At 62.7% G+C, this 54,282-nt stretch carries 58 protein-coding genes (2 of these 58 only partly in view); 25 read left to right on the forward strand and 33 right to left on the reverse strand.

Annotated elements, in window-relative coordinates:
* The 6 genes in view from folD to PspTeo4_RS07585 are tightly spaced (at most 38 nt apart) and all read right to left on the reverse strand, a layout consistent with a single transcriptional unit that may run on beyond the window.
* Positions 1–427: the 5' end (the start) of a bifunctional methylenetetrahydrofolate dehydrogenase/methenyltetrahydrofolate cyclohydrolase FolD gene (gene folD / locus PspTeo4_RS07560; protein ID WP_322363083.1), read on the reverse strand. The gene continues 476 nt to the left of window position 1, outside the view; only the first 427 of its 903 coding nucleotides appear in the window; its start codon is at positions 425–427; its stop codon lies off the left edge, out of view.
* The gene (gene purU, locus PspTeo4_RS07565; RefSeq protein WP_322363084.1) at positions 424–1,278 is read right to left on the reverse strand and encodes a formyltetrahydrofolate deformylase; all 855 of its coding nucleotides are present in this window, start codon (positions 1,276–1,278) and stop codon (positions 424–426) included. The genes folD and purU overlap by 4 nt, the downstream gene beginning before the upstream one ends.
* Positions 1,279–1,296: 18 nt before the next feature.
* Entirely contained in the window at positions 1,297–2,427 is a 1,131-nt protein-coding gene (locus PspTeo4_RS07570; RefSeq protein WP_322363085.1) for an aminomethyltransferase family protein, read from the reverse strand.
* Positions 2,428–2,465: 38 nt separating this feature from the next.
* Positions 2,466–3,482, reverse strand: coding sequence for a DUF3445 domain-containing protein (locus PspTeo4_RS07575; protein WP_322363086.1), 1,017 nt, complete (start codon positions 3,480–3,482; stop codon positions 2,466–2,468).
* A gap of 15 nt (positions 3,483–3,497) precedes the next feature.
* Positions 3,498–4,427 (reverse strand): PDR/VanB family oxidoreductase, encoded by a 930-nt coding sequence (locus PspTeo4_RS07580; protein WP_322363087.1) that lies wholly within the window; start codon positions 4,425–4,427, stop codon positions 3,498–3,500.
* Entirely contained in the window at positions 4,424–4,951 is a 528-nt protein-coding gene (locus tag PspTeo4_RS07585; RefSeq protein WP_322363088.1) for a dimethylamine monooxygenase subunit DmmA family protein, read from the reverse strand. The genes PspTeo4_RS07580 and PspTeo4_RS07585 overlap by 4 nt, the downstream gene beginning before the upstream one ends.
* 172 nt (positions 4,952–5,123) lie before the next feature.
* On the opposite strand from PspTeo4_RS07585, the gene PspTeo4_RS07590 reads away from it, so the two are divergent.
* Positions 5,124–5,789 carry a LuxR C-terminal-related transcriptional regulator gene (locus PspTeo4_RS07590; RefSeq protein ID WP_322363089.1) on the forward strand — a complete coding sequence of 222 codons (666 nt, stop codon included), beginning with the start codon at positions 5,124–5,126 and terminating at the stop codon, positions 5,787–5,789.
* 18 nt (positions 5,790–5,807) lie between these two features.
* On the opposite strand, the gene PspTeo4_RS07595 is transcribed toward PspTeo4_RS07590, so the two are convergent.
* Positions 5,808–6,683: a helix-turn-helix domain-containing protein gene (locus PspTeo4_RS07595; RefSeq protein ID WP_416196908.1), complete on the reverse strand. Its 876-nt coding sequence runs from the start codon at positions 6,681–6,683 to the stop codon at positions 5,808–5,810.
* A gap of 282 nt (positions 6,684–6,965) precedes the next feature.
* Between PspTeo4_RS07595 and PspTeo4_RS07600 the strand changes: the two genes are divergently transcribed.
* The 5 genes from PspTeo4_RS07600 to PspTeo4_RS07620 are packed head-to-tail and all read left to right on the forward strand — an operon-like array spanning position 6,966 to position 11,055.
* Complete coding sequence (locus PspTeo4_RS07600; protein ID WP_322363090.1) at positions 6,966–7,892, forward strand: universal stress protein; 927 nt, start codon at positions 6,966–6,968, stop codon at positions 7,890–7,892.
* 13 nt (positions 7,893–7,905) lie between these two features.
* Complete coding sequence (locus PspTeo4_RS07605; protein WP_322363091.1) at positions 7,906–8,043, forward strand: hypothetical protein; 138 nt, start codon at positions 7,906–7,908, stop codon at positions 8,041–8,043.
* Between the two features lie 60 nt (positions 8,044–8,103).
* The gene (locus PspTeo4_RS07610) at positions 8,104–9,030 is read left to right on the forward strand and encodes a universal stress protein (protein WP_322363092.1); all 927 of its coding nucleotides are present in this window, start codon (positions 8,104–8,106) and stop codon (positions 9,028–9,030) included.
* Complete coding sequence (locus tag PspTeo4_RS07615) at positions 9,021–10,388, forward strand: MBL fold metallo-hydrolase (RefSeq protein ID WP_322363093.1); 1,368 nt, start codon at positions 9,021–9,023, stop codon at positions 10,386–10,388. The genes PspTeo4_RS07610 and PspTeo4_RS07615 overlap by 10 nt, the downstream gene beginning before the upstream one ends.
* Before the next feature lie 55 nt (positions 10,389–10,443).
* Positions 10,444–11,055 (forward strand): hypothetical protein, encoded by a 612-nt coding sequence (locus PspTeo4_RS07620; protein WP_322364811.1) that lies wholly within the window; start codon positions 10,444–10,446, stop codon positions 11,053–11,055.
* A 101-nt stretch (positions 11,056–11,156) separates the two neighbouring features.
* Here PspTeo4_RS07620 and PspTeo4_RS07625 read toward each other — a convergent pair whose 3' ends face one another.
* Complete coding sequence (locus tag PspTeo4_RS07625; protein ID WP_322363094.1) at positions 11,157–11,615, reverse strand: hemerythrin domain-containing protein; 459 nt, start codon at positions 11,613–11,615, stop codon at positions 11,157–11,159.
* Between the two features lie 187 nt (positions 11,616–11,802).
* On the reverse strand, positions 11,803–12,228 hold the full coding sequence (locus PspTeo4_RS07630) for a potassium channel family protein (protein WP_322363095.1): 426 nt from the start codon (positions 12,226–12,228) through the stop codon (positions 11,803–11,805).
* Between the two features lie 217 nt (positions 12,229–12,445).
* On the opposite strand from PspTeo4_RS07630, the gene PspTeo4_RS07635 reads away from it, so the two are divergent.
* The 3 genes from PspTeo4_RS07635 (at position 12,446) to PspTeo4_RS07645 (ending at position 14,500) form a co-directional block, all read left to right on the forward strand.
* On the forward strand, positions 12,446–12,883 hold the full coding sequence (locus PspTeo4_RS07635) for a YeeE/YedE family protein (protein ID WP_322363096.1): 438 nt from the start codon (positions 12,446–12,448) through the stop codon (positions 12,881–12,883).
* A gap of 1 nt (position 12,884) precedes the next feature.
* The gene (locus PspTeo4_RS07640; RefSeq protein ID WP_322363097.1) at positions 12,885–13,307 is read left to right on the forward strand and encodes a DUF6691 family protein; all 423 of its coding nucleotides are present in this window, start codon (positions 12,885–12,887) and stop codon (positions 13,305–13,307) included.
* Positions 13,308–13,489: 182 nt separating this feature from the next.
* Positions 13,490–14,500: a DNA-binding protein gene (locus PspTeo4_RS07645; RefSeq protein ID WP_322363098.1), complete on the forward strand. Its 1,011-nt coding sequence runs from the start codon at positions 13,490–13,492 to the stop codon at positions 14,498–14,500.
* A gap of 15 nt (positions 14,501–14,515) precedes the next feature.
* Here PspTeo4_RS07645 and PspTeo4_RS07650 read toward each other — a convergent pair whose 3' ends face one another.
* On the reverse strand, positions 14,516–15,229 hold the full coding sequence (locus tag PspTeo4_RS07650; RefSeq protein WP_322363099.1) for an MgtC/SapB family protein: 714 nt from the start codon (positions 15,227–15,229) through the stop codon (positions 14,516–14,518).
* 420 nt (positions 15,230–15,649) lie between these two features.
* On the opposite strand from PspTeo4_RS07650, the gene PspTeo4_RS07655 reads away from it, so the two are divergent.
* Positions 15,650–16,117 carry a sterol desaturase family protein gene (locus PspTeo4_RS07655; protein ID WP_322363100.1) on the forward strand — a complete coding sequence of 156 codons (468 nt, stop codon included), beginning with the start codon at positions 15,650–15,652 and terminating at the stop codon, positions 16,115–16,117.
* Position 16,118: 1 nt separating this feature from the next.
* Here the strand turns inward: PspTeo4_RS07655 and PspTeo4_RS07660 are convergent, their stop codons facing one another.
* From PspTeo4_RS07660 to PspTeo4_RS07670, 3 genes are all read right to left on the reverse strand, one after another.
* The gene (locus PspTeo4_RS07660; RefSeq protein ID WP_322363101.1) at positions 16,119–17,018 is read right to left on the reverse strand and encodes a bile acid:sodium symporter family protein; all 900 of its coding nucleotides are present in this window, start codon (positions 17,016–17,018) and stop codon (positions 16,119–16,121) included.
* A 105-nt stretch (positions 17,019–17,123) separates the two neighbouring features.
* Positions 17,124–17,783 carry an RES family NAD+ phosphorylase gene (locus tag PspTeo4_RS07665; RefSeq protein WP_322363102.1) on the reverse strand — a complete coding sequence of 220 codons (660 nt, stop codon included), beginning with the start codon at positions 17,781–17,783 and terminating at the stop codon, positions 17,124–17,126.
* Positions 17,776–18,462 (reverse strand): hypothetical protein, encoded by a 687-nt coding sequence (locus tag PspTeo4_RS07670; RefSeq protein WP_322363103.1) that lies wholly within the window; start codon positions 18,460–18,462, stop codon positions 17,776–17,778. Before PspTeo4_RS07670 ends, PspTeo4_RS07665 begins: the two co-directional genes overlap by 8 nt.
* A gap of 152 nt (positions 18,463–18,614) precedes the next feature.
* On the opposite strand from PspTeo4_RS07670, the gene PspTeo4_RS07675 reads away from it, so the two are divergent.
* The 4 genes from PspTeo4_RS07675 to PspTeo4_RS07690 all read left to right on the forward strand — a co-directional run bounded on the left by PspTeo4_RS07675 (position 18,615) and on the right by PspTeo4_RS07690 (position 22,076).
* Positions 18,615–19,493: a Dyp-type peroxidase gene (locus PspTeo4_RS07675; protein ID WP_322363104.1), complete on the forward strand. Its 879-nt coding sequence runs from the start codon at positions 18,615–18,617 to the stop codon at positions 19,491–19,493.
* Positions 19,494–19,582: 89 nt separating this feature from the next.
* Positions 19,583–20,491, forward strand: a complete 909-nt coding sequence (locus tag PspTeo4_RS07680) for an aldo/keto reductase (RefSeq protein ID WP_322363105.1) — start codon at positions 19,583–19,585, stop codon at positions 20,489–20,491.
* A 3-nt stretch (positions 20,492–20,494) separates the two neighbouring features.
* On the forward strand, positions 20,495–21,793 hold the full coding sequence (locus PspTeo4_RS07685) for an NTP/NDP exchange transporter (protein WP_322363106.1): 1,299 nt from the start codon (positions 20,495–20,497) through the stop codon (positions 21,791–21,793).
* A 112-nt stretch (positions 21,794–21,905) separates the two neighbouring features.
* The gene (locus PspTeo4_RS07690) at positions 21,906–22,076 is read left to right on the forward strand and encodes a general stress protein (protein WP_322363107.1); all 171 of its coding nucleotides are present in this window, start codon (positions 21,906–21,908) and stop codon (positions 22,074–22,076) included.
* Positions 22,077–22,150: 74 nt separating this feature from the next.
* On the opposite strand, the gene PspTeo4_RS07695 is transcribed toward PspTeo4_RS07690, so the two are convergent.
* Positions 22,151–22,369, reverse strand: a complete 219-nt coding sequence (locus PspTeo4_RS07695) for a hypothetical protein (protein WP_322363108.1) — start codon at positions 22,367–22,369, stop codon at positions 22,151–22,153.
* A 211-nt stretch (positions 22,370–22,580) separates the two neighbouring features.
* Positions 22,581–24,353, reverse strand: coding sequence for a phosphoethanolamine transferase CptA (locus PspTeo4_RS07700; RefSeq protein WP_322363109.1), 1,773 nt, complete (start codon positions 24,351–24,353; stop codon positions 22,581–22,583).
* Between the two features lie 204 nt (positions 24,354–24,557).
* Between PspTeo4_RS07700 and PspTeo4_RS07705 the strand changes: the two genes are divergently transcribed.
* Positions 24,558–25,109 carry an ATP-dependent Clp protease proteolytic subunit gene (locus tag PspTeo4_RS07705; RefSeq protein ID WP_322363110.1) on the forward strand — a complete coding sequence of 184 codons (552 nt, stop codon included), beginning with the start codon at positions 24,558–24,560 and terminating at the stop codon, positions 25,107–25,109.
* 91 nt (positions 25,110–25,200) lie between these two features.
* Entirely contained in the window at positions 25,201–25,449 is a 249-nt protein-coding gene (locus PspTeo4_RS07710; protein ID WP_322363111.1) for a DUF6555 family protein, read from the forward strand.
* A gap of 29 nt (positions 25,450–25,478) precedes the next feature.
* On the opposite strand, the gene paaZ is transcribed toward PspTeo4_RS07710, so the two are convergent.
* The 15 genes from paaZ to paaF all read right to left on the reverse strand — a co-directional run bounded on the left by paaZ (position 25,479) and on the right by paaF (position 41,155).
* Positions 25,479–27,530, reverse strand: a complete 2,052-nt coding sequence (gene paaZ, locus PspTeo4_RS07715; RefSeq protein ID WP_322363112.1) for a phenylacetic acid degradation bifunctional protein PaaZ — start codon at positions 27,528–27,530, stop codon at positions 25,479–25,481.
* Between the two features lie 24 nt (positions 27,531–27,554).
* On the reverse strand, positions 27,555–28,787 hold the full coding sequence (locus PspTeo4_RS07720) for an OprD family porin (protein WP_322363113.1): 1,233 nt from the start codon (positions 28,785–28,787) through the stop codon (positions 27,555–27,557).
* 33 nt (positions 28,788–28,820) lie between these two features.
* Positions 28,821–30,383 (reverse strand): cation acetate symporter, encoded by a 1,563-nt coding sequence (locus PspTeo4_RS07725; protein WP_416196909.1) that lies wholly within the window; start codon positions 30,381–30,383, stop codon positions 28,821–28,823.
* A complete protein-coding gene (locus PspTeo4_RS07730; protein WP_322363114.1) occupies positions 30,380–30,688 on the reverse strand; it encodes a DUF485 domain-containing protein in 309 nt (102 codons plus the stop codon). The genes PspTeo4_RS07725 and PspTeo4_RS07730 overlap by 4 nt, the downstream gene beginning before the upstream one ends.
* Positions 30,689–30,838: 150 nt before the next feature.
* Positions 30,839–31,915, reverse strand: a complete 1,077-nt coding sequence (gene paaE / locus PspTeo4_RS07735) for a 1,2-phenylacetyl-CoA epoxidase subunit PaaE (protein ID WP_322363115.1) — start codon at positions 31,913–31,915, stop codon at positions 30,839–30,841.
* A 15-nt stretch (positions 31,916–31,930) separates the two neighbouring features.
* Positions 31,931–32,464, reverse strand: coding sequence for a 1,2-phenylacetyl-CoA epoxidase subunit PaaD (gene paaD, locus PspTeo4_RS07740; RefSeq protein WP_322363116.1), 534 nt, complete (start codon positions 32,462–32,464; stop codon positions 31,931–31,933).
* Entirely contained in the window at positions 32,451–33,209 is a 759-nt protein-coding gene (gene paaC / locus PspTeo4_RS07745; RefSeq protein WP_322363117.1) for a 1,2-phenylacetyl-CoA epoxidase subunit PaaC, read from the reverse strand. Before paaC ends, paaD begins: the two co-directional genes overlap by 14 nt.
* Before the next feature lie 8 nt (positions 33,210–33,217).
* Positions 33,218–33,499 carry a 1,2-phenylacetyl-CoA epoxidase subunit PaaB gene (gene paaB, locus PspTeo4_RS07750; RefSeq protein WP_322363118.1) on the reverse strand — a complete coding sequence of 94 codons (282 nt, stop codon included), beginning with the start codon at positions 33,497–33,499 and terminating at the stop codon, positions 33,218–33,220.
* Positions 33,500–33,524: 25 nt separating this feature from the next.
* Positions 33,525–34,514, reverse strand: coding sequence for a 1,2-phenylacetyl-CoA epoxidase subunit PaaA (gene paaA / locus PspTeo4_RS07755; RefSeq protein ID WP_322363119.1), 990 nt, complete (start codon positions 34,512–34,514; stop codon positions 33,525–33,527).
* 425 nt (positions 34,515–34,939) lie between these two features.
* On the reverse strand, positions 34,940–36,259 hold the full coding sequence (gene paaK, locus PspTeo4_RS07760) for a phenylacetate--CoA ligase PaaK (RefSeq protein ID WP_322363120.1): 1,320 nt from the start codon (positions 36,257–36,259) through the stop codon (positions 34,940–34,942).
* Positions 36,260–36,372: 113 nt separating this feature from the next.
* Positions 36,373–37,593 (reverse strand): 3-oxoadipyl-CoA thiolase, encoded by a 1,221-nt coding sequence (gene pcaF, locus PspTeo4_RS07765; protein ID WP_322363121.1) that lies wholly within the window; start codon positions 37,591–37,593, stop codon positions 36,373–36,375.
* Complete coding sequence (gene paaI / locus PspTeo4_RS07770) at positions 37,586–38,041, reverse strand: hydroxyphenylacetyl-CoA thioesterase PaaI (protein WP_322363122.1); 456 nt, start codon at positions 38,039–38,041, stop codon at positions 37,586–37,588. Before paaI ends, pcaF begins: the two co-directional genes overlap by 8 nt.
* Positions 38,034–39,551, reverse strand: a complete 1,518-nt coding sequence (gene paaH / locus PspTeo4_RS07775) for a 3-hydroxyacyl-CoA dehydrogenase PaaH (protein ID WP_322363123.1) — start codon at positions 39,549–39,551, stop codon at positions 38,034–38,036. Before paaH ends, paaI begins: the two co-directional genes overlap by 8 nt.
* A 2-nt stretch (positions 39,552–39,553) precedes the next feature.
* A complete protein-coding gene (gene paaG, locus PspTeo4_RS07780; protein ID WP_322363124.1) occupies positions 39,554–40,345 on the reverse strand; it encodes a 2-(1,2-epoxy-1,2-dihydrophenyl)acetyl-CoA isomerase PaaG in 792 nt (263 codons plus the stop codon).
* Positions 40,346–40,381: 36 nt separating this feature from the next.
* On the reverse strand, positions 40,382–41,155 hold the full coding sequence (paaF, locus tag PspTeo4_RS07785; RefSeq protein WP_322363125.1) for a 2,3-dehydroadipyl-CoA hydratase PaaF: 774 nt from the start codon (positions 41,153–41,155) through the stop codon (positions 40,382–40,384).
* Positions 41,156–41,508: 353 nt separating this feature from the next.
* Here paaF and paaY point away from each other — a divergent pair, with 353 nt between their 5' ends.
* Complete coding sequence (gene paaY / locus PspTeo4_RS07790; protein WP_322363126.1) at positions 41,509–42,108, forward strand: phenylacetic acid degradation protein PaaY; 600 nt, start codon at positions 41,509–41,511, stop codon at positions 42,106–42,108.
* Between the two features lie 77 nt (positions 42,109–42,185).
* On the forward strand, positions 42,186–43,109 hold the full coding sequence (paaX, locus tag PspTeo4_RS07795; RefSeq protein WP_322364812.1) for a phenylacetic acid degradation operon negative regulatory protein PaaX: 924 nt from the start codon (positions 42,186–42,188) through the stop codon (positions 43,107–43,109).
* Between the two features lie 33 nt (positions 43,110–43,142).
* On the opposite strand, the gene PspTeo4_RS07800 is transcribed toward paaX, so the two are convergent.
* On the reverse strand, positions 43,143–43,937 hold the full coding sequence (locus PspTeo4_RS07800) for a formate/nitrite transporter family protein (protein WP_322363127.1): 795 nt from the start codon (positions 43,935–43,937) through the stop codon (positions 43,143–43,145).
* A gap of 343 nt (positions 43,938–44,280) precedes the next feature.
* On the opposite strand from PspTeo4_RS07800, the gene PspTeo4_RS07805 reads away from it, so the two are divergent.
* Entirely contained in the window at positions 44,281–44,862 is a 582-nt protein-coding gene (locus PspTeo4_RS07805; protein WP_322363128.1) for a nucleosidase, read from the forward strand.
* A gap of 4 nt (positions 44,863–44,866) precedes the next feature.
* On the opposite strand, the gene rfaD is transcribed toward PspTeo4_RS07805, so the two are convergent.
* Both rfaD and PspTeo4_RS07815 read right to left on the reverse strand, forming a co-directional pair.
* Positions 44,867–45,898, reverse strand: a complete 1,032-nt coding sequence (gene rfaD, locus PspTeo4_RS07810; protein WP_322363129.1) for an ADP-glyceromanno-heptose 6-epimerase — start codon at positions 45,896–45,898, stop codon at positions 44,867–44,869.
* Positions 45,899–46,010: 112 nt separating this feature from the next.
* Positions 46,011–46,700 (reverse strand): CerR family C-terminal domain-containing protein, encoded by a 690-nt coding sequence (locus tag PspTeo4_RS07815; RefSeq protein ID WP_322363130.1) that lies wholly within the window; start codon positions 46,698–46,700, stop codon positions 46,011–46,013.
* Between the two features lie 174 nt (positions 46,701–46,874).
* On the opposite strand from PspTeo4_RS07815, the gene PspTeo4_RS07820 reads away from it, so the two are divergent.
* The 6 genes from PspTeo4_RS07820 to PspTeo4_RS07845 form a co-directional block, all read left to right on the forward strand.
* The gene (locus tag PspTeo4_RS07820) at positions 46,875–47,909 is read left to right on the forward strand and encodes an HlyD family secretion protein (RefSeq protein ID WP_322363131.1); all 1,035 of its coding nucleotides are present in this window, start codon (positions 46,875–46,877) and stop codon (positions 47,907–47,909) included.
* Positions 47,902–49,476 (forward strand): MDR family MFS transporter, encoded by a 1,575-nt coding sequence (locus PspTeo4_RS07825; protein ID WP_322363132.1) that lies wholly within the window; start codon positions 47,902–47,904, stop codon positions 49,474–49,476. The genes PspTeo4_RS07820 and PspTeo4_RS07825 overlap by 8 nt, the downstream gene beginning before the upstream one ends.
* A gap of 2 nt (positions 49,477–49,478) precedes the next feature.
* Complete coding sequence (locus tag PspTeo4_RS07830; protein ID WP_322363133.1) at positions 49,479–50,882, forward strand: efflux transporter outer membrane subunit; 1,404 nt, start codon at positions 49,479–49,481, stop codon at positions 50,880–50,882.
* A gap of 8 nt (positions 50,883–50,890) precedes the next feature.
* Positions 50,891–52,393 carry a PLP-dependent aminotransferase family protein gene (locus PspTeo4_RS07835; RefSeq protein WP_322363134.1) on the forward strand — a complete coding sequence of 501 codons (1,503 nt, stop codon included), beginning with the start codon at positions 50,891–50,893 and terminating at the stop codon, positions 52,391–52,393.
* Positions 52,394–52,651: 258 nt separating this feature from the next.
* Entirely contained in the window at positions 52,652–53,959 is a 1,308-nt protein-coding gene (locus PspTeo4_RS07840; RefSeq protein WP_322363135.1) for a carbohydrate porin, read from the forward strand.
* Positions 53,960–54,038: 79 nt separating this feature from the next.
* A protein-coding gene (locus PspTeo4_RS07845) for an amidase (RefSeq protein WP_322363136.1) crosses the window boundary here: on the forward strand, positions 54,039–54,282 show its beginning. 1,232 nt of this gene lie beyond the right edge of the window; 244 of the gene's 1,476 nt are visible here — the first part of the coding sequence; it begins with the start codon at positions 54,039–54,041; its stop codon lies off the right edge, out of view.

Here is a 54,282-nt window from a genome sequence, read left to right on the forward strand (position 1 = left end):
GGGTGCAGGGCGTCAGTACCTCGCGCCCTTGGCTGAGGCCGCCGACGTTGGCAGCGTGGAAGCCATCGACGTCCTTCAATGGCGCGATGGCCTGCAGCACAAGGTGTTCGTCGATATGTGCAGGCAGTGGCAGCTGGACCAGGATGCCGTGCACGCTGGCATCGGTATTCAACTCACCGATCAAGGCCAGCAGGCGGCCCGCGTCGCACTGCTCAGGCAACCTGAACTCCAGCGAGCGAATGCCACATTCCTCGGCGCGCCGTGCCTTGTTGCGCACATAGACCTGGCTAGCCGGGTCTTCACCGACCAGCACCACCGCCAGCGCCGGGGCGATACCACGGGCCTTGAGCGCGACCACCTCTTCAGTGACCTCGGCGATCACCCGTGCGGCAGCGGCTTTGCCGTCGATCAGCGTGACGGCGCTCATCGGAAAATCACCGTCTTGTCACCGTTGAGCAGCACGCGGTGCTCCAGGTGATATTTGAGCGCCTTCGACAGCGCCACCGTTTCGGTGTCCCGGCCGATCGCCACCAACTGCTCGGGCAGGTAGGCGTGATCGACACGCTGGACTTCCTGCTCGATGATCGGCCCCTCGTCCAGGTCGCTGGTGACGTAGTGGGCGGTGGCGCCAATCAGCTTCACACCTCGTTCGAACGCCTGGTGATAGGGCTTGGCGCCTTTGAACCCGGGCAGAAACGAGTGGTGAATGTTGATCGCCCGGCCCGACAACTGCTTGCACAGGTCGTCCGACAGCACCTGCATGTAACGGGCGAGCACCACCAGTTCGGTGTCGGTTTCCTGCACCAGCTGCAACAGCGCGGCTTCCTGCTGCGCCTTGGTGTCGCGGGTCACCGGCAGGTAGACGAAGCGGATGCCTTCACGTTCGGCCATCGGCCGCAGATCGAGGTGGTTGGAGACGATGGCGGTGACCTGCATGTCCATCTCGCCCTTCTGGTGGCGGTAGAGCAGGTCGGCCAGGCAGTGGTCGTACTTGCTGACCATCAGCAGCACGCGCATCGGGCGGTCGCCCTGGAACAGCTCCCAGTCCATGGCGAAAGGTACCGCGACATCGTCGAAGCCCTGGCGCAGCGCGTCGATGTCCGCGTGCACGCCATCATTGAAACGGAACACCGCGCGCATGAAGAAGCGCCCGGTGATCTCGTCGTCGAACTGCGAAAGTTCGCTCAGGTAGCACTGGCGGCCGGCCAGGTAAGTGGTAACCGCCGCAACGATGCCGGAGGTGGCGGGGCAACTGATCTTGAGAATGTAATGGCTCATGTGGGGTTCCCGTGCAGGTCAGCCTTTGGCAGTACGCTTTTTCTTTTCCGGGTCGTCGAACGGCAGCGTGTGGGCGATGGCGTTCACCTGCAGGCTGCCGCGTACTTGCAGCGGCACACCTTGCTCGGCTATGTCGGGCTCTACACGGGCGATGGCCATCGAGCGCTCGGTGAGGCGCGAATACATGGCGCAGGTGATCACGCCGACCTGGCGGCCTTCATGCCAAAGCGTGTCGCCGGCCTGGGCCGCGACGCCGCCTTCAAGCAGCACGCCGAATATCCTGAAGCGCTCCTGGCCCTTGAGCCGCAGGTGCTCGCCGGCGCCGCGAAAGTCCTGCTTGCCAGGCGAGACGGTGAAATCGAGGCCTAGCTCCCACAGGGTGTCGCCAGCTTTCTGGTCGGCGAAGGGGTACATCTGCGAGTTGTCGTAGGGGAAGAACAGCAGGTAGCTCTCCACTCGCAGCCAGTCCAGCGCGGTGAACGCGCAAGGGATGATGCCGTGCGCCTTGCCGTTCTCCAGAATGCCGTCCCAGAGCGCCGGCGCGTCGGCGGCCTTGCAGAAGATTTCGTAGCCGCGCTCGCCGGTATAGCCGGTGCGCGAGATCATCACCGGGCGGTCGAACAGCTTGGTCTGCAGGTGGTGGAAGTAGGGCAGGTCGCGAATGCCCGGCACCTGTTCGGCAAGAAAGTCCACTGCACGAGGCCCTTGCAGCGACAGATCGTGCAGGTCGTCGTCGAACAGTACCGCTACCTGACGCCCCTGGGCCGAGCGGATCAGCACTTCGTGGCCACTGCCGGCGCCGTGCACCACCATGAAGGCATTGGGGCCGGTGCGGTAGATGATGCAGTCGTCGATAAACTTGCCATCGTCGTCGAGCATGCAGGCATACACCGACTTGCCTGGGTACAGCTTGCTGACGTCGCGGGTGGTGGCGTAGTCCAGCAGGCTTTCGGCGTGGGGGCCGACGTAGTGCACCTTCTTCAAGCCGGACACGTCCATCAGCCCGGCCCGGGTGCGGATCGCTTCGTGGTGGTCGGCCAGGTCGCTGGCATAGGTCCAGGCGGTGCCCATGCCGTTCCAGTCTTCCAGGTTCGAACCGAGCGCCAGGTGGCGTTCGCGCAGTGCACTGATGCGCCATGAGTTGGCCATGGGGAGTTCCTCTCGTTGTGGTTGTTCGGGCAGGCAGGTCAGGCGGCGGCGTCGAAGCGACGCAGCCATTCGACCAGGGGTTGGCGGTAGCGGGTGATGCCTTTGTAGTCGGCGATCGGCTCGGGCAGGTCGCGCATCACCCGGTGCAGGCGCTGCGCCCAGGCCGGGTTGCTGACCAGTTCGTCGAAGCTGATCAGGTAGGTACGAATGCCAAACAGCAGGGCGTGGGAGCGTGGCAGGCGGCTCATGGTTTGCAGCTCGACGCGCAGGTGCACCAGGCGCCCGACGTTGTCGACGGTGACCTTGCCGCGGTCGTTGCCCCACTGGTGGAAGGTCTCCGGCGAGGTGTCCAGGCGCGGGTTGATGGTCAGGGTCCAGTTCAGGCGGCGAACGGGCTGGCCTACCTGGATGTTGAGCAAATACTTCAGCGCCCGGTCGAACACGCCCATCTGGTGCGCCATCGGCACTGGCGAGTGCCATTGCTTGAAGCTCATGCCGGCGTCGAAGCGCAGCGACCAGTCGGCTGGGCAGGTGACCATGCCGGCATCCATGTACAAGTCGCCGTCGCGTTGGTCGAGCACGGCGAAGTCGCCTTGCATCTGGCGGGTGATGTACTCCAGCGGCTCGCACGGCAAGCTGCTGGCATCGCCATGAATGAAGTGCTGGTCGATATCCAGGGCGAAGTTTTGCCAGTGCCAGGCATCGCCTTGACGGTCAAGACGGAACACCTCGGGATAGTCCCGCGCAAGGCTCTCCATCAGTAGTTCCAGGGTGTCCCAGGCGGCCAGGGCCATGTGCGGCATGACCAGGCAGCGTTGCGGGTCCAGCTCCAGCACCCGGGCGCGCTCGGCCATTTCCGAAAGGTAATGCTCATCGATGTCGAAGCAGTGCTCGAATACTGAGCCTGGGTCGCGGGACACTGCAGGTTCCAGATTTACCGAGTACATGTACTGGTCTTCTGGAAACGGGAAGGGGAAGCGGGCGATGGCTGCTGGACTGTTGCGGAAGCTGAAATCGTCCCGGTAGGTTTCCAGCGGCTTGAAGGTGAGGGTCATGGGGATGGCTCCGGGTCAGAGGTCAAGCAGGATCGGGCTGCCGCAGCCGCGCGAGACGCACGGCATGAGGTGGCTGGCACGTTGTTCGGCGCTGAGGAACAGGTCGCGGTGCTCGACGTCGCCCTTGAGCCAGGGCGTCTGGCACTGGCCGCAAACCCCGCCACGGCACAGGTTGGGGACTTCGACCCCCGCGTCTTCGAGGGCTTCGAGCAGGCTTTGATTGGCAGCGACCTGCAGCTGTCGGCCGCTACGCACAAGCTCGACGCCGAACGGTTGCCCAGGCTCGGCGGCGGCGAACGCCTCCCAGTGCACCCGGCGCGGGCTCCAGCCCAGTTTGTGGGTGTGCTCCTGCAGGTCGGCGAGCAACGATTGCGGGCCGCAGGCATAAATGTGCGTGCCCAGTGGTTGGTCGTTGAGGACTGCCGTGATGTCCAGGCGCCGCACGCCGCCTGGATATTCATGCAGGCGCGGCCCAAGCGCTTCACGCAGCTCAGCCAGGTAGGCATCGCTGCTGGCAGTGCGGTAGGCGTAGTGCAACTCGAAATCGCTGCCGTCGCGCAACAGCTCGTGGCTATAGGCCAGGAACGGCGTAATACCGATGCCTGCGGCGAGCAACAGGTGACGGCGGGCCTCCCGGTGCAGTGCAAACAGGTTGGCGGGGGCAGTGATATACAGCCGATCGCCCACCTTCAGATGCTGATGCAAATAGCGCGAGCCACCACGGGAGCTGGCCTGATGGCGCACGGCGATGCGGTAGCAGTGCTGATGGCGTGGGTCGCCAAGCAACGAGTAGGCATTGCGCCGGCCGTTGGGTAGATGCACTTGCACATGGCTGCCGGCAGAGAAACCCGGCAGCTTGCCGCTCAAAGCTTCGAGGCTGTATTCGCGGATCACTGGCGTAAGCGGCCGGATGGCGCAGACGCGCACTTCGATAAGGCTATTCATGGGTGCGCCTCCCGATAGGGTTGATCGGCATCGGCGCAGACGCCTAGGTAAGCGCCCAGGCGTTGTGAGAAGTGGCGGCGGACTTCCAGCACTACATTGCAATGGGCGCAGGTCAGGTGAGCGGCAGGTCCTGCGGGCTGGCAATTGGCGCAGTGCACGCAGAACACCAGGCGGCTGCCTTCGTCGCTGCTGCTGACGACAATTTCGTCCTCCTGCAGACCGGCGCTGCGGGCCTGTGCATGCAGTGGCCAGACGAACGCCTGGTCGCCGCGCAGCTCAAGGCGCAGGCCGACATGGGCGGTCGCCAGGCGCTCGCCCAAGACCTGCTGCAGGGCGGCCATGTCAGTGAAATCAGTCAATGCCAGGTGACTCGACGGGGTGTGGCCGAACGCTCTGGAAAGGGCGGTGAACGCTTCGCGTCCAGACGTCTGGGTCACCAGCAAGAAGTCGGTTGCGGCCTGGGGGCGTTCGCCGCTGGGGTAGCGCGGCACGCTGAAGGGGTGATCGGTAGCGATGCTGCTCATGCTGTCCTCGCGCTTTTCGTTGTTTCCTGTTGAGGAAGATATTTTCTCGTCGGGAATCAGCGATCAATCCGCTAGGGGAGATACGCACAAAGGGGTAGTTGCCTGTTCAGGGCACAGAAGTTGCTGCTCGAATGCGCGCCCACCCAATGTGTGCCGTCGGAGGAGCAGAGGGATGCATCACGCCAGCGTGTTACCGACCGTCTTACCCCAGGCCCCTGTCTGGGACGAGCTGACCGAGCGCGAAGGTCAGACCCTGTCGTTGCTGACCTCTGGGCTTAGCAACAAGCAGATCGCCCGTGAGCTGGGGATCAGTGACGGCACGGTGAAGATCTATGTGCGTAACCTGCTGCGCAAATTCCGCCTCAATTCACGCCTGGAACTGGCCACCCGAATTCACCGCAGCGGCGCGTCCTGGCGCATGGCGGACGAGCTGTCACTGCCCACTGAGGGTGCGCCCCCTACCATTTCTGCACCGATTTCGCCCGTGGTCGGCCTGCTCGATGAGTTGCCGGGGCTGATCTACCGTGGCGACAACGACCGCACCTGGTTCATGGCCTACGTCAGCGCCGGCTGCCTGAGCCTGACCGGCTACCCCGCCGAGTATCTGACCAGCAGCCCGCAGCACAGCTTCGGCACGCTGATCCTGGACGAATACACTGACTACATCTGGTACTGCGTGCAGTGCGCGCTGCTCAAACGTGAGCCTTACCAGCTCGACTACCGCATTCGCTGTGCCGATGGGCAGGTGAAACGGGTGTGGGAAACGGGTGTCGGGATTTTTTCGAGCAAGGGCGAGGTACTGGGTGTGGAAGGTGCGATTTTCGAGCGTCGCGACTGACGGCGCCGAGAACAGCATTCAGCGCGCCTTTAAGGTCTCGTTGCACTGGGCCTCTGGGCCGCCCTTTGCAAGCGCCATCAGGGCATGCATGTCGAGAATTTCCAGCAGTCTTCCGCGCAGGCTGACAATGCCCAGAGCGCGTAAGCGGGCGACCGACCGGCACACGGTTTCCAGGCGCAAGCCTAAGTATGAGGCCATGTCTTCTCGAGACATGCGCAGCATGAAACCGTGGGCAGAATAACCACGGTTGACGAAGCGCCTGGACAACCCCGCCAGGAAACTGGCCAAACGCTGTTCGGCGGTGAGATTGCACAGCATCAGCACGCGCTCATGTTCGCGGACGATTTCCCTGCTCATCAAACGATTCAGGCTTTGCTGCAGGACCGGAAATTCGCGCGCCAGGGTTTGCAGCCGGTGATAGGGAACAGGGCAGACCTCGCTGTCCTCCAGGGCAATCGCATCGCATACATGATGTTCTGTGGCGATGGCGTCGAGCCCGAGCACATCGCCCGGCATCCAGAAATTGATCACCACCCCCTGGCCCTCGGCACTGTTCAGGCTGGTCTTGAAGCTACCGCAACGAACGGCGTAGAGCGTTGTCAGCGGATCGTTGGCGTTGAACAGTGCGGCACCTTTACGAACGCGCATGCGCGGGCCGATCAGGGTGCCCAGGCAACTGTTGTCTTGCACGGGCAGCCCCGTGGGCAGGCACAGGCCTTTGACACGGCAGTCTCTGCACAGGCTCGCCATGGGCTTCAGATGGATCGGGTTTGCCGGACATGACGGTGCAGGCTGATCGAGCTGGGTGACGTCGAGTAGGCCAGGCCTTGGGCTGTCATCCAGGTGGCCCCACCAGCGGTTCTGTTCGGAACGCTTCTCGACATGGACGTTCATCGGCGCCTCCAAGAGCATGCATGAGCAAGACAACTGCAGAACGCTGCGAAGCGAAGGCCTCCTTGCCGACAGCGGGGTGTGGCTCAGGGGGGATGGTCGTTTACATCACGCAGACGTAGTGTCAGCCTGCGCCGGAAATGGCTAAAAGCATTGATCCGCGTCAAATTCAAGCCGCATTGGCGTTGCCGTCTGTCTGTGGTGTCTTCGGCTTTGATAAACATCAAGTCCGGTCGCTAGGTGTGGCCGATGATCCAGGTATGCCCCCAACCGCAGAGGTGTGCCATGGACAATCCGCAAAGGCTTTTGCTGATCGCTTCCCCCTTGATGCGTCGCACCCCGGTCTACGATCGTGCCGCCGCCCTGGCCAAGGCCAAGGGCATGGCGCTGCACATCGTTGCCTTCGACTACCTCGAGGGGCTTGCCACAGCGGGCCTGGTCAATGACCAGGCATTGGCTGTCATGCGAGATGGCTATGTGCGCCAACACCGTGAGTGGCTGGAAACCCAGGCCCTGTCCATGCGCCGCAACGGGGTAACGGTCACCACTGAAGTGGTGTGGGTACAAAATCCATTGAATGAAATTCTCATTCACCTGCGTGAGCAGCCGTTCGCCCTGCTGATCAAGGAATTCGAGCACGAGCCCTGGTGGGCGCGGGTGATGTTCACGTCGCTCGACATCCAGTTGTTGCGTGAAACCCGAATTCCCCTGCACCTGGTGCACAAGGCCAGCCATGCCCTGCCGCGCAAGATCCTCGCCGCCGTGGACCTGTCGCGGCCGGAAGACCAGTTCGAGGGGTTCAATGACCAGATCATCAGCGAAGCGCTGAAGCTGGCGTTGCAGTGTGCTGCCCAGGTCGAATTGCTGTATGCCTACAACCTTGACTCGATGTATGTGGACGCGAAGGGGAGCCGGGAACGTTCGTACCTCTTCGACTCCAATCTCGCCCAGACGCTTCACCAGGCGCAAAGCGAAGCCTTCCAGACACTTGCCGAGCGTAATGGTATCGCCGCCGAGCACCGTCACATGCGGCTGGGCGACCCGGCCAAGGCGCTGGCGCTTTTCACCGAGCACAACGACATCGATGTGCTGGTCATGGGCAGCTACCATCACCGTGGCATTGGCTGGTTTATCGGCAGCACCGCTGAGCGGGTGTTGAACCGGTTGTCCAGCAGCGTGCTGGTAATTTCACCCGAGCACTCCCAGGGTTGATGTACAAGGCCCGATGCTTGTTCATGTCGCCTCCGATTTCTCGGTCGATGCTCTGTGCAGCCGTTTTACCGTGGCGGGCCGGTTCGGTTCCGGCAATCGTCAAGTTCAAGCGCCGGTGGCGGTTTTTCTGATCTGCATCAAGCGCGGCTGAGCCGGCCTTCGGACAATGGCTTGCATCATCCCTGCAGCCGCGCAAGCCCGGAGGTTCGCCATGGGTCAATATCGACAACTGCTGGTGCTGCTCACCGAAATCGATCCGCATTCAGCTGCGTTGCGCAGGGCGCTTGCTCTGGCCCATGTGAGCGGCGCCAGCGTACATGTATTGGGTTTGTTCACGCCGACGCAAGAGCACCTGTTGCGCGAAGAACGGTTGAACGAGGCTGACATTCAGCGCCAGTTCGAACGCTATCGTGAGCGGCTGGCGACTTTGCTCGAGCGCTACCGCGGCAGTGGCGTGGCGTTGACCGTCGATAGCCTGCAGGCAGACGACATCCCCAGCCAGGCCATCGACTACATCAATGAACAGCAGCCTGACATGGTCATCAAGGACAGCGAAACAGCGCCAGCTCTGGCGAGACTGTTCGGTACGTCACTGGACTGTGCCCTGATGCGCGGGTGCAAGGGCACCACCCACTTCGTGCCCGCGGCTGCGGCGTCGCTGCCCCAACGCGTGCTGGTCGCCGTGGACACCGCGTTCAGCGAAGCCCCGGAAACCCAGGCACGTTTCAACCGTGGACTGGTCAAGGCAGCTCACGCACTGGCTCTGCAATGCGATGCGCAGTTGCACCTGCTCAGCGCCTATGACCTGGCGGGGGTGTTCGCTTCGGACATGAACGTCACCCAAGCCTGGGTCGATGATATGCGCGATGCCCAGCAGCAGCCCTTCGTCACCTTGGCGGATGCCGAAGGGGTCGCGCCGGGTCGCCGGCATTTCAGGGAGGGTGGCCCCGTGCAGGTGATTCGCGAACAGGTCGCTGCGCTGGGCATTGACACCGTGGTGTTGGGCGTCGTGCAGCCAAAGGGGCTGGACAAGCTGCTGGGCGACACCACTGAACGCATCATCAGCCGTGCGCCCTGCAGCGTCTTGGCAGTTCACCCCCACGTCGTCGAAACCTGGGAGCCTTGGCCATGCAACTGACATTTCTCGGCGGTACGGGCACTGTGACGGGTAGCAAGTTTCTGCTGACCTGTGACAGCGCTCGGGTACTCATAGACTGTGGGCTGTTCCAGGGTTACAAGCAGTTGCGCTTGCGTAATTGGGAGGTGCTCCCGCAGGCACTGCATGCGCTTGATGCCGTGGTGCTGACCCATGCCCACCTCGACCACAGTGGCTATCTTCCAGTGCTGGTGCGGGAAGGCTATGCCGGGCCGATCTATGCTACGCCGGCAACCTGCGCCTTGGCCGAAATCCTCTTGCTCGACAGTGCCCGGTTGCAGGAAGAGCAGGCTGAACATGCCAATCGGCATGGCTATTCCAAGCATTCGCCGGCACGTCCGCTGTATACCGAAGAGGATGCAAAACGGGCGTTGGCGCTGTTTTGTCCCGTGGAGTTGCATCATGCCACCCCGTTGGCGCCGGGCGTCGAGCTGCTGTTGCGCACGGCTGGACACATACTGGGCGCCGCAACCGTGCAGATCAAGGTCGATGGCCAGGCACTGATGTTCTCGGGCGACCTCGGCCGCCCGCAAGACCCGATCATGCGCGCACCAGAACTGGTCAGGACGGCGGACGTGCTGCTGGTGGAATCCACCTATGGTGACCGCCAACATCCAACGGAATCGACCGAGCAATACCTGGCCCAGGTCATCAACCAGACGCTCTTGCGTCATGGCATCACCTTGGTGCCGTCGTTTGCCGTTGGCCGTGCCCAGTTGTTGATGTACTACCTGTACAAACTCAAACGCGACGGGCTGATACCTGACATCCCGGTCTACCTCAACAGCCCGATGGCCACCGACACCACCACGCTGTACCAGCAGTTCAGGCGTGATCATCGACTGACGGCGGCGGAGTGCGCCGAGATGTGCAGTGGCACGCATATCGTGCGCACGGTCGACGAGTCCAGGCAGCTGGACCAGTTGCGTGAACCCGCAGTGATCATTGCCGCCAGTGGTATGGCAACCGGAGGGCGGGTGCTACACCATCTCAAGGCGCTGGCCCCCAACCCACGCAACAGCATCCTGTTCTCAGGTTTTCAGGCCGGGGGCACGCGCGGCGCCGACATCGTCGCCGGCGCGCGTAGTGTGCGCCTGCACGGTGAAGATGTGCCCATCCGGGCGCAGGTGCATGCCATGGAAAACCTCTCCGCGCACGCCGATGCCGACGAGATCATGGAGTGGTTGCGCGGGTTTGTCCGCCCACCACGCCAGACCTATGTCATTCACGGCGAGCCGCATGCTGCCGACAGCTTGCGGCGACGGATCAGCATCGAGCTTGGTTGGCAGGCGTACGTCCCCGAGTACCAGGAAACGGTTGCCATCGACCCAGTGCGCTAGCCAGGCGCGGGAGGTTCATGTGGATACACAAGCAAGGGCGAAACTGCGGGCCTGGATGCATCGACCCAGGGGCAGTCTGGGGTGGATCGTGGCGATCGTCACGTTGCTCTTCGCGGCCGTGGCCTACCAGGCCGTCAACCCTACCTGGCGCGTGCCCATGCGAGATCCTGCTGTGCCGCTGGCGCTGTTGGCCTTGAGCGCGGCGCTGGGGTGGGTGGTGCAACGTGGTGTGAAACGTACGGTCGGCAAGACCATTTTCAATGGCCAAGCCGCAGGTTGGCAGGCCAGGCTTGCCTTCACGCGTGCGGTCACCCGGGAATCGAACATCCTGCTCGGCATGTTGGTGCTCCTGGCCGTGCTGGGCGGGGGCACGCTCTGGCTGGCGGGGCGCTCCGTGGCGCGTATCGTTGAACATTGCGAGACCAACCTGCAGGCTCAGGTGAACGCGCCCGAGGATGAGAAACTCGCCGCCGTGGTTGGCAAACCTGTGTGCACGTGCCTGGCGCAAACCTTTGTCGATCGCAATGGGGTGATCCGTCTGGCGTTGCTCGCAATCCCGGTGCAACAAGAGGTGACGGCATTCGAGGCGCTGACGCAAGAAGATGAGCAGCGCTGCCTAGAGCAGTTTGACCTGCTCCCGGACCAGGCGCATGCGGCGAGGCCATGAGCCGGGCAGGCCCTTGCAGTGCCTCAGGGCAGCGCAAGGCTTCGCATGCCTCCTTGCCTGCACCGGCTGCGTAACGGGGGACTTCCACTCCTGCCTACCAATCAGTGCCATTGATGCTTGATGTCCAGCCATTGACTGTTGGAAAGCCACTTATCTGCGGCCGGAAAGAAGATGTTTTCCTCCGATTCCATGTGGTCATAATATTTCTGGATAAAGTCCTCGATTGTGTCAGCGATTACGCTTGTGTCTTTGGTTGTATCCGCCAACATCTTCAATTGCCCAGCAATTCGGGCAAATGCCTGATGATCTCGCTCGATATCCAAAATCCGCGGATGGATCGGTGCCTCGGTAGTCAGCAAGGCTCGCCGAATGAGCTCTTCATTCTCATGGTGGTGCTGCTCTGCATAACCGTGCAAGGCATTAAGCATCTCGAACAATAGCTGGCAGTCACTAGCGTCATCGGACTCATGTCTAATCTTTTTAAGTAACTTTTTAATCTGGCTTATATTATTCGCCATTTCATGATGATAGGCGTGAAGTTCCTTCAGCAAGGTATTCATGACACATCCTCTTCACGTTGCTGGGCAATGCAGATTGATAGGGCTGCCAGCCGCGCTCAAACACAAGGTTTCAGGCACGCCATGGCCCCTTCAGATGGAAGCACAGTTTGAAGGCTGTCTATGGTTGAGCATGAATGCAGCGCAGTAGCCTGACTTGATATTGATCAAACTTTTGCCCAAGCAAACTTTATTTGGCTTTCCAGTACTTCTGCATTTCCAGAAACAGGAACGACGCGGTCCAGGTGATGAGTACCAGCCCTGTCAATGCTTGCAGCCCGGTTAGGTATTTGAGATGGCCGACAGGGGCGATATCGCCGAAGCCGATGGTGGTGTAGGTAGTGAAGGAAAAGTACACGCAATCCAGGAAGCTGCCGTCGAAATTGCCACTGAGCGTTCCCCAACCCTCGGCGCGGGTCATCAGGTAATAAGCCAAGGCAAAACACCAGACTTCCAGGGCATGGGCCAGCAGCGCGCCGAACACACCCACCACGATCCGAAATCGGCTCCATAGCTTGAGCCGAGGTAGCCAGTCATTCAGACGCAGCAGGCATTCGTAGTGGATGGCCACCACCAGGATCACGACCAACATGTTGATCAGCGTGACAGAGAGCATGGTCAGTACTCGGGGCGGGGCAGGAGAGTCACACGGCCTTGTCAACCAGATGATAGCTGACAGGCCCCTTGGTTTGACGGTGCGCTTGCCACTGACCTTTGCGCACCGCTGTTGCGCCGGCCATGCCCGCGAACATTCTGCTGGCAATGGGTGTGGTGCAGCCCACAGGCTGAGCCAAACTTGGCAGTAATACTTCAGTACTGTCAGGAGAGAAAACATGGCGATTGATCTTGCAACTTTCACACCGGGGTCGGCGTTGGCAGGAGGCGTAATGGTCGGCCTGGCAGCTGGATTGTTCGTGATGGCAAATGGGCGAATTGCAGGTATCAGCGGTTTGCTTGGTTCGCTGTTGCAACGCGGTGGAGAGGGGCGTGGGGAGAAAATAGCCTTTTTGCTGGGAATACTGGCTGCACCGCTGCTGTGGCAAACATTTGCGCCGCTGCCGACTGCGCAATTCACCACAGGACCCTTGATGCTTGCCGTGGCAGGGCTGTTGGTGGGGCTCGGCACACGATATGGCAGTGGTTGCACCAGTGGTCATGGCGTATGCGGTATTTCACGAATGTCGCCCCGTTCGTTAGTGGCAACGCTGTGTTTCATGGCGACGGGTTTCGCGACGGTCTTCGTCGCTCGGCATCTGTTGTCAGGAGTTTGACATGACTTGGATCAGTGGCTTCATCGCCGGCGTTCTGTTCGGCCTGGGTTTGTTGTTGGCCGGGATGGCCAACCCGGCAAAAGTACTCGGGTTCCTTGACCTTGCAGGGGCATGGGACCCCTCACTGGCTTTGGTCATGGTCGGTGCGATTGGTGCAGCACTGTTGCCTATGGCCTGGGCGCGACGACATCCCGTGGCGATGTTGGGCGCAATGATGCAACTGCCTGCCCGGCGAGACATAGACCGCCGTCTAGTAATAGGAAGCTTGGTCTTTGGCGTTGGCTGGGGGCTCGCGGGTGTATGCCCCGGGCCTGCGCTGGTGCTTCTGCCCAGTGGGTACTGGCAAGCCTGGTTGTTCGTGGCTGCCATGCTTGTGGGTATGGGCGTATTCAATGGGGTCGAAGCACTTCGCGCCAGTAAGTAGTGCCTGGATGCACTGCAGGCAACAGCCTTTCCATGACACGTATATCGCCCCGTTTTTATCCTCAGATGCGATAAGCCGTGATTATTCTTTCTTAAATGAGCCTTGAAAACGCCAAGGAACAAAACGAAAATTCGTACGTATATACATGGTACATACCATGGTACGAAATCGTAGGAGAGAGTATGGCCCGGGGCGGAATCAACAAGGTGGTGGTGCAGCAGGCGCGGCAGGCGCTGATTGCCAGGGGCGAAAACCCCAGTATCGATGCGGTACGAATCGAGTTAGGCAATACCGGGTCCAAGACCACCATCCATCGCTACCTCAAGGAACTTGAGAGCTTGCAGCCAGCCAAGCCAGTGGGAACGGTGGCTTTGAGCGAGCCGCTGGGGCGTTTGGTGGAGCAACTGGCTGCACAACTGCTCCAGGACGCCGACCAGCGCATCGAAGAAGCTGAAGCCACTTTCACCCAGCAACGCGAGCAGCTCGAAGCCCAGTTGCAAGTGGCCCAGCAGGGCTTGGCGGCCGCCCACCAACAGCAGCAGATCCAGGCCCAGGCATTGGCGGCGGAGTCGGAAAAGCTCAACTCGACATTGAGCACGCTGCAGGCCGAGCAACTGCGCAGTGCCAGCCTCAACCAGTCGCTGGGCGAGCTACAGGTGCGCCTGACCGACAAGGACGAGCAGATTCGTTCACTGGAGGAAAAACATCGCCACGCCCGCGATGCGCTCGAGCACTACCGCAGCGCCAGTCGTGAACAGCGAGAGCAGGAGCAGCGCCGTCATGAAGCGCAGGTGCAACAAATGCAGGTTGAAGTGCGTCAGTTGCAGCAAGGCATGATCGTCAAACAGGACGAACTGACCCGGCTGCACCGTGACAACGAGCGCATGCTGGGTGAGCACCGGCAGTTGGCCAGTGAGCGCAAGGCGCAGGAAAGTTTGCTGGAACAACGTGACGCGCAGATTCAGGGGCTGCGTACGATTTTGGCGCAGGCGCAGGGTGCGAGCGAGGAAATGCGTCGCCAATTGCAAAGCCAGACGCAGCAGCTTGAGGACAAGCGCAGTGTCTGCGCCGATCAGATGCGGTCGCTACAGCGGCTGGAAGATGAACTGAAGCAGCGCGAAGAAGCGCTCAAGGCATGCCGAGCGCAACTGAAAGCCAGGACTCAGCGTCAGAATGAGAGGCCGAGCCCTTGAGTAGCCCACCGAGCCTTAATCGGCTGCCAACGGCTGCGGTTGTATTTGCCAGCGCACGGCGCTGACGCCTTTTTCCAGGCTGACCCGCCCGACCAGGCGTTCAAGCTGGCCGGCCGCTTGCGGGTTGCCCAGCAGCTCGGCGCGAACCTCCAGTCGCTTCGGGTCGGCCAAGTCTTCGCTGTGCAGGGACTGCAAGCGCAGGCCGGGGTCGCCGAGGCTGTGCAGCATCAGGCTGCGCACCTGGATTTCGTCTTCGGCGCGACAGACGATGCGCACTTCGAAATGCTGCTCGACTTCGCTGGCTGGCAACACCTGTTGCTGGTCCAGGCGCTGGGCGATATCACGCAGCAGAATGTTCGCGCACAGCACCACCAGACTACCCAGCGTTGCCTCCAGCAGCAGGCCGAGGCTGCACAGCACGCCAATGGCTGCGGTGCACCAAAGGGTGGCCGCGGTGTTCAAGCCGCGTACATTGAAGCCGTCACGCATGATGACCCCGCCACCCAAGAATCCAATGCCCGATACGACATACGCGGCAATACGCGATGCATCGTTCGGGGCCATGCCCGGTACCGCTTGAGTCATCAACACGAACAGACAGGCACCGGTACTGACCAGCGCGTTGGTACGCAGGCCAGTCATGCGTTGACGCAGCTGGCGCTCGGCACCGATCAATGCGCCGAGCAGAAGGGCAATGCTGACGCGCAGCAGAAAGACTTTCCAATCCATAGCAAACCTCTTCGACGGGCCGATGCCCGTACGAGCGCCACAACACGGCGCGGTTGAAAAACCAGAAATGCGCAGGACCACCGGATGGTGGCGCAAGAGGAGGGTATTCGCCTTCAGGGCGGGGATTACCACTGCCTGGCCATTGCGGCGAGACAGCGGCAGGAATCTGCCGGACTAGCTCGCCTGGTGGGCCTGTCGCAAACGACTGGGGCTACTGTCCAATGCAGGACTCCTGTTCAGGGATGCAAAATCGCGACGCGGACCTTACGCCGCAGCGCCAGGCCGGTCAAGGCTAAAAACATGACAATGGCTTCATCAGGAAAATGCCTACAAACAGCGTGGCAACTTGACGGCTTCATGGAAAAAAACAGCGCCAGCCGGTACCCTTGGGCTTTCGTTTTCCATCGCCCGGACCCTGACATGCTGTTCAATCTTGCCGTGCTGTTCGGCACCCTGGTGGCCATGGAGGGCGTCGGTACGCTGGCTCACAAGTACATCATGCATGGCTGGGGCTGGTGGCTGCATCGCTCGCACCATGAACCGCACCTGGGCATGCTCGAAACCAACGACATCTACCTGGTGGCCCTGGGCTTGATCGCTGCTGCGCTGGTGGCCCTGGGCAAGGCCGGCTATGCGCCGTTGCAGTGGGTGGGCGGCGGCGTGGCGAGTTACGGGCTGTTGTACGTTCTCGCCCACGATGGGTTCTTCCACCGGCACTGGCCGCGCAAGCCGCAACCGGTCAATCGCTACCTCAAGCGCCTGCACCGCGCCCATCGCTTGCACCATGCAATCAAAGGGCGCGAAGGCAGCGTTTCGTTCGGCTTCTTCTACGCGCCGCCCCTGAGTAAGCTCAAGCAGCAGCTGCAGCAGCGCCGCAAACGGCCGTGATTCAGTTGGCCGCTTCGCCCTTGGCCTCAGGCTCCACCGCAACATGCCCACGGCTGACCCACCAGCCGAATCCTGCCGCAGTGAAGAACATCATCAAGCTATAAAGCGCCGCCGGTACGGCCATGGTGGCGTTGTTCAGCAGCGACGGGCTCAAGGCCAGGGCAATGGCCAGCGTACCGTTGTGAATACCGATTTCCATGCCGATGGCGATGGCCTGGCGCTTGGGAATGTTCAGCAGTCGCGGCACCCAATAGCCGACACCCAGGCTCAACAGGTTGAACAGCAACGCCGCCAGGCCGACGACGGGCGCGTACTCCACCACGGTCTGCCAGTCTTTCGCCAACGCCAGGACGATGGTGAAGGCCAGGAACAACGCCGCGACCAGTTTCATGGGTTTTTCCATGCGGGCGGCGAAGCGCGGCGCCCAATGGCGGATCAACATCCCCAGGGCGACGGGCAGCAAGACGATCGCAAATACTTGCAATACCTTGGCGAACTGCAGCGGAATGGCTTGATCGGATTCCATGAACCAGCTTAACGACAGGTTCACCAGCAGTGGCATGGTCAGAATGGCGATCAGCGAGTTCACGGCGGTCAAGGTAATGTTCAACGCCACGTCACCGTGAGCCAGGTGGCTGAACAGGTTGGCCGTGGTCCCGCCCGGCGAGGCGGCCAACAGCATCAGGCCCACTGCCAGCGCCGACTCCAGGCCGAAGCCATTGGCGATGAGGAAGCACACCAGTGGCAGCAACAGAATCTGACAAGCCAGCCCCACCAGCACGGGTTTGGGGTACTTCACCACACGGGCGAAGTCAGCCAGGGTAAGCGACAGGCCAAGGCCGAGCATGATGATGCCCAGGGCAAGGGGCAGGAACGCGGTGAGCAGGGGGGATGCGGTCATTGGCGGTCTCTCGGGCGCATGATTCCGAGGAGTGTAGGCCGGCTTCGGTGACCCGCTAATTGCACAACGCCAGCTCTTGGTAACCTTTTGTTACCGCGTCGGCATTTATCCCATTGCATCCGGCAGCAGCAGAACCCCGATCAGCTCGGCAAGGTCGAGCAGTTCGGCGAACGCTGCCGGGTCTTCCAGCACGTCGATGCTGGCCTCGAACGGGGCCACATCCTCGGCGCTGACACGGTCACCGAACAGGACGATCGCCACCGCCTCATCGTCTTGTCGCGACACCCAGCGCAGCCCCTGGGCCTCGGGCGCAAAGCCATGGATGGCCTCGGCCCATTGGCGCGAGTAGGGGTACTCTTCGGCGTCGGTATCGATCAACTGGGCGCGCGGCACACCCAGCAGGCGAAGTGCCTTGCTGGACAGGTCGACCAGGCGCAGGGCCTTGGTCGTGCGGATGCGCGAATGCACGTTGCCGGCGTAGCGGCTTTGCTGGACAGCCTTGAACCCCGGCGAGTAAGAGATGTCGTGGAATAGGGTTTCCATGACCGCGCAGTGGAAGGTCGTTCCGGCATACAGGGTGGGGATGACCTGGCCGTTTGCGTCCTTGATCGGGCTGAAACGGGCATTTCCCAAACCTGTGGGATTGTACTGCGTCGCACCGAAACGGCTGTGGTGAACGCGGTGGAGGAAAGTGCCCGGTTCAAGCGTGACGAATGAAAGATGCAGCGTATGGCTGGGTACCGCAGGCTTTGACCGTTTAACCATGGGTGATGCCGGCGACTTCTTCACGGGCGGCAGCCACCACGCGCTGCGGCGACGAACGCAACAGGTCCTGCGGCCGCTTGCCGCCGAGCCAGCCATTGACCGACATGAACCAGTAGGCCATTGCCCAGCCATCCTTCATCGGCTCAAGTACCGCGATGACCTCCTTGAGCGCCGCCAGTGGGCGATAGCTGGCGGTTTCGTCCAGGCCATAGAGCGGGAAATAATCGACCCCTTCATGGCGGATGGCGAAAATACGCTTCTCACGCTTCCATTTGCTCGGCTGCGAGCTGGGGTTGGCCGCACTGAGGTTGGCCAGGCTGGCGATTTCGCTGGCAGTCACCCAATCGCCGCTTTGCAGGACGGCGGTTTTGGCCTTGGCGAGCATTTGCGCTTGCTTGAGCTGGTTCGATGTCACCGGTTTTGCCGGAACCAACGCCTGGACGATCAGCTTGATGGCTTCTTCGGGGGCACCGGCGATCCGCGTGGAGAAATACTGCCCGAGCATTTCCAGGGCGCTGACATAGACGTCGAGGTTTTTCTCGGAGTCGGTGGTCACCTCGATGACGATGCCCGTCTTCGCTGCCGCCTTGCCTTTGCTTTTATCCAGGCGTGTCAGCAGCTCCCGGACGTTTCCGACCGCCGGGTGGCTGATATTGAAGACTTCTGCTGTTTGAGCCATCACTCCTCCTCGCAGCAACGAAGATTACCGCTGTCAGATGCTAATCATCCTAATCGCAATCACCCTCTGACGCAATGCAGCGGCCGGTTGCCGCGTTGCACAGGTGCGGTAGGCGCAGTAGCATTCTGGCTTTTGCCAAGGATTAGCCTGACATGCCGTTCCAGCAAGGTCTGCTTGCCACTCCGGTGCCAGCCCACGCTCGCCACCTGTTTTTCGCCATCGAGTCGCTCGAGGCGTTGCCCGCCGTGCTCGATGCCTTGCAGCCGCAGGTGGATGGGCGCAGCCTGATCCTGGGTGTCGGCGCCCCCATGGCCAAGGCGCTGAACCGCGAAATCGAAGGGCTGCGGCCGTTCCCGCTGCTGGACGCAGTGGTCGAAAACCCAAGCACCCAGCATGCCTTGTGGCTGTGGCTGCGAGGGGAAGAGCGGGGTGACCTGTACCTGCGCGCCCAGCAACTCGAGCAGTTGCTGAGCCCGGCGCTGCGCCTGGTGGACACTGTCGAAGGCTTCTTGCACCGCGGCGGCCACGACCTCACCGGTTACGAAGACGGTACCGAAAACCCTACAGACGATGATGCCGTCGAAGCTGCCATCGTCGCCGGCGACCAGGCTGGCCTGAGCGGCTCCAGTTTCGCCGCCTTCCAGCTGTGGAAGCATGATCTGGGCTATTTCAAATCGCTGCCGCAGCCCGAGCAGGACGACATCATCGGCCGTCGTTTGAGCGACAACGAAGAGCTTGAAGACGCCCCGGAATCGGCCCACGTCAAACGCACTGCCCAGGAAAGCTTCGAGCCGGAGGCCTTCATGGTCCGCCGTTCGGTGTCCTGGACCGATTCCCGTGGCGCGGGCCTGGCATTTGTCGCCCTCGGTCACTCGTTCGATGCCTTCGAAGTGCAGCTGCGCCGAATGAGCGGGCTGGAAGACGGCATCATCGACGCGCTGTACCGTTTCAGTCGCCCGCTGACTGGCGGCTATTACTGGTGCCCACCCATGGCCGAACGCGGGGCAGACCTGCAGCGCTTGCTCGGCTAATCGGTAAATATCCAGATACAGAAACACCCGGCGGCCTGGGGCAGAGCGACTAGCCTTGAAAGTTTCCGACTGATGACGGGAGCTTTGCCATGTACGCACGTCGCGATGTCCTACGCGCCGGGGCGACTCTGGGCCTGATGGCCGCCAGCCCCTGGCTGCACGCGGCCTCAGCCAGTGGCCTGATGACCCGCACCATTCCTTCCACTCAAGAAGCCTTGCCGGTGATCGGCGCGGGGACGTCGGGCAGTTTCGAGGTCGAGGCTGGCTCCGAGCAGTACCAGCAGCTCAAGGTCGTGCTCAAGACCTTCTTCGACGGTGGCGGCAAGGTCATCGACACCTCACCCAACTACGGCGGTGCCGACAGCATCCTCGGCCAGTTGCTGGAGGAGGGCGGATGGCGCCAAAAGTGCTTTATCGCCACCAAAATCGCCGCCAACAGCCGTGCCGATGCCGAGGCGCAATGGGCCGGCACCTTGCGCAGCCTGCGCACCGACAAGGTCGAGCTGTTGCAGGTGCACAACCTGCGCGATTGGCAGACCCAACTGCCCTACGCGCGAGAACTCAAGCAGCAGGGCAAGACCCGCTATGTGGGCATTACCCATTACCTGAACAGTGGACAAGACGAAGTGGCTGAGATCGTGCGGCGCGAGCCGTTGGACTTCATCCAGATCAACTACTCGGTCAATGCTCCTGACGCGGCGCGCGCGTTGCTGCCGTTATGCCAGGACAAGGGCGTTGCGGTGCTGATCAACCGGGCCTTCGACGACGGACGCCTGTTCGCCAGGGTCAAGGACCTGCCACTGCCGGGTTGGGCCGCCGAGGCCGGCATCGGCAGTTGGGCGCAGCTGTTCCTCAAGTTCGCCATCAGCCATCCGGCAGTCACCACCGTAATCCCGGCCACCAGCCGCCCGGACCGCCAACTCGACCAACTAAAGGCGGGTCACGGTCCGTTATTGACCCAGGCGCAGCAACAGGCGCTGATCAAGCAGTTCGCCTGAGCCATGAATACCTGGCGGCAACGCCTGGACAAAGGGCTGAACCTGCAGCCGGGCGAAGGCGGCGCGGTGGTTGCGGGCCTGGTGCTGTTCTACCTGCTGTTCACCGGGTATTTCATGCTGCGCCCGGTGCGAGAAACCATGGGCGTGGCCGGTGGAGTGGACAACCTGCAGTGGCTGTTCACCGGCACCTTCATCGCCACCCTGGCGTGCCTGCCATTGTTTGGCGTGCTGGCCAGCCGGGTTCGACGGCACCACATCCTGCCTTGGACCTACGGTTTCTTTGCCAGCAACCTGCTGATTTTTGCTGTGCTCTTTGCCCGCAACCCGGATCAAATCTGGGCCGCGCGGGCTTTTTACATTTGGCTGTCGGTGTTCAACTTGCTGGCCATTTCCCTGGCCTGGAGCGTGCTCGCCGACATCTTCGACAGCGAACAGGGCAAGCGCCTGTTCGGCCTGCTGGCCGCCGGGGCCAGCCTGGGCGGGCTCAGCGGGCCGATCTTAGGTACCTTGCTGGTGGCGCCGCTGGGGCATGCGGGCTTGTTGCTGCTGGCCACCGCCTGCCTGGTGGGTAGCATTGCCGCCACTGGATATCTGCAGCGTTGGCGGGCGCGCCACCCGTTGCCAGAGGCATCCGAGCATCCGCCTTCCAGGCCGTTGGGTGGCAACCCTCTGTCCGGCGCTACTGCCGTGCTGCGTTCACCCTACCTGATGGGAATTGCGGGATTCGTGGTGTTGCTCGCCAGCGTCAGTACCTTTCTGTACTTCGAGCAGGCGCGAATCATCAGTGAGACCTTCCCCGACCGAACCCGTCAGACTCAGGTGTTCGGCCTGATCGACACCGTCGTGCAGGCCCTGGCGATCCTCACCCAGTTGTTCATCACCGGGCGCCTGGCCCGGCGGCTGGGCGTTGGCGTATTGCTGGTGGCGGTGCCTCTGGTAATGGCGGCGGGTTTCGTTTGTCTGGCCCTGTCCCCAGTCTTTGCGGTGTTCGTGGTGGTGATGGTGGTGCGCCGGGCGGGTGAATACGCGCTGGTTCGACCGGGGCGGGAAATGCTGTTCACCGTCCTGCCCCCAGAGGACAAGTACAAGGCCAAGAACTTTATTGACACCGTGGTCTATCGCGGCGGCGATGCCGTGAGCGGTTGGCTCAAGCGCGGGCTGGACGTAATCGCCGACCACCCCCAGCTGGCCATGGTCATTGGCGCGCTGCTGGCGTTGGCCTGGGGCCTGACCGGTGCTTGGCTGGGTCGGCGCCACAGTCAGGAGCTTGGTGCGCCAAATACACGGTCATCGCATATTTAACGCCACCGGTCAGAACCCTTCGCAATAAAACGAATCCCCGCCAGGCACTGCACTCCGAAACTATGTACGGCTTACTGCCGTGCGTATCCGAAGCCAAACGAGGTTAAAGACCATGGCCAACAAAGAAAACAGCCGCATGGGCAACCAAGGTGGCAACAAAAACCCTGGCAATTTCGCCAACGACCGCCAGAAGGCCTCCGAAGCGGGGCGCAAAGGTGGCCAGTCCTCCGGCAGCAACATGGACCACGATCGCGAGTCGGGCCGCAAGGGCGGCCGCACTTGAGTGATGGCGCTGCAGTGCCGGGAGCGTCCTGGCACTGCGCCGCCGCAGCGTATTGGCTCCTGCACCGCTAGGTGTCAGGCCTGCTCGTCACCTGGTCGCGTACTGGCGCTTGGCCAATGGGGCTTGGCAGGGATGGCGGCCAGCATCTCCAGTGAGTGCGGGGCATTGAGGCGGGCGTTGAGCCGATCGACGAAATGCTCGGCTTCTGAGCAGGTGTTGAAGCTTACATACCACGCGTCCATGTGCACCCACCAGCGGTTCTCTCCGTCCTTTTTCTCGACATAGACGTTCATTGGCTGTGCTCCCGTGCCTGCATGGGCACCGATGTGAAACCGAAACATCACCGTTTACAGCTACCGCCAGCCTGCGCTGGTGGCATGTAGAGGCGTTGATCCGCGTCAACATCCGCGAGCGGGTAGATGACCGTATATCCGGTCAGTACGGCCCTGACAGGCCAGACCTGGGCGCCGCCTCGCGCCAACTGAGGCGGCACCCGGCGGCCATTCAGATCTTGCCTGGTTGTGCTCTGGCGTTGTTGGCCGTCTCCTGCACGCGCCCGGCCTTGTCCTGCGGTAATTGGTCGAACTCGCGCAGCGTGCCTTTGCCGTAAGGGTCACCGATCCAGCGTGGCGCCACCACGAACTGCGGGCTGACCAGGCTTTTTTCCGGTGCGTAGCGGTCGTAGCTGAGCCCGGCAAGGTCGGACAGCGTATGGATCAGGTGCGAGCTGCTGTAGGCACGGTTGGTCATGGCCTGCAGGTCGCGCGGGTGCGCTGCCTGCCAGCTTGGTGACGTCCAGAGCAGGAAGGGAATAGTGTACATCGGCCGGGTTGGGGCACCTTCGTTACGACCCAGGCGGTCATGGTTCCCGGAGCTGTAGACATCTTCGCCGTGGTCGGACAGGTACATCAGGAAGCCGTTGGCGGCGCTTGCCGAGTAGCGCTTGATCAGGCTCGAGACCACATAGTCGTTATACAACACCGCGTTGTCGTAGAAGTTGTAGGTTTCGGCCTGGCTATCGCTGAGCTGGGCCGGCACGCCTTGGCGGTCGGTGAAGCGCTCGTAGGCCTGCGGGTAGCGGTAGCGGTAATCCATGTGCGTGCCCAGCAGATGGACGATGATGAACTTGTTCGGCGCGGGGTCTTGCAATGCCTTCTCGAACGGCGCAAGCACCACGTCGTCATACTGGCTGGCATTCTGGTTGCGCTGGTTGTTCAGGTACACCGGCTCGTCGGTCTGCTGGGAGAACGTGGTGAGCATGGTGTTGCGCTTGGTCATGGTCTGCTGGTTGGTGATCCAGAAGGTCTTGTAGCCGGCCTGTTTCATCAGGTTGATCAGCGAGGGATCGGTGAGGAAGCGATCGGGGTTCTGCTGATCACCGAAGGTCAGGATCTGCTGCATCACTTCGATGGTATAGGGGCGCGGTGAAACCACGTTCTGGAACACCGTCAGGCCCTTGTCGCTGGCCGCCAGGGCGTCGAGGTTCGGCGTCGTTGGACGGTTGTAGCCGTACAGATGCATGTGCTCGCGGGTGGTGGACTCGCCCAGCACCAGCACCAAGGTGCGTGGGGCGCTGCCGCTGCTGTCACGCAGGTTCTCCAGGGGCGGCAGCGAGGCATTGCGGGCGAGCAGTGTCTGCATATTGTCCAGCTGCTGGCGATACTGGCGGTAGCCGACCAGCAACTGCCAAGGCACAGCCGGCTCCATGCGCTGCTCGACCTTTTCCATGGCGTCGGCGAAGTTGCGCTGCTGGTTGACCATCTGTTTGTAGAACGGGTAGACCAGGTTCGCCGCCAACAACAGCACCACCACCGGCACGCGGCTGCGCAGAGGCAGGGAAACCGGGCGAATGCGCTTCCACAGCAGCACGGCGACCACGCTGTAAAGCAGCAATGCCAGGCCCAACCAGACACTGAAGTATTGGCTGAAGTACTCGCCAGCTTCAGCGGTGTTGGACTCGAACATCACGAAGATGACGCTCTGCGAGAATTCCTGCTTGTAAATGCCGAAGTAGCTCAGGCCTACCAGGGATGCAGCCCACAACACCAGACCAATTACCGCTGAGGTGGCACGGGTGAAGCGCGGCAAAAGCAGCACTGGGGCAAGCCACAGGCTGCTGAGAAACAGCGCATCACGAAAGCCGGCAAAACCGGTGGTGCCGCTGAACAGCAACAACGCCTGCGTGACGCCAGAGAAATACCAGAAAAACAGCAGAAGCCAGCCCAGGCCGGCCCAGTCCACGCGTTTTGCGTTGGCGGGGGAAGTAGTGTTTGACACGTGTGCCTCGTTGAACCATGGCCGCCGCGAGTCCTGCAGGCTGCCGGAGAGGCAGTGACGCTAATGGGGGGACTGTGAAAATAACGTCAACAGAAGGTCGCCAATGGGTCATTTCGCGGGAACTTTGCCGGCGGTTGGCGATTCCACCCAAGGAAGCTCCTTTCTGATCAACGCCCCTGGAACACCCCGAACGCGGAGACCAGCATGGCCAGACATATCATTCACTTCACCGGCCCGATCAACTCGTCCACCTGCGGCAACCTGATCAGCACCTGCGGCAAGGCGATCCAGCAGGGGGCTGAACTGCTGCAGCTGAACATCGCCACCATGGGCGGCGAATGCAGTTACGGCTTCACCTTGTACAACTTTCTGCGCAGCCTGCCGATCGCATTGCACACCCACAACCTGGGCACCGTGGAATCCATGGGCAACATTCTGTTTTTGGCGGGCGAGCACCGCACCGCCTGCAGCCACAGCAAGTTCCTGTTCCACCCGTTTCACTGGACGCTGCATGGCTCGGTAGACCATGCGCGCATGGCCGAATACGCCATGAGCCTGGACTACGACTTGCGCCTTTATGCGCAGATCGTCGCCGAACGAACAGAAGGCAGCGCCGAAGTGCTGGATGTGCCGCGCTACCTGATGGCTTACCCACGCATTCTTGGCCCCAAGGAGGCGCTGCAAAGCGGGCTGATCCAGGCCATCGATGAGCTGCCGATCGGCGCCGAGGCCACGCAATGGAGTGTGCATGCCTGAGCTGCCAGCTCATCTGTGAACATTGTTTTGAATCTTCTGGACAAACCCTGATCCATCAATGGGTCATCCATGGAGAAGAGGAGACCCCACTATGCCAAGCCCACAGCTGTTCATCATCGACTACCAACTGCATGGCGAGCCGCGCAGCTTCATCATTCGCCTGGAGCGGCTGGACAACGCCGATGCCTGGCACTGGGCCAGCTGTGACGCAGGGATTGGGGTGATTCCGAAATTCGGGCGGGAGAAGATCAAGAAGGTCAGCCGCCCCATGGCTGAGCGTTATGGAATTACCGAAGTCTGCTGGCGGGCTTCCGGTGAGCGGCAACGGCCCCTGCAGTAAGGCCTGCAGGGGCGCGTTCAGTCTCAAGCTCAGGGGCGTTTGAGTACCAGGGTCAGAATGTCATAACTGGCCACCAGTTCGCCCAATTGGTTGGTGACCTCCACATCCCACGCCACCACGCCCTGGGGCTGGCCCAATGGGCTGGTCTTGCCCTGGTCGATCTTGCGCTTGCAGGTCAGGCGCGCCTGGATGGTGTCGCCGATGCCCACCGGGTTGATGAAGCGCAGGGTATCCAGCCCGTAGTTGGCCAGGACCGGGCCGGCGCCAGGGGAGACGAACAGGCCAGCTGCCGCCGACAGCACGAAATAACCATGGGCGATGCGCTTGCCGAATTGCGATTCCTTGGCGGCGATCTCGTCGAAGTGCATATAGAAATGGTCGCCCGACAGGCAACCAAAGTTGACCAGATCGGCTTCGGTCACCGTGCGGCGGTGGGTCAGCAGCGACTCACCGATACGCAGGTCGTCGAAGTAGCGGCGGAACGGGTGCACTTCGGTTTCGATCACTTCAGCACCACGCACGTACTCGCCGGTCACCGCAGTGAGCATGCTCGGCGAACCTTGTACGGCGGCGCGCTGCAGGTAGTGCTTGACCGCGCGCAGACCGCCCAGCTCTTCACCACCACCGGCGCGGCCTGGGCCGCCATGCTTCAATTGCGGCAGCGGCGAGCCGTGGCCGGTGGACTCTTGCGCAGCCTCACGGTCTAGCACCAGCAGGCGGCCATGCCAGGCGGCAGCCGCCGGAATGGCCTTGGCTGCCACTGCGCGGTCGGCGGTGACCAGGGTCGCCACCAGGCTGCCTTTGCCGCGTGCGGCCAGGGCCAGGGCCTCATCCAGGTCGTCGTAGGCCATCAGCGTGCTGACCGGGCCGAAGGCTTCGATATCGTGGGCACCGCCCTCAGCGTGCGGGTCGCGGGCCTGGAGCAGGGTCGGGGCGAAGAACGCACCCTCGGCAACGCCGTCGCCCACCGGGGCGAAGCCATCGTTGGCGCCGAACAGCTGGTCGCAGCTTTCCAGCAAGCTGCGCACGCGCTCGCCGACATCACGCTGCTGGTCATGGGACGCCAGGGCGCCCATGCGCACGCCTTCGACAGACGGGTCGCCTACCACCACCTTGCTCAAACGCTCACGCAAGCGCGTGGCCACGGCATCGATATGCTTGGCCGGGACGATGGCGCGGCGGATGGCCGTGCACTTTTGCCCGGCCTTGGTGGTCATTTCACGCACCACTTCCTTGATGTACAGGTCGAACTCTTCGCTGTCCGGGGTCACGTCCGGGCCAAGAATGGCGCAGTTGAGCGAGTCCGCTTCGGCGGTGAAAGGCACCGAGTTGCGCACCAGGTTCGGCGTTACCCGAAGCTTGGCGGCGGTGTCGGCGGAGCCGGTGAAGGTCACCACGTCCTGGCCTTGCAGGCGGTCGAGCAGGTCGCCGGTGCTGCCGATCACCAGTTGCAGGCTGCCGGCCGGCAGCAAGCCGGACTCGTTCATCAGGCGCACCACGGCTTCGGTCAGGTAGCTGGTGGAGGTTGCCGGCTTGACGATGCAGGGCATACCGGCCAGGAAGGTTGGGGCGAACTTCTCGAGCATGCCCCAGATCGGGAAGTTGAAGGCATTGATGTGCACGGCCACGCCGGCACGCGGCACCAGAATGTGGCTACCGGCGAAATGGCCTTTCTTGCCCAGCGGGATCGCCGGGCCTTCGTGCACCAGGTTGCCGGACGGCAGCTCGCGGCTGCCGATGCCCGCATAAGAGAAGAGCGTGGCGTTGCCGCCTTCGATGTCGATCCAGCTGTCGGCACGGGTGGCGCCGCTGTGGTGGGACAAGGCGTAGAGCTGTTCCTTGCGCTCGGCCAGGTACAAGGCCAGGGCCTTGAGGCGCTGGGCGCGCTGCTGGAAGTCCATGGCCATCAGCTCGGCCAGGCCGCGCACGCGGGCAAAGTCCACGGCTTCGGCGAAATCTGGACGCTCTTCATGGCTGTAGGCCAGGACGTGACCGTCCAGGGCGCTGCGCAGGGCCTGGGCGCCGTGCTGGCCGATCCAGCGGCCGGCGATGAAACTCTGCAGGGTTGGGGCGTCAGACATGCTGTTCTCCTAAAGAAGGCGCTGTTACCACAGCGCCAGGGTGTAGCCGATGATCAGGCGGTTTTCGTCCACGGCATTGGTCAAGCCATTGCCGGAACGGAAGGTGACGTTGCGCCAGCGCAGGCTCACGTCCTTGAACGGGCCGCTCTGGATGACGTAGGTGAGGTCGGTGTCGCGTTCACGCTCACGGCCATTGCTGAGCGTGGCGGTTTCGGCGTGGCGGCCGTCGGTGTAACGGGTCATGAAGCTCAGGCCCGGGATGCCCATGGCGACGAAGTCGTAGTCGTAGCGCACTTGCCAGGAGTCGAGCCCGGCACGGGTGAAGGTGTTGTAGGTCACCAGGTTGACGGTGAACGGGTCGCCGCCATTGACGAACGGGAAGGCGCTGTCGCCGGACATCTGCTGCCAGGTGGCGGTGAACTTGTGGGCCTTCACGCCCAGGGTGAACATGGCGTTGAAGTTGCGGTTGTCGATGTTGCCGGCGCGTTCGGCGCCGTCGCCGCGGCTGTCGAAGTAACGCAGGTCACTGCGCAGGCTCACGCCTTCGGCCAGCGGCTGGGTGTGCACCAGGCCGACGAACTGCTGGCGGTAGATTTCGTCGAGCTTGGCGTAGTAATAGCTGACGGTGGCTTGCGGGGTGATGGCATAGCTGCCGCCGGCCAGGTCCAGATGGTCGCTGCTGGCGGCGCCGTAGCCCATGTCGTCGCGCCCGGACGAGTCGCGCAGGTTGACCTTGCTCAGGCGCCCGGCATTGACCGTCAGGCCGTCGATGTCCTGGCTGGTCAGCAGCCCGCCCTGGAAGGTCGAGGACAGCAAACGGGTGTCGTTGTACACCACCACCGGCAAAATCGGTTGCAAGGTGCCCAGGCGCAGGGTGCTCTTGGACACCCGCACCTTGCCGGTCAGGCCAAGCTCGCTGTAGTCATCTACCGGCTCGTGGCTGTTCGGGCCAAACGGCAGCAGCCCGGTGTTGCGCCGGTCGCGGCTGGAGTCGAGCTTGATGCCGAGTTGGCCCATGGCGTCCACGCCAAAGCCCACTGGGCCTTCGGTGAAGCCCGATTCCAGGCGAGCGGTAAAGCCTTGCCCCCACTCTTCGGCTTTGGCCTGGGGAGCGTTGTCCTGGCGGAAGTCGCGGTTGATGTAGTGGTTGCGCAACTCCAGCCGTGCATGACTGTCGCCGATGAAGTCCGCCATGGCCGGCAAGGGCAGGGCGAGGGTGGCGAGCCAGGCGGCTGAGGTCAGATGCGTGCGGTTCATTGTTTTTATACCCGACATATGGCTGTTCAAGGTTCAGTGCTTGCTGGCGCCAGCGGCGCCGATACCGGTCATGGAGCGGATGAACTGGGCCAGGTAGCGCCCACGCTCCTCGCTGGCACGCGCGGAGGTGTCGGTCACCGAAAACACCCAGGCACCGAGGAACGCCAGACTCATCGAGAACAATGCAGGGTTGCTGTAGGGGAACAGGGCCTGCTGGTTGTGCAGCACGTTGACCCACACCGCTGGGCCCAGCACCACCAGCACGATGGCCGACACCAGCCCGGCCATGCTGCCGCACACCGCGCCACGGGTGGTCAGGCCCTTCCAGAACATCGAAAGCAGCAGTACCGGGAAGTTGACCGAAGCGGCCACGGCCAGCACCAGGCCGGAGAGGAAGGCAATGTTCTGCGACTCGAATACCAGGCCCAGCACCACCGCCAGCAAACCGATCACCAAGGTCGCGATTCGCGAAACGCGCATTTCTTCCTGCTCGCTGGCCTGGCCTTTGCGCACCACGCAGGCGTAGAGGTCGTGGGACACGGCTGAAGCGCCGGACAGTGCGAGGCCTGCGACCACAGCGAGGATGGTGGCGAAGGCCACGGCCGAGATGAAGCCCAGGAACAGGTTGCCGCCCACGGCCTGGGCCAGGTGCACGGCGATCATGTTGCCACCGCCGATGATCGCGCCGCTGGCGTCGCGGTAGGCCGGTTCGGTGCCGACCATGACGATGGCGCCAAAGCCGATGACAATCAGCAGCAGGTAGAAATAACCAATGAAACCAGTGGCATAGAACACACTCTTGCGAGCTTCCTTAGCATCGCTGACGGTGAAGAAGCGCATCAGGATATGTGGCAGGCCCGCGGTACCGAACATCATGCCCAGGCCAAGGGAGATGGCATCGACCGGGTTCGACAGCAAACCGCCCGGGGCCATGATCGCCTGGCCCTTGGCGTGCACCGCCACGGCATTGGCGAACATCGCCTCGGTGCTGAAACCGAAGTGCTTGAGCACCATGAACGCCATGAAACTGGTGCCCGACAGCAGCATCACTGCCTTGATGATCTGCACCCAGGTGGTGGCGAGCATGCCGCCGAAAGTCACGTAGGCGACCATCAGCACACCGACCAGCATTACCGCGTACAGGTAGCTGATGCCGAACAGCAGCTCGATCAGCTTGCCGGCACCGACCATCTGCGCCACCAGGTACATCAGTGCCACGACCAGTGTGCCGAATGCAGAACTCAGGCGTACCGGCGTCTGCGCCAGGCGGTAGGAGACCACGTCGGCAAAGGTGTACTTGCCCAGGTTGCGCAGGCGCTCGGCGATCAGGAACAGAATGATCGGCCAGCCGGCCAGTACGCCCAAGGCATAGAGCAGGCCGTCATAACCGTTCAAGAACATCATCGCCGAGATGCCGAGGAACGACGCTGCGCTGATCATGTCGCCGGCAATCGCCAGGCCGTTCTGCATGCCGGTCAGGCCGCCGCCGGCGGTGTAGAAGTCGCTGGCCGAGCGGGTGCGCATCGCCGCCCAGCGGGTCACCAGCAGGGTGAAGCAGACAAATACCATGAACATCGAAATGGCTGTCCAGTTCATTGTGCGCACTCCTGCTTGACCTTGTCGTTCAGGGGGTCGAGCACGTTGTTGGCACGGTGCACGTAGATGCCGGTGAGGGCGAAGGACAGCAACACCATGAGCACACCGACCAGCATGCCGACGGTGGTCACGCCGCCGCTGAGCGATTGGCCGAGGGTGCTGGGCGAGAAGGCCACCAGCAGGACGAAGCCGTAGTAGATCACCAGCATGGCCAGGGTCAGGCTGCCGTTGAGACGGCGCTTGCGTTGGACCAGGTGCCGGAAATCCGGGTGATTGGCGATGCTTTCGATGTGTTCGGGGGTCATGGAAGCGATCTCTTGGTGTTGTAATTGTTGTGTTGAGGTCACGCGGGTGTTGCGGTGTGGCTCAGGGCCCTATCGCCGGCAAGCCGGCTCCCACAGGTTCCGCACAATCCATGTGGGGGCCGGCTTGCCGGCGATAGGGCCGACGCGGTGTCAGAGCTGGTCGAAGTCGAGCACCACCTTGTCGCTCACCGGGTAGGTCTGGCACGACAGCACATACCCGGCCGCCACTTCGTAGTCCTCCAGGGCATGGTTGCTGTCCATCTCCACCTCGCCCTCGATCACCCGGCACTTGCAGGTCGAGCACACACCGGCCTTGCACGAGTACGGCAGTTCGGCGCCGATGGCGTTGCCGGCATCAAGAATGTTCTGGGTGTTGCGTGGCAGGTCGAAGGCCAGGGCGCGGCCGTCGCTGATCACGGTGATGTGGCTGAGCGCCGAATCCACCTGGCGCGCCGCCTCGCGGGCTTCGCGACGGGCCTCGCTGCCGGCGGCGGCGAACAGCTCGAAGTGGATGCGGTCCTTGGCCATGCCGTTGGCCTGCAGGCTGTCGCGTACGGTTTCGGTCATCGCCTGCGGGCCGCAGATGAACGCGGCGTCCAGGCTGGATACGTCCATCCAGCGGGAGAACAGCTGGCCGCATTTGTCGGCGTCGATACGGCCGTTGTACAGGTCGACGTCCTGCTGCTCGCGGCTGAACACGAAAATCAAGTTGAGGCGGTCGAGGTAGCGGTTCTTGAGGTCTTCGAGCTTGTCGCGGAACAGTGCGCCGGAGCTTGAACGGTTGCCGTAGAGCAGGGTGAAGCGGCTGTGCGGCTCGCTGGCCAGGGTGGTGGCGATGATCGACAGAATGGGGGTGATGCCACTGCCGGCGGCCACGCCCAGGTAGTTGCCTTCACGCGATGGGTCCAGCGGCACGAAGAAGCTGCCGGATGGCGGCATAACTTCAAGCTGCTGGCCAGCCTTGAGCACTTCATTGGCGAAGGCCGAGAAGCGCCCGCCCGGCACGCGCTTGACGGCCACGCGCAGCTCGCCATCCTGCACTGCGCTGCAGATCGAATAGGAGCGGCGGACTTCTTCGTCGTCCAGTTGGGTACGCATCACCAGGTATTGGCCCTGGGTGAAGCGGAAGGCCTCCTGCAGGTGCTCAGGCACGTCGAAGGCAATGGACACCGCGTCGCGGGTCTCGGGGCGCACTTGCTTGATGGTCAGGCTGTGAAACTGGCTCATGGTGGTCTCCACGGCTCAAATGCATTTGAAATAGTCGAATGGCTCCAGGCACTCGCGGCAGCGATACAGCGCCTTGCACGCGGTGGAGCCAAACTCGCTGAGCAGTTCGGTGTGGCCACTGCCGCACTGCGGGCAGCACACCTGGGGCGACTCACCCAGCAGGCTGCGCTTGCTGGCGCTGCCCTGGGGCGGGGCAATGCCGTAGGCCAGCAGGCGTTCGCGGCCCTGGGGGCTGATCCAGTCGGTGCTCCAGGCCGGGGTCAGTCGACGCTCCAGGTCTGGCGCGGCAAAGCCGGCCTGCTCCAGGGCCTGGCGAATGTCACCCTCGATCACCTCGGTGGCCGGGCAACCCGAGTAAGTGGGCGTCACCACCAGGTGCAGGTGGCCGGCGCGCCAGTCGAGGTCGCGCACTATCCCCAGGTCGACGACGCTGACCACAGGCACTTCCGGGTCCATGACCTGCTCCAGCACCGCCCAGGCGCGGGTCAGGTCATTGCCCTGCAGCGCGCGGGCGCCGCGGTCGCTGGTAATCAGCTCACCAGGTTGCATCGGGATAAGCCCTTGGCAGGAACTGCATCTCGGCCAGCAGCAGGCCCAGGTGTTCGGTGTGCAGGCCTTTGCGCCCGTCCAGGTAGAAGTGGCTGGCGGCCTTGGGCAACGGCAGTTCGACCGATGCGAAGACGGTGCTTACCTGCTTGAGCCAGGCCGCACCCACGTGAGCCGGGTCGGCAGCGATACCTGCCTCGGCCAGACGCACTTCGCTGTCGCTACCGGCGTTCAGCTCGACGGTAAAGCGCCACAGCGCCGGGATCGCCTCGAGCATGCGGCGGCGGCTCTCGTCGGTACCGCCACCCAGGCGCTGGACCCACTCGCCGGAACGGCGCAGGTGGTAGGTCACTTCCTTCAGAGCCTTGGCGGCGATGCCAGCGATACGTTCGTCGCTGGAGGCCTGCAGCTGCTGCAGCACTGCAAAGTGCCAGGCGTCATAGAAGAACTGCTTGGTCATGGTCACGGCGAAGTCGCCATTGGGCTGCTCGACCAGCAGCAAGTTGCGAAACGCTCGCTCGTCGCGGCGGAACGCCAGGGCATCGGCGTCGCGGCCGTCATCGAGCAGTTCGGCGGCATATTCCAGCCAGTTGCGAGCCTGACCAACCAGGTCGAGGCCGACGTTCATCAACGCCAGTTCTTCTTCCAGGGCGGGGGCGTGGCCGCACCACTCGCACAGGCGCTGACCCTGGATCAGGGCGCTGTCACCCAGCAACAGCAGATACGGAATGAGGTCTTGTTTGTGCATGGCGGGCCTCACATGTGTCCGACTTCGTCGGGCAGCTCGTAGAAGCTGGCGTGGCGGTACACCTTGTCGTCGGACGGCACGAACAGCGGGTCTTTTTCGTCGGGCGAAGAGGCGGTGATCAGGGCCGAGGGCACCACCCACAGGCTCACGCCTTCGCTGCGGCGGGTGTACAGCTCACGGGCGTTTTCGATCGCCATGGCGGCGTCGGCGGCATGCACGCTGCCGACATGCTTGTGGTTCAGGCCGTGCTTGCTGCGCACGAACACTTCAAAGAGGGTCCAGACAGACATTTTCGATCTCCGCATCAATCGCCGCTCAGGCGGCGTTCTTGTTCTGTTGCTTGCGTGCATAGGCCACGGCCGCTTCGCGAACCCAGGCACCATCCTCGATGGCCTTGCGCCGGGTGGCGACGCGTTCCTGGTTGCAGGGGCCATTGCCCTTGATGACTTCGTAGAACTCGTCCCACTGGATTTCGCCGAAGTCGTAATGGCCGCGCTCGGTGTTCCACTTCAGGTCCGGGTCTGGTGCGGTGCAGCCGAGCAGCTCCAGTTGCGGCACGGTCTGGTCGATGAAGCGCTGGCGCAGTTCATCGTTGGTCTGGCGCTTGATTTTCCAGGCCATCGACTGGGCGCTGTTGGGCGAGTGCTCGTCGCTTGGGCCGAACATCATCAGCGCCGGCCACCACAGGCGGTTGATGGCGTCCTGGACCATGTCCTTCTGGGCCTGGGTGCCGTGGCGCATCATGGTCAGCAGCAGCTCGTAGCCCTGGCGCTGGTGGAAGCTCTCTTCCTTGCAGATGCGGATCATGGCGCGCGAGTAGGGGCCATAGGAGGTGCGCTGCAGTACCACCTGGTTGACGATGGCGGCGCCATCGACCAGCCAGCCCACGGCGCCCATATCGGCCCAGCTCAGGGTCGGGTAGTTGAAGATGCTTGAATACTTGGCCTTGCCGCTGTGCAGCTTGGCGATCTCTTCGTCGCGGTCGGCGCCGAGGGTTTCCATGGCGCTGTACAGGTAAAGGCCGTGGCCGGCTTCGTCCTGGATCTTGGCCATCAGTTGCAGCTTGCGCTTGAGGCTCGGGGCGCGGGTGACCCAGTTGCCTTCGGGCAGCATGCCGACGATTTCCGAGTGGGCGTGCTGGGAGATCTGCCGGATCAGGGTCTGGCGGTACGCCTCGGGCATCCAGTTCTTGGCTTCGATCTTGATTTCAGCGTCGATCTTTTCCTGGAAGTTGCGCTCTTCGGGCGACATCTCCTCCAGCGACTTGACGCGTTTGACTCCGGTTTCCACTAGCTGTGCGTACATGTTCCGACTCCTGCTAAGGCATGAGTCATTTGTAAGCGATACAAAACATAACGTCAAACAGTTTTATGTGTATCAGATAAGATTTGTGTATCGCTTTGCCTGGCTCGGGTTTTGCGGTGGGGCGTAGATCGAGCGCCGCCCGCGCGGCGCATCGCGAGCAAGGCTCGCTCCTACGTTTGTTTCGGGCCAGTTATGCCTGTGGGAATTGCGCGCGAACGCCTTGGCGCATGGCTTGATATCGAGTCGTACAAACAAGGCGGTCGCGCGCGTCTGTCACAGGTGTTATTGGCCGTAAACAAACGTAGGAGCGAGCCTTGCTCGCGATGCGCCGCGCGGGCGGCGCTCGATCTTGCCGGCGCCGAAACTTTTACGACGGACAAAAAAAAGCCCCGGACTAAGCCGGGGCCACAAAGGCAGCTGAAATCTCAGCTGGCCAACCGTTTGTCGAACACATGGCAAGCCTTACCTTCAGAACGCTTGAGCGTCCCGCAGGGCTGCAGCCGCACCTGGGTGCTGATGCCGATGTAGGTCTTGATCTGCTTGGTCAGTTCACCGGTGATCAGCTTGCGCTGCGCCTCGTCCAGGTGCTGGCATTCGGCACGCAACTCGACATGCACCTCGACGCTGTCCAAATTACCATTGCGATACAGATAGATCTCATAAAGCTCTGAAAGCTGTTTTATTTTCAACACCTGCTCCTCGATCTGCGTCGGGAACACGTTCACCCCGCGAATGATCAGCATGTCGTCACTGCGCCCGGTGATCTTGCCGATCCGGCGCATCGGCCTTGCCGTGCCGGGCAGCAGGCGGGTGAGGTCGCGGGTGCGGTAACGCACCATTGGCAGTGCCTCTTTGCTCAACGAGGTGAACACCAGCTCGCCCAGCTGCCCGTCTGGCAGCACTACGCCGGTTACCGGGTCGATGATCTCGGGGTAGAAGTGGTCCTCCCAGATGGTCGGGCCGTCCTTGGTCTCGATGCACTCCATGGCCACGCCCGGCCCCATGATTTCCGACAGGCCATAGATGTCCAGGGCGTCGATGCCCAGGCGCTGCTCGATGGAACGTCGCAATTCGTCGGTCCACGGCTCGGCGCCGAAAATGCCCAGGCGCAGCTTGAGGTCGTGCGGGTCGATGCCCTGGCGTTCGATCTCATCGGCCAGGTTCAGCATGTAGGACGGCGTGACCATGATGATGTCGGGCTGGAAGTCGCGAATCAGCTGCACCTGTTTCTCGGTCTGGCCACCGGACATCGGGATCACCGTGCACCCCAGACGCTCGGCGCCGTAGTGGGCACCCAGGCCGCCGGTGAACAGGCCGTAGCCATAGGAGACGTGCACTTTGTCGCCCTTGCGGCCACCGGCTGCGCGGATCGAGCGGGCAACCACATTGGCCCAGGTGTCGATGTCGTTCTGGGTATAACCCACCACCGTGGGCTTGCCGGTGGTGCCGCTGGAGGCATGCAGGCGCACCACCTCTTGCTGGGGCACGGCGAACATGCCGTAGGGGTAGTTGTCGCGCAAGTCGTTCTTGCCGGTGAAGGGGAACTTCGCCAGGTCGTCCAGCGACTTCAGGTCGTCGGGGTGGGCGCCACATTCATCGAAGCGCTTGCGGTACAGCGGCACGTTGTCGTAAGCGTGCTTCAGGCTCCAACGCAGGCGGTCCAGCTGGTGCTGGCGCAAGGCGTCGATACTGGCAGTTTCCATCGGGTCCAGCAGGGCACGATCGGCATCATGGTACATGTTCATGGCTTCACTCGAATTGTTCTTGTACGCCGGCGGCTTCTATAGGGAGCGCCTGGGCCGTGAGTGTCATGGGCGCAGCATAACCGGCTGCGCCGTCTTCGGTAACAAACCGTTGGTCAGAGCCGCTCGATGACCATGGCAATACCTTGGCCGACGCCGATGCACATGGTGCACAGGGCATAGCGACCAGCGGTGTTTTCAAGCTCTTGCAGGGCTGTGGTGACCAGGCGCGCGCCACTCATGCCCAGCGGATGCCCCAGGGCGATGGCGCCGCCGTTGGGGTTGACCCGCTTGTCGTCATCGGCCAGGCCCAGTTCGCGCAACACCGCCAGGCCTTGCGCGGCGAAGGCTTCGTTGAGCTCGATGACATCCATGTCGGCCAGGGACAGCCCGGTCAGCTCGAGCACCTTGCGCGTCGCCGGTACCGGGCCGATGCCCATGATGCGTGGCTCGACGCCCGCCACCGCCATGCCGACGATTCGACCGCGGGCCTTGAGGCCATGCCGTTGGGCCGCTGCGGTGCTGGCCAGCAGCAGCGCGCAGGCACCGTCGTTCACGCCCGAGGCGTTGCCGGCGGTGACGCTGCCACCTTCGCGAAATGGCGTACCCAGCCTGGCCAACTGCTCCAACGTCGTGTCGGCGCGCGGGTGTTCGTCTTGCTCGACGCGCTTGGCCGGGCCTTTGCGCTGGGCGATCTCAACCGGCACGATTTCCTGTGCCAGGCGGCCATTGGCCTGGGCTGCGGCGGCCTTTTGCTGGCTGCGCAGGGCGAAGGCGTCCTGGTCGGCACGGGAAATGCCGAACTGGGCTGCAACGTTCTCGGCGGTTTCGGGCATGGAGTCGATGCCGTATTCGGCCTGCATCAGCTTGTTGACGAAACGCCAGCCGATGGTGGTGTCGAACAGCTCGGCGCTGCGCCCGAACGCCTGCTCGGACTTGCCCATCACGAAGGGCGCACGCGACATCGACTCGACGCCACCGGCCAGCATCAGCCCGGCCTCGCCACAGCGCAAAGCACGGGCGGCATTGCCGATGGCATCCAACCCCGAGCCGCACAGGCGGTTGATGGTGGTGCCCGGCACCTCGATGGGCAGGCCCGCCAGCAGCGTGGCCATGCGTGCCACGTTGCGGTTGTCTTCGCCGGCCTGGTTGGCGCAACCGAGGATCACATCGTCGATGGCCTGCCAGTCCAGTTCCGGGTGGCGCTCGATCAAGGCCTTGATCGGCACTGCGGCGAGGTCGTCGGCACGCACCGCGCTCAGGGCGCCGCCGTAACGGCCGATAGGGGTACGAACTGCATCGATGATCAGCGCATCGAAGCGCGTGGGTTCAGTCATCTTGCTTCTCCTGCGTCAGCACTGCGCCGCGCACTTTGTAGGATTTGCCGTGGAACAGGGCGATCAGCTCGCCTTGCTGGTTTTCAATGCGCACGTCGTACAAGCCCGTGCGGCCCTTGCGGCTGAGCTCGATCGCAGTTGCCGTGAGCTGGTCGCCAAGCCGTGCGGGGGCGACGTAGTCGATGCTGCAGCCCAGGGCCACGGTGGCCTCGTCATAGCTGTTGCAGGCGAAGGCGAACGCCGAGTCGGCCAGCGCGAACAGAAAGCCGCCGTGGCAAGTGCCGTGGCCCTGGATCATGTCGGCGCGCACCGCCATGCCCAGGCGCGCGCGGCCCGCGCCGGCCTCCAGCAAACGGATACCCAGGCCCTGGCTGGCCTGGTCGCGGGAGAACATGGCGTCGGCACAGGCCTGGGCCAGTTCATCGGGTGTACGTTGCAGGTCAGTCATGCAGGCGGCCTCCATTGGCATTGCTGCGGCGCAACAGCAGAGAAGGGCGGTAGCGGCTTTCGCCGTAACTGCGTTGCAGGTTGTCGAGCACGCGCAGGGTGTAATCGACGCCGATACGGTCGGCCCAGGCCAGCGGGCCGCAGGGGTAATTGACCCCGGCGCACATGGCCAGGTCGATGTCTGCCGCCGTGCCGACGCCTTGCAGCACCGCGTCGGCAGCCTCGTTGGCGAGCATGGCCACCGTACGCAGCACCACCAGGCCTGGAAGGTCGGCCACGCCCGTCACCCGCAGGCCTGCGCGCTGCAGCAGGGCCACGGCCTGATCACGGGCGGCGGCGCAGGTGCCTGCGGCGCAACTGATGGCAATGCGGCTTGCATTGGCGTAGTCCAGGGCCAGATCGAGCAGCACCAGGTTGCTCAGGCCATCTTCCTGGGCGCGCTGGCTGGCCAGGCGGCCATCGCTCAAGGCCAAGGTGGCGTCGCCGACGCGCAACAGGCCCTTGCCCGCACGTTCGGTGACACTTACGCCAGCGTTACGCAAGCGTTCGACCAAGGGCTGCATCACCCCCAAGTGGCCTTCGACCACGCAGTCATCAGCTATTGCCGCGCTTTGCAGTTCTGCAGGTTGCGCACGCTCGGCACCTTCGGCATAGCTGTAGAACCCGTGCCCGGATTTGCGACCCAGGCGACCGGCGTCGACCAGTTCCTTTTGCACCAGCGAGGGCTGGAAGCGGAAGTCACCATAGAAGGCATCGAATACCGAGCAGGTCACGGCATAGTTGACGTCGTGGCCGATCAGGTCGGTCAGCTCGAACGCGCCCATGCGAAAACCACCAGCCTCGCGCAGCAGCGCATCCAGGCTCGCGCAATCGGCGGCGCCTTCCTGCAGCAGACGCAGGCTTTCGGCATAGAACGGCCGGGCCACGCGGTTGACGATGAAACCCGGGGTAGAGCGGGTGTGCACCGGCTGCTTGCCCCAGGCCTTGGCGGTGTCGTACAGGGCATCCGCCAATACCGGGTCGGTCGCCAGCCCGGAAACGATCTCTACCAGTGCCATCAGCGGTGCCGGGTTGAAGAAATGCATGCCGATCACGTTGTACGGGCGCTGCAAACCGGCCGCCAGGCTGGTGATGGACAAGGACGACGTGTTGCTGGCCAGAATGCAGTCCTCGCCGCACAGGGCTTCTAGCTGGCGCAGCAGGTCTTGCTTGACCTGCAGGTTTTCCACGATGGCTTCGATCACCAGGCGGGCGTCGGCCAGGTCGGCAATGGCTTCGACCGGTTGCAGCCGGGCGATGATGGCTTCGCGGGCCGGGGCCTGCAGCTTGCCTTTCTCGACCAGGCGCCCCAGTTGGCGGTCGATGCCTGCAATGGCCTGAGCGGCAGCGCCGGGGCGGTTGTCGTACAGCTTGACCGGGTGGCCAGCCTGGGCGGCGACCTGGGCGATGCCTGCGCCCATGGCGCCGGCACCGATTACGGCGACCTGGGCTGTGATTGCGAGTGCGCTCATGTTCAACGCCCCTTGAACGCAGGTGTGCGTTTATTCATGAAGGCACCGACGCCCTCGCGGTAGTCGTCGCTGCGCCCGGCCAGGCGTTGCAGGTCGCGTTCGAGCTCCAGTTGCTGATCGAAACTATTGTCGAAGCTGGCGTTGAGGCTGCGCTTGATCAAGGCCAGGCCATAAGTGGGCTGGGTGGCCAGGTGGCGGGCGAGGGTCAGCGCTTCGTCACGCAGGTCTGCATCGTCGACCACCCGGTGGATCATTCCCCAGCGTTCAGCCTGCTCGGCGCTCAGGCGTTCGCCCAACAAAGCCAGAGCCTTGGCGCGGGCCATGCCGACCAGTCGCGGCAGTAGCCAGGTTCCACCGGAGTCTGGCACCAGGCCGATCTTGCAAAACGCCTGGATGAAGCTGGCCGAACGGGCCGCCAGCACCAGGTCGCAAGCCAGGGGGATGTTTGCCCCGGCGCCTGCGGCAACACCATTGACGGCGCACACCACCGGCATTGGCAGGTCACGCAAGGCGCGCACCAGCGGGTTGTAGAACTTGTCGATGGACTCGCCCAGGTCGGGCATCGCCGCACCCGGCGCTACGTTGCGATCTGACAGATCCTGCCCCGCGCAGAAGCCTCGGCCTTCAGCGGTCAGCAACAGAACCCGGGCTTCGGCGCTCTGGCGAACCTGCTTGAGGGCTTCGCGCACTTCCAGGTGCATCTGCGTATTGAAGCTGTTCAGCTGTTCCGGGCGGTTCAGTGAGAGGAGGGCGACACCGTCCTCGATGGAAAACAAGATGTGCTCGAAGGTCATGGCAGGCTCGCTGTGTCGAACGTAAAGAAGGGTGGGTCAACGGCCGGTGAACCGGGCCGGGCGTTTTTCCTGGAAGGCGCGTATGCCCTCGTCGCGGTCGGCGGTACCGGCGAGCAGGGTGAACGCGTGGCGCTCGAAGCGCAGGCCGCTGGCAAGGTCGGTATCGCCGGCCTTGAGCAGTGCCTCCTTGGCCAGACGCACTGCCAGGGGGGCTTTGGCGGCGATGCTGCGGGCGACCTGCAAGGCGCGCTCGACAGTCAATTCCGGTTGAGTGATTTCACTGACCAGGCCGGCCTGCAACGCATGCCGCGCAGTAATGGCTTCGCCGGTCAGCACCATCTGCATGGCCAGCGGCTTGCCCACAGCGCGCAGCAGGCGCTGGGTGCCGCCGGCTCCGGGCATGATGCCGAGGTTGATTTCCGGTTGGCCGAAGCGGGCATCTTCGCCAGCGATGACGATGTCGGCGCACATCACCAACTCGCAGCCCCCGCCCAGGGCATAGCCGTTCACCGCAGCGATCAGCGGCTTGCCGAACGCGGCAATGCGCTGCCAGTGCGCCACACGGGGATCGTTGAAGATGCCCACCAGGTCACGTTCGGCCATTTCGCGAATATCAGCGCCGGCGGCGAACGCCTTGCGGCTTCCGGTGAGCACGACGGCGCGGGTCTGCTCATCGCGCTCGGCGTCTTCAAGTTCGGCGGCAAGCTGCGCCAATAGCTCGGTGCACAGGGCATTGAGGGCTTCAGGCCGTTGCAAGGTGATGAGACGCACGCCGTCTTCAGGCGCTTGCACATCAAGGTAACGAGGCATGTCGGATTCCTCAGGCTGCTCGCTCGGCGCAGTGGGTGGCCGGCTTTATTGGAATTGTCTGCAGGGGCACGGCGTGTGGCCGCGCTCAGGTAATCCAGTATATGCCTAATGCGATACACACAATCAAGCGCAAAAGTGTATTTGTGTATCCTTACATTCGTTACCAAGGCTCACTGGAAAACAGGGGCAACCGGTAGACACCTTGCAGTCAAGGGCTTTAAGCGAGATTTTCCCCGCTTCTCCTATGCCTTGAGCCTCGCCGCAAAAGCGATACACGGATAAAGCCAATTGACTAAAAATTACGAAATGATACAAGATCAGTCGACACTCCAAATCATTTCAGGAGGTTTGAAATGCCTTGCTACCGACTGGATGGGCTGACCCCCGTCGTTCATCCAACCGCCTACGTGCACCCCAGCGCGGTATTGATCGGCGATGTGATCGTCGGCCCCGGCTGCTATGTCGGCCCGCTGGCTTCGTTGCGGGGTGACTTCGGCCGAATCGTGCTCAAGGAGGGCGCCAACCTTCAGGACACCTGCGTAATGCACGGTTTTCCGGGGGGCGACACGGTCATCGAGCGCAACGGCCATGTTGGCCATGGTGCGGTGCTGCATGGCTGTCAGGTGGGTGAAGACGCCCTGGTGGGGATGAACGCGGTGGTCATGGATGGCGCGCGCATCGGGCCTCGTTGCATCGTCGCTGCCACGGCCTTCGTCAAGGCCGGCTTCGAATGCCCCGAGCAAAGCCTGGTGGTCGGTTCGCCAGCGCAGGTCAAGCGCCCCTTGAGCGAACAGGAAGTAGCCTGGAAGCAGCGTGGCACCGAGGAGTATCAGCAACTGACCCGACGCTGCATGACGGCGCTGGTCGAATGCCCACCGCTGAGCGAAGTGGAAGAACAGCGCCCGCGCATGGGCGACTCGGGCTTCAGGCCGAAGAACGAGGCGGGCGCATGAGCCTGGTTGCGCCGCGCAATGGCCAGGCGACCCGCCGCGCAGGTATAGTCGGTGCTTTCTCTGCGCACAGTTCCTCCATGAGCAACCTTGCCCCACTCAACACCCTGATCACCCGTTTCCAGGAACAGACGCCGATCCGCGCCAGTTCGCTGATCATCACCCTGTACGGCGATGCCATCGAGCCCCACGGCGGCACGGTGTGGCTGGGCAGTCTGATCAACCTGCTGGAGCCGGTCGGCATCAACGAGCGGTTGATCCGCACTTCGATCTTTCGCCTCACCAAAGAAGGCTGGCTCACGGCCGAAAAGGTTGGCCGACGCAGCTATTACAGCCTGACCGGTACTGGCCGGCGGCGTTTCGAAAAGGCCTTCAAGCGGGTCTACAGCCCAAGCCAGCCGGCCTGGGACGGTGCCTGGACCCTGGTGCTGCTGTCACAGCTCGACGCGGCCAAGCGCAAAGCGGTGCGCGAAGAGCTGGAGTGGCAAGGCTTTGGCGCAATCGCCCCCAACGTGCTGGGGTGCCCTCGTGCCGACCGTACTGACCTCGCCGCCACGCTGCGCGAGCTGGAGGCCGATGAGGACAGCATCGTCTTCGAAACCCACGCCCAGGAAGTACTGGCCTCCAAGGCCATGCGCGCGCAGGTGCGCGAGAGCTGGCGTATCGATGAGCTGGGGCAGCACTACAGTGAATTCATTCGCCTGTTCAGGCCGTTGTGGCAGGGACTGAAGGAACAGGAACAGCTGGACGCTCAGGACTGCTTCCTGGCGCGGACCCTGCTGATTCATGAGTACCGCCGTTTGCTGCTGCGTGACCCGCAGTTGCCGGACGAGCTGTTGCCTGGGGACTGGGAGGGCAGGGCTGCACGGCAACTGTGCCGCAACCTGTATCGCCTGGTGTTTGCCAAGGCTGAAGAATGGCTAAACAGCGCGTTGGAAACCGCGGACGGGCCGTTGCCGGAAGTGGGAGAGAGTTTCTACAAGCGCTTTGGCGGCCTGGCGTGAGGACGCGCCCGGCGATGGCCGGGCGCTTTTCCATTACGGGGTTTGCGCCTGCGGCGCGGCGTCGACCTTGATGCCGTACGACACGTAGTAGGCCAGCCCGACGAAAATCGCACCGCCTACCGCATTGCCCAGGAACACCGCCACCAGGTTCTCCACCAGTTGGCCCCAGCTCAGGTAGCCGGCGAAGATTGCAGCCGGAATCAGGAACATGTTGGCCACCACGTGCTGGAAGCCGATGGCCACGAAGGCCATGATCGGGAACCAGATGCCGAGGATCTTGCCACTGACTTCCCGACTGGCGTACGACAGCCACACCGCCAGGCACACCAGCCAGTTGCAGCCGATACCCGAGATGAATGCGTGGAGGAAGTCGGCGCTGACCTTGCTGGTGGCCGCGCTCAAGGTCTTGCTCAGGTAAGGGCCTTCGGACAAGCCCAGCAGATGCCCGAAACAGTAGGCGACGAACAGGGCGCCCATCAGGTTGGCCAAGGTCACCAACAGCCAGTTGCGAGCCACCGCGCCAAGGCCGATGCGCCGGGCGAACATGGCCAGCGGCAGGCTCATCATATTGCCGGTGAGCAATTCACCCCCTGCCAGAATCACCAGGATCAGGCCCATGGGGAACACCGCAGCGCCCAACAGGTTGCCGAAAGAAGCCCAGGGTGCAGGGATCATGGTGCTGACATGAATCGCCAGCAGGAACCCAAGTGAAATGAATGCGCCGGCCAGAAAGCCGAGAATCAGGATGGCTCGGGTGGGCAATTGCGCCTTCCGGGCACCGGCTTCGATAACCAGCTCGGTGATCTGGGAAGGGGTATTTATAGACATTTATAGAACTCGAACGCAGGGACGACGGCTCAGGCCTTCAATGGCAAGCCGGGAGGTCATTTTGGGGTGGAAAGACACAATGCCACACCACGGCAAGGCATCCGTGAGGCGTGGTGAAAGTCGGAACGGTTCAACGGCGGGAACACACCAACAGGCATCCATGAATCAACATCTTCGGGGAACACCACGTTAACTGGGGCAAATTGACGCAGTCAAATCGATAGGTCGGATGACTTGATCGATATCGTCTATGACCGGCCTGGCATTGCCCAAGGCTTGCAATTGACCGAGGTTCGCCGACAATGGCCGCGCCCTTCGCAAACCACTCGGACATAGCCGCACCATGATGCTTACCCAGCAGTTCCCTGATATCGCCCTGGCGGACACCCTGTTCGTGTTCGCCCTCGAAGCAGAAGCTGGCAACCTGTTTACCGAGATGAACACCGTGTTCACCGGCATCGGCAAGGTCAACGCCGCCATCGCCTTGACCAAGGCGATTCAGCAGCGCAAGCCCAAGCTCATCGTCAACCTTGGGTCTGCCGGCAGTCAGGGGCATGGCAAGGGGAGCCTGGTGTGCTGCACCCAGTTCGTGCAGCGCGACATGGACGTGACACCACTGGGCTTCGCCCGCTACCAGACACCGCTGTCGGATGTGCCAGTGGTGCTGGAGCATGGCCACGCGCTACCGGGCGTTGCCCAGGGAATCTGCGGCAGCGGCGACAGTTTCGAGACCAACCACGGCGAAGCCCCTTACGACGTGGTCGACATGGAAGCCTATGTATTGGCGCTGATCGCGCGTGATGAGGGCATTCCTTTCGTGTGCTTGAAGTACATTTCCGACGATGCCGGCGACGACGCAGCGAATGATTGGTCGGTGCAGGTGCACCTGGCCGCCGAAGCGTTCAAGCGCGTGCTGTTCGACTGACGTGTCAAGCTGCCGCCGCTTGCTTGCAAGGAGCAGGCGGCGGGCTTTGGGTACCTTGCAACCAGTCGCAGTAGCGGGCCACGCCTTGCTCGACTGTCAGAGTAGGTGCCTTGAATCCCAGGGCGCGCAAGCGCTCCAGGTCGGCACAGGTGTAGCACTGGTACTTGCCACGCAAGTGATCGGGAAATTCGCTGTATTCCAGAATACCTTCACGCAAGGCTGAATCCAGTAAAAGCGGTGGCTGGTCCTGCTGCTCGCGCAGTCGGTTGATCACGGCCAGGGCAACATCGTTGAACGGCTGGGCGCGACCGCTGCCGACATTGAAGATGCCGCTCAGGTTCGGGTGATCCAGGAAGAACAGGTTGACCTTGACCACATCCTCCACCGAAACGAAGTCACGCAAGTGGCCTCCGCTGGGGTAATCGCCATAGGTGCCGAACAGGCTGACCTTGCCCTTGGCCTGGTACTGGTTGAAGCAGTGCAGGGCCACCGAGGCCATGGCGCCTTTGTGCTGTTCGCGGGGGCCGTACACGTTGAAGTAACGCAGCCCGACGATCTGGCTGCGCGCCGCCTGCAGTTGCCGGCGCACATGCTGATCGAACAGGAACTTGGAGTAGCCGTAGACATTCAGCGGGAGTTCGCAGTCGCGCTGCTCGCGAAAATCCTGCCCAGCGCCGTAGACCGCAGCCGAAGAGGCATACAGCAACGGAATTCGTTGGGCCTGAGCAGCGTCAAGCAGATCGCGGCTGAAACGGTAGTTGTTGTCCATCATGAAACGCCCGTCATTCTCGACGGTGCTTGAGCATGCGCCTTGATGCAGCACGGCGCGTACCTTGCCAAACTGGCCGCGGCTGAAGCGCTCGAGGAAATCGCCCTTGTCCAGGTAATCCGCGATGTCGCTGTCGGCCAGGTTGCGAAATTTGTCGCCATCGGTCAGATCATCGACGGCGATGATCTCGGTTTCGTTGCGTTGATTGAGCGCCTGAACCAGGTTACTGCCGATGAACCCCGCGGCGCCGGTCACGATAATGGTCATGCCAAGTCCCCTTGTACGGGTGCGGAGCCCGTATTTTAAGGAAGGGGATTTGCTCAAACATTAACCAGGATCAATGAATCCGCCGGTTGTCCAAGGTTGTCGGCGCCGCTGTTCATAGGCTGCGCAACAGCGTGCGGGTCTGCTCGCACACCATTTCGATGACACGCTCGAAGCGTTCGCCGTCAAAATCAGCCCAGCCCAGGGCTTGCAGCGTCATACCTGGGGTCAGGTGGAACGGCAGCAACTGGCCATGCAGGGTGATCGCCCGCAGGGTGCTTGCTTCGTCGATTTCTGCCTGACCGCGCAAGCGCGCAACCAGTGCGCAGGTCACCGCCAGCAGGCGCTGGCCGACCAATTCATGTACCTGTCGCTCGCCGTCGCCCGGCCCCAACCCTGCCTGTTCGCGGGCATGGAACTTGCGCCAACTGGCGGTTTCCGGTGAACGCAGCATGAGTTCGGCAATGCTGCGGTGCAGGGTGCAGAACGCATCGATCAGCGCATCCGGTTCAGCACCCGCGGCGATGACCGTTTCGGCTTGCGAGATGGCCGGGGCCAGCGCCTCGCTGATGTGGTGGGTCATGTAGTCCACGCACGCCAGGTAAAGCCCGCGCTTGTTGCTGAAGTAGTAGTTGAGGGCCGGCGCATTGAGGCCTGCGCGCTCGGCGATGTCGCGGGTAGACGCGCCTTCGAAGCCCTGTTCGCCAAAGCGTTCGAGGGCCACGGCCAGCAACCGTGCGCTGCTGTCATCACCGCATTGGTACCCGCCATTGGTGTCTTGGCGGCGTCGCGTCTGCGCTTTCACATCGCTCTCCTGTCAGCGTCAACGTGGCGAGTATGCCGAGGTGCCCGACAAAAATATACCAGTTGACACAATTTTAACGGTCGTAATAAATATAACGGTCGTTATAAATCAACCTGACTGGCTATCGACAACATGACAGCGCTGCGCTCACCCGAACTTTCCAATCCGAACCCTGTGCGTTTAGCCCCCAAAAAGCGCAAGGTCCGCCTCGTTGCAAGCGTACTGGCCATCGCCGCCGTGGGCTGGACCCTCCACTGGTGGAGTGTGGCGCGCTTTATGGTCGACACCGACGACGCTTACCTGGAAGCCGACAATGTCGGTGTTTCGCCACGGGTAAGTGGAACCGTGGCCGAGGTGCTCATCGAGGACAATCAGACCATCAAGGCGGGGCAGCCCCTGGTGCGGCTCGATGATCGCCGTTATCGCGCCGCATTCGACCAGCAGGCCGCCTTGATCGCTGCCCGCCGTGCCGAGATCGCCAATGGCGAGGCGCAGTTGGCCGAGCGCCGGGCCACGGTGTTGCAAGCACAGGCGCGGTTACACGGCGAACAGGCCAATGTCACCTACAGCGACGGCCAGGTCCGCCGCTACCAACCGCTGGTGGACAGCGGTGCCGAGCCCCGCGAACGTCTGGAGGAGCTGCGCAACGCCGCCAAACAGGCGCAGAGTGCGCAAGCGGCACAATCAGCGGCAGTGGAGGTGGCGCAGCGACAGCTGGTGACCTTGCAAGCATCGATCAACCAGGCCCGGGCCCAACTCGCATCTGCCCAAGCCGCCGCAGCCAAGGCGCAGCTCGATATCGATGACAGCGTGGTCTACAGCGAAGTTGCCGGCCGTGTCGGCGACCGTGGCGTACGCGTCGGCCAATACGTGCAGCCAGGCACGCGTTTGATGACCGTGGTACCGGTCGAACAGGCCTATATCACCGCCAACTTCAAGGAAACCCAGCTCGACCGGCTGCGTCCCGGGCAATCGGTGCGCATCCATGTCGACGCCTATCCGCAGGCTATGGTGACCGGTCGCCTGGAAAGCTTCGCGCCCGGCACCGGCGCACAGTTCGCCTTGCTGCCACCGGACAACGCCACCGGCAACTTCACCAAGATCGTCCAGCGGGTGCCGGTACGCATTCGCCTGCAGGACTCCAGTTTGCCGCCGGGCACGCTGGTACCGGGGCTGTCGGTGCATGTCGAGGTCGATACTCGTGGCTGAGTCAGTGCTTACATCAGCCATGCCGCCCAACGCCAGCCGCGCCGACTGGATCGCCGTCGGCGCCGGCGCCCTTGGCGCATTGATGGCGACGCTGGATATTTCCATCACCAACTCGGCATTGCCGCAGATCCAGGGCCAGATTGGCGCCACCGGCAGTGAGGGCACGTGGATTTCCACCGCCTACCTGATGGCTGAGATCGTCATGATCCCGCTCACTGCCTGGCTGACCCGGGTCTTTGGCCTGCGCACCTTCCTGATCGGCAACGCGCTGCTGTTTGTGCTCTTCTCGATGGTGTGCGGCTTCGCCGACAACCTGACCCAGATGATCATCGGTCGCCTGGGCCAGGGGTTTGCGGGGGGCGCGATGATACCCACGGCCCATGTGCTGGTGGCGACGCGGCTGCCACGACACCAGATGCCCATCGGCATGACGGTGTTCGGCCTTACGGTGTTGCTCGGGCCGCTGTTGGGGCCGGTGATTGGCGGGTGGCTGACCGAAAACATCGACTGGCGCTGGTGCTTTTTCCTCAACCTGCCGGTATGCGCGGTACTGGTGGTGATGCTGGTAACCGGTCTGCCACCGGCGCGTACGCGGTGGTCACGGTTTTTCAAAGCAGACTGGCTGGGCATTGCCGGGCTGACCCTGGCCCTCAGCGCGCTGACCGTGGCACTTGAGGAGGGGCAGCGGGAGCGTTGGTTCGAGTCGTCGCTGATCGTCGGCTTGAGCGGCGTGACCGTGCTTGGCGCCGTGCTGCTGGGCATCGCCCAGTTCACCGCGAAGGAGCCAGTCGTGCGTTTGCGGTTACTGGCCAACCGGCACTTCGCCGCAGTCATCGGTATCGTGTTTCTGGTCGGGGCGGGGCTGTATGGTGTGGCTTACCTGCTGCCGCAGTTTCTTAGCGGGGTGGCGGGTTACAACGCTCAGCAGTCCGGCGCGGTCATGCTGATGTCAGGGTTGCCAGCGTTTCTGGTGGTGCCGTTGTTGCCGCGTCTGTTGGCCCGGTATGACGCCAGGCTGTTGGTGGTGATCGGCATTGCTGCCTTGTCGCTGAGCTGTTACCTGGCCACCGGCATTACGGCACAGAGCGCCGGTCATGACTTCACGCGCTCGCAGTTGCTGCTGGGGGTAGGGCAGTTGCTGGCGATGATGCCCCTTAACCAGTTGTCGATGAGTTCGGTGCCGCAACAGCAGGCGGGCGACGCCGCCGGGCTTTTCAACATGGCGCGCAACCTTGGCGGCTCGGTGGGGCTGGCGCTGTTGGGGACTTTTCTTGACCGGCGCACCGCGACGCATGACGACGTGCTGCGTGAATCGGTGACTGCAGCCTCGGCGACGGGGCAAGCGCATATCGCCAGCCTGCAGGAGATGTTCGTCAGCCATCATCTGGACGCCGCAACCGCCCATCTACAGGCCCTGACCAGCTTCGCCGAGCAGATTCGCCTGCAGGCCGTGGTCATGACCTATATCGATACCTTCCAGGCGCTGGCACTGACGCTACTGATTTGCATGCCACTGGCCTTCTTACTACGCAAGGCGCTGCCCGGCGCACCTGTCACAGGACACTGACCATGAACTGCTTTTACGTGCGCACCGCCTTGTTGGCTTGTGCGATTGCCCAGGCATTGCCAGGCTGCACCGTCGGGCCCGACTACCAAGGGCCGCCTGCGGTCGCCAATGAAGCCGTGCAAGCGGGCCAATTGCGCCGTGCCGAGAGCATGACACCCCAGCAACCCGAGCTTGCTCACTGGTGGCTCGCGCTGAACGATACGCAGCTGAACTCGTTGATTGACCTGGCGCTGTCCGCCAGCCCTGACCTGGACATCGCCCGCGCCCGGGTGCGCCAGGCCTATGCCGGCTTCGAGGGTAAGCGCAGTGACACGCTACCCAAGCTCAACGCCAACGCCGGCGAACTGATTCGTGGCAGCGACGATGCACCGGTATCGCGCTATTACGTGTCCGGGCTGATGGCGAGCTGGGAGCTGGACCTGTTTGGCGCAGGACGTCGCGCCAGCGAAGGTGCCGAAGCCAAAGCCCAGGCCAGCGACGCCGATCTTGCCGATGCCCGTCTGCAGTTGACGGCGCAGGTCGCACAGGCCTACCTGGAATTGCGTAGCCGCCAGTTACGGGCGGCTAAAACCCGTCAGGCGCTGGAGCTGGAGCAGCGCATGTTGCAGCTGAGCGAAGCGCGTTATGGGGCAGGCACCGTCAGTGCTGGTGATGTGGAGCGTTTCAGCACGCAGGCACAGCAGACCGAGGCTGGCCTGATTGCGCTGGAGGGGCAGATCGACGAGTCGCTGGATCAACTGGCGTTGTTATGTGGCCAGGCCCCGGGTAGTTTGGACACTCGTCTGGTGGCTCCGGCGCCCATGCCCCAGGTGCAGTCACCCCCTGCGGTGGGCAGCCCTGCCGATTTGCTGCGCCAGCGGCCGGACATTCGCGCGGCAGAGCGGCACCTGGCGGCAAGCAACGCGCTGGTCGGCGAAAAACGTGCAGATGCCTTTCCGAAAGTGACGTTGCTTGGCAGCCTCAGTTTTGCCGGCGACAATGCCGCAGACTTGTGGCACAAGGGCAATCTCGGTTGGCTGGGCGTGCCGTATCTGCAATGGAATCTTCTGGACTTTGGTCGGAACCGACACATGGTTGAACAGGCGCAAGCCCAGCACGACGAAGCGCTGGCACAGTACACCTCAAGCGTGCTCAGCGCGCTGCGCGATGCCAATGTCGCCCTGAGCCGCTTCGGTCACGATCGCCGCCGTGTAGAGGTGCTGCGTCAGGCCGAAGCATCGGCAGTGCGCAGTGCCGAACTCAGCGAGCAGCGCTATCTGGGCGGCACACGCTCGGCCCTCGACTGGCTGGACGCCGAACGCACCCGCAACGACGCCGAGCAGCAGCGGATCAGCGGCGAGGCGCAGGTGCTGGCCAGCTACGTGACCTTGCAGAAGAGCCTTGGCCTCGGCTGGCAAAGCGAATAGGGCCACCCATGCGCAACAGTCGACACGACCTGATGTGGAAGCAGTTGTTGCCGGAAACCCGGCGCAATGACGACCCGTTGCAAGTGCAGTTAAGTACCGCGTTCGTCAACGCCATTCTCGACGGTCGCCTGCTCGCCGGTAGCCGCCTGCCGTCCGGGCGCGACCTGGCCCGGCTTACCGGGGTTTCGCGCAACACGGCGGTTCTGGCCTACGAGCGACTGGTCGCCGAAGGCTATGTCGAAGCGCGGCCAAGGGATGGCTTTTTTGTCTACTCGGCAATCAAACCCACCGACGCGGTGACCGGCCACGGGCCAAGCAGCCAGCAAGGCCCGGACTGGGGAGCGCGCCTGCCCGGCGCCATATCCCGGGTGCAATGGGCCGACCGGCCGAACATCTGGCGGGATGTGCGTTACCCCTTTGTCTACGGCCAGTTCGACCACCGCCTGTTCCCCATCCACCAGTGGCGCCAGTGCAGCCGTCAGGCCTTGGAACTACGTGCGGTGGATCGCTGGTGGCAGGAAGGCGAAGACCTGGACTCCACCCAGTTGATCAGCCAGCTGATTCGACGGGTGTTGCCACGTCGGGGCATCGCCGCCAGCGAGTACGAGGTCTTGCTGACACTGGGCCGGCAGCAGAGCTTCTACCTGCTGGCGCGCTTGTTTGCTCGCCCAGGCAGCAAGGTGGCAGTCGAGAACCCAGGTTTTCGGGACCCACGCAATGTCTTTGCCTACGAAGGTGCCGACGTTGTGCCTGTTCCGCTGGACGACGAAGGGCTGGTGCTCAACGAAGCACTGGCGAGCTGTGATTACCTGTATTGCACCCCGGGTTACCAGTGCCCGACGGGCATCACCATGAGCGCCGCTCGACGCCGTGACCTGCTGCAGCTGGCGCAGGACCGCGACCTGGTGATTTTCGAAGATGACGACGACCCGGAAACCGAATACGACGGCCAGGCGCACTCGGCGCTCAAAGCCTGCGACCAGCACGGACGGGTGATCTACATGAGCAGCCTGTCCAAGCTGCTTTCGCCCGGACTGGGCATCGGTTTCATCGTCGCCCCAGCGCCAGTAATCGCCGAGCTGCGTTCCCTGCAGCGGCTGATGATCCGGCAGACGCCAGGCAACAACCAGATCGCCACCGCGCTGTTCATCCAGCAGGGCCACTACGACCGGTTGCTGCAACAGACCCGCGACAGCCTGGCTCATCGAGCGGCGCTATTGGTGCAGGCACTGCGCCAGGAGCTTCCCGAAGCGCGCTTCACCGTGCCCACCGGCGGTGCCACCTTGTGGCTGCGACTGCCGCACTGTGCCGACTCGCTGACCTTCTATTACGAGGCGCTCGCAGAAGGGGTGCTGCTCGACCCCAGCATGGCCTTTTATTTCCACCCTGAGGGCGAACAGCATCAGTTCGTTCGTCTGGGGTTCGGCGCCATTGCTGTCGAACGCATTGCGCCGGGCGTTCGTGAGCTTGCCAGGATCGTGGCGGAACATGGCCGCCGTCATCGCCTGTGATGCACCTGGCACTGCACGAAAACAGGGCTAACTGCACCAACACTGTTCCTCTGGCAACACTTGCTTGCAATGGTTGACCGAGGGTTCTGAGATGGCCTCAATAAAACCTATAAAAAGCATTAATAACAATGACTTAGCTGGCACCATCGATAGCTGCCGCTGGCACCATCGAGTGGAGGTAAACCTGCAACGACTCCCCTGACCGGCCGGATCACGAAGCATCCGGTGACGGGCAAAAACCATAAGAGGAGGGGAGTTTTGAAATCGTTACTCGCACCACGTCAATGGTCCACCGGGCTGTTCGCTTTGAGCTTGATCAATTGCGCAGTTGCCGCCGAGGCACAGAAAACCGCACCCGCCTGCGCAAGCTACGAGAAATCCCTGACCCGGGCAGAGCCAGCCAACCGCTCGGCCCCGATCTGTGCCCGTATCGCCCCTGAGCTGGGAGGGCTGCGCAAGACGCTGGCCGAGCATGGCCTGGGGCTCACCATTACCTCTTACAACGGCTATGCCTACGATCTTGGCGGCCACAATGCCAAGCCACAGGTCTATAACGGCCAGAACCCCAGTTACAACGCCTCGCTGAACCTCTACACCACTTATGACCTGACCCGCCTGGGCTTTGCCAACGACGCCCAGCTCACCCTCGCCGGGCAACTGGTGCGCTCCACCTACGACCCCGCCAACCCGGAGGTATCGCAGGTCAGCGTGTTTGCCGTGAACCAGTCGTTCTTCGATAAACAATTGGAGATCGAGTACGGCTACATCGCCGGGGTGAAGCTGTTCTATGGCGTATCTCTTGGCGGTAATGCTTCAACTGCGGCATTGGGCCCAAGCAGCGTGGTGCCTTTCCAGGTGGGCATGTCGGCGACCGTGCCGACCCCGACCTTCAACGTCATCACCCGGGACAAGTCGCTACGTTGGTACAACAGCGCCGCGCTGACCCGCAGCGTCAGCCCGCAAGGCATTCTGGAAGACGTCAATCGCAACCCCAACGGCCTGCACTGGAAGGTCGACGGCGCCAATCCGATGCTGATCGACGAATTCGGTTACAAGCGCGAGGCTTCGGCCAACGAGCATGCGGTGTGGTCGCGCTTTGGCATGATGTACAACACCAGCCACTACACCGAGTTCAAGACCGGCGAGGAATCGGACAACAACTGGGGCCTGTACTTCGCCGACACCCACCAGTTCACCAAACCCTACGGCGATGCGCGCGGCTGGTACTTCGACACCAAGCTGGATTACTCGCCCGCGTCGGTGAATGCCATCAACAAGGCCTTCCAGTTCAGTGCATTCAACATGGGGCCGTTTGCCAGCCGGCCTTTCGACATGCTCTCGGTGGGCTTCAGCAAGAGCTACTTCAGCAAGGACCTGCGTGAGGTCTACGACAATTACCGCATGGACAACGCCCCCTACACCATGGCGGTAACAGGCTCTTACGCGGCGCGGCTCAGCCCCGGCATCTACCTGGTCAACGGCCTGACCTGGACCAAGAACCCGGTGTTTTCCCCGGAACACCCTGACGCGCTGTTGCTGCAGACCTCACTGAACCTGCTGTTCTGACCCTTTTCCTATCGTCCCCTGTGGCCGCCTGTGCCTTGGCGGGCAGGGCCATGCCTGTGAGCTTGCGATGAACCATACAATGAAAAGCACCTCGACCCACGCCATGCTGGATGCCATGGCCAGCGACGATTACCTGGAACTCGACGCCACCGAAATGGCGCGCCGGGTACGTGATGAAGGGCTGGCGCCAGGCGCCTTGCTGGGCGCCGCACTGGAGCGCTGCGCGCACGTCAACGACACGGTCAACGCGTTGGTGCTGGACCACTCGGAGCATGCCATCGAGCGGTTGATGGCACGGGCCGAGTCGGGCACTAGCCGTGAGG

Origin of the sequence: Pseudomonas sp. Teo4 (assembly GCF_034387475.1) — a bacterium.
In the GTDB taxonomy this organism is placed as follows: Bacteria; Pseudomonadota; Gammaproteobacteria; order Pseudomonadales; family Pseudomonadaceae; genus Aquipseudomonas.

What these genes read in the sequence shown, in the direction of transcription:
- purU (WP_322363084.1), bottom strand. Translation starts at nt 1,278, where the DNA reads ATGAGCCATTACATTCTCAAGATCAGTTGCCCCGCCACCTCCGGCATC.
- PspTeo4_RS07570 (WP_322363085.1), bottom strand. Translation starts at nt 2,427, where the DNA reads ATGGCCAACTCATGGCGCATCAGTGCACTGCGCGAACGCCACCTGGCG.
- PspTeo4_RS07575 (WP_322363086.1), bottom strand. Translation starts at nt 3,482, where the DNA reads ATGACCCTCACCTTCAAGCCGCTGGAAACCTACCGGGACGATTTCAGC.
- PspTeo4_RS07580 (WP_322363087.1), bottom strand. Translation starts at nt 4,427, where the DNA reads ATGAATAGCCTTATCGAAGTGCGCGTCTGCGCCATCCGGCCGCTTACG.
- PspTeo4_RS07585 (WP_322363088.1), bottom strand. Translation starts at nt 4,951, where the DNA reads ATGAGCAGCATCGCTACCGATCACCCCTTCAGCGTGCCGCGCTACCCC.
- PspTeo4_RS07590 (WP_322363089.1), top strand. Translation starts at nt 5,124, where the DNA reads ATGCATCACGCCAGCGTGTTACCGACCGTCTTACCCCAGGCCCCTGTC.
- PspTeo4_RS07595 (WP_416196908.1), bottom strand. Translation starts at nt 6,683, where the DNA reads ATGAACGTCCATGTCGAGAAGCGTTCCGAACAGAACCGCTGGTGGGGC.
- PspTeo4_RS07600 (WP_322363090.1), top strand. Translation starts at nt 6,966, where the DNA reads ATGGACAATCCGCAAAGGCTTTTGCTGATCGCTTCCCCCTTGATGCGT.
- PspTeo4_RS07605 (WP_322363091.1), top strand. Translation starts at nt 7,906, where the DNA reads ATGCTTGTTCATGTCGCCTCCGATTTCTCGGTCGATGCTCTGTGCAGC.
- PspTeo4_RS07610 (WP_322363092.1), top strand. Translation starts at nt 8,104, where the DNA reads ATGGGTCAATATCGACAACTGCTGGTGCTGCTCACCGAAATCGATCCG.
- PspTeo4_RS07615 (WP_322363093.1), top strand. Translation starts at nt 9,021, where the DNA reads ATGCAACTGACATTTCTCGGCGGTACGGGCACTGTGACGGGTAGCAAG.
- PspTeo4_RS07620 (WP_322364811.1), top strand. Translation starts at nt 10,444, where the DNA reads ATGCATCGACCCAGGGGCAGTCTGGGGTGGATCGTGGCGATCGTCACG.
- PspTeo4_RS07625 (WP_322363094.1), bottom strand. Translation starts at nt 11,615, where the DNA reads ATGAATACCTTGCTGAAGGAACTTCACGCCTATCATCATGAAATGGCG.
- PspTeo4_RS07630 (WP_322363095.1), bottom strand. Translation starts at nt 12,228, where the DNA reads ATGCTCTCTGTCACGCTGATCAACATGTTGGTCGTGATCCTGGTGGTG.
- PspTeo4_RS07635 (WP_322363096.1), top strand. Translation starts at nt 12,446, where the DNA reads ATGGCGATTGATCTTGCAACTTTCACACCGGGGTCGGCGTTGGCAGGA.
- PspTeo4_RS07640 (WP_322363097.1), top strand. Translation starts at nt 12,885, where the DNA reads ATGACTTGGATCAGTGGCTTCATCGCCGGCGTTCTGTTCGGCCTGGGT.
- PspTeo4_RS07645 (WP_322363098.1), top strand. Translation starts at nt 13,490, where the DNA reads ATGGCCCGGGGCGGAATCAACAAGGTGGTGGTGCAGCAGGCGCGGCAG.
- PspTeo4_RS07650 (WP_322363099.1), bottom strand. Translation starts at nt 15,229, where the DNA reads ATGGATTGGAAAGTCTTTCTGCTGCGCGTCAGCATTGCCCTTCTGCTC.
- PspTeo4_RS07655 (WP_322363100.1), top strand. Translation starts at nt 15,650, where the DNA reads ATGCTGTTCAATCTTGCCGTGCTGTTCGGCACCCTGGTGGCCATGGAG.
- PspTeo4_RS07660 (WP_322363101.1), bottom strand. Translation starts at nt 17,018, where the DNA reads ATGACCGCATCCCCCCTGCTCACCGCGTTCCTGCCCCTTGCCCTGGGC.
- PspTeo4_RS07665 (WP_322363102.1), bottom strand. Translation starts at nt 17,783, where the DNA reads ATGGTTAAACGGTCAAAGCCTGCGGTACCCAGCCATACGCTGCATCTT.
- PspTeo4_RS07670 (WP_322363103.1), bottom strand. Translation starts at nt 18,462, where the DNA reads ATGGCTCAAACAGCAGAAGTCTTCAATATCAGCCACCCGGCGGTCGGA.
- PspTeo4_RS07675 (WP_322363104.1), top strand. Translation starts at nt 18,615, where the DNA reads ATGCCGTTCCAGCAAGGTCTGCTTGCCACTCCGGTGCCAGCCCACGCT.
- PspTeo4_RS07680 (WP_322363105.1), top strand. Translation starts at nt 19,583, where the DNA reads ATGTACGCACGTCGCGATGTCCTACGCGCCGGGGCGACTCTGGGCCTG.
- PspTeo4_RS07685 (WP_322363106.1), top strand. Translation starts at nt 20,495, where the DNA reads ATGAATACCTGGCGGCAACGCCTGGACAAAGGGCTGAACCTGCAGCCG.
- PspTeo4_RS07690 (WP_322363107.1), top strand. Translation starts at nt 21,906, where the DNA reads ATGGCCAACAAAGAAAACAGCCGCATGGGCAACCAAGGTGGCAACAAA.
- PspTeo4_RS07695 (WP_322363108.1), bottom strand. Translation starts at nt 22,369, where the DNA reads ATGAACGTCTATGTCGAGAAAAAGGACGGAGAGAACCGCTGGTGGGTG.
- PspTeo4_RS07705 (WP_322363110.1), top strand. Translation starts at nt 24,558, where the DNA reads ATGGCCAGACATATCATTCACTTCACCGGCCCGATCAACTCGTCCACC.
- PspTeo4_RS07710 (WP_322363111.1), top strand. Translation starts at nt 25,201, where the DNA reads ATGCCAAGCCCACAGCTGTTCATCATCGACTACCAACTGCATGGCGAG.
- paaZ (WP_322363112.1), bottom strand. Translation starts at nt 27,530, where the DNA reads ATGTCTGACGCCCCAACCCTGCAGAGTTTCATCGCCGGCCGCTGGATC.
- PspTeo4_RS07720 (WP_322363113.1), bottom strand. Translation starts at nt 28,787, where the DNA reads ATGAACCGCACGCATCTGACCTCAGCCGCCTGGCTCGCCACCCTCGCC.
- PspTeo4_RS07725 (WP_416196909.1), bottom strand. Translation starts at nt 30,383, where the DNA reads ATGAACTGGACAGCCATTTCGATGTTCATGGTATTTGTCTGCTTCACC.
- PspTeo4_RS07730 (WP_322363114.1), bottom strand. Translation starts at nt 30,688, where the DNA reads ATGACCCCCGAACACATCGAAAGCATCGCCAATCACCCGGATTTCCGG.
- paaE (WP_322363115.1), bottom strand. Translation starts at nt 31,915, where the DNA reads ATGAGCCAGTTTCACAGCCTGACCATCAAGCAAGTGCGCCCCGAGACC.
- paaD (WP_322363116.1), bottom strand. Translation starts at nt 32,464, where the DNA reads ATGCAACCTGGTGAGCTGATTACCAGCGACCGCGGCGCCCGCGCGCTG.
- paaC (WP_322363117.1), bottom strand. Translation starts at nt 33,209, where the DNA reads ATGCACAAACAAGACCTCATTCCGTATCTGCTGTTGCTGGGTGACAGC.
- paaB (WP_322363118.1), bottom strand. Translation starts at nt 33,499, where the DNA reads ATGTCTGTCTGGACCCTCTTTGAAGTGTTCGTGCGCAGCAAGCACGGC.
- paaA (WP_322363119.1), bottom strand. Translation starts at nt 34,514, where the DNA reads ATGTACGCACAGCTAGTGGAAACCGGAGTCAAACGCGTCAAGTCGCTG.
- paaK (WP_322363120.1), bottom strand. Translation starts at nt 36,259, where the DNA reads ATGAACATGTACCATGATGCCGATCGTGCCCTGCTGGACCCGATGGAA.
- pcaF (WP_322363121.1), bottom strand. Translation starts at nt 37,593, where the DNA reads ATGACTGAACCCACGCGCTTCGATGCGCTGATCATCGATGCAGTTCGT.
- paaI (WP_322363122.1), bottom strand. Translation starts at nt 38,041, where the DNA reads ATGACTGACCTGCAACGTACACCCGATGAACTGGCCCAGGCCTGTGCC.
- paaH (WP_322363123.1), bottom strand. Translation starts at nt 39,551, where the DNA reads ATGAGCGCACTCGCAATCACAGCCCAGGTCGCCGTAATCGGTGCCGGC.
- paaG (WP_322363124.1), bottom strand. Translation starts at nt 40,345, where the DNA reads ATGACCTTCGAGCACATCTTGTTTTCCATCGAGGACGGTGTCGCCCTC.
- paaF (WP_322363125.1), bottom strand. Translation starts at nt 41,155, where the DNA reads ATGCCTCGTTACCTTGATGTGCAAGCGCCTGAAGACGGCGTGCGTCTC.
- paaY (WP_322363126.1), top strand. Translation starts at nt 41,509, where the DNA reads ATGCCTTGCTACCGACTGGATGGGCTGACCCCCGTCGTTCATCCAACC.
- paaX (WP_322364812.1), top strand. Translation starts at nt 42,186, where the DNA reads ATGAGCAACCTTGCCCCACTCAACACCCTGATCACCCGTTTCCAGGAA.
- PspTeo4_RS07800 (WP_322363127.1), bottom strand. Translation starts at nt 43,937, where the DNA reads ATGTCTATAAATACCCCTTCCCAGATCACCGAGCTGGTTATCGAAGCC.
- PspTeo4_RS07805 (WP_322363128.1), top strand. Translation starts at nt 44,281, where the DNA reads ATGATGCTTACCCAGCAGTTCCCTGATATCGCCCTGGCGGACACCCTG.
- rfaD (WP_322363129.1), bottom strand. Translation starts at nt 45,898, where the DNA reads ATGACCATTATCGTGACCGGCGCCGCGGGGTTCATCGGCAGTAACCTG.
- PspTeo4_RS07830 (WP_322363133.1), top strand. Translation starts at nt 49,479, where the DNA reads ATGAACTGCTTTTACGTGCGCACCGCCTTGTTGGCTTGTGCGATTGCC.
- PspTeo4_RS07835 (WP_322363134.1), top strand. Translation starts at nt 50,891, where the DNA reads ATGCGCAACAGTCGACACGACCTGATGTGGAAGCAGTTGTTGCCGGAA.